This is a genomic window from Promicromonospora sp. Populi (assembly GCF_041081105.1).
In the GTDB taxonomy this organism is placed as follows: domain Bacteria; phylum Actinomycetota; class Actinomycetes; order Actinomycetales; family Cellulomonadaceae; genus Promicromonospora.
The window spans coordinates 1-55,864 of record NZ_CP163528.1; the positions used below are offsets into that span (position 1 = coordinate 1).

Consider the following 55,864-nt stretch of genomic DNA (forward strand, 5'->3'; position numbering starts at 1 on the left):
CCGCCCAAGGGGATTCTAGAGACCGTGAGATAGGAAATTTTCCGCTAACGAAATCGAAGACCGCTCGTAGCCTCTGCTGCCCGTCAATGATCTCCCGACGGCCGGTCCTAACCGCTTGACCGAGAAGCCTGATGTGTACCGGTGGCACGGGATATCCGCGCAGGAGCGAGTCGATAAAGTAGGAGCGAGCGGCCGGACTCCACACTGGTCGCCTTTGGAATTTAGGGCTAAGTTCCAACTCTCCTTGCTCGTACCACGCCAGGAGATCGAAGCTCGTGTAGTTCGTCAAAGCATGCTTCGCGGCCATGAGGTGCACACTAGCCCTGCATGCCATCTGGAGAAACCGTGGGTTCCGAATATCGCCCGGTCGGTTGGTTTTCAGATGCACCGGAAGGGTTGCTGCAAACGACAGCCGCGATCGCGGCGGCAGGCCACCCAGAGTGGGCCGCGCCGCCATCGCTCGAGGCGCGTTCACGCGAGGCTGGCGACAACGAGGGAGATCGCACGCCTGGTCACGAGTGCAACCTACGGAGTGCCGCCGCCACCGTTGGCGAGCGGCGCACCATCTCAGCAGGCATGACAGCAGCGGCCCCACTCTGCAGGGTCGGACCGCCGCGATCTCGTGGAACTTCCTCGTTCAAGGGCTTGCTCAGGCCAGGTGGTCACCGATGATGAGCCTGCCGATGCCGTCAACGACTGCGTCTGCGTCCGCCTCGCGTAGTTCCACCCCGCGCTGTCGTGTCTTGGCATATCCGATGGATCGGAGGCCTGTGGCTTTCGCTATCTCGATGTCGGACACGGCGTCCCCGATGAGGACGGAGCTTCCTGGAGCGCTTCCCGTGATTTCGAGTGCGCGCTCAACGGCGTGTGGGTGGGGCTTCATGCGGTCTGGCCGCATAAAGGGGCAACCAATGACATCACGCACGTTCGGGTGCGGTGGTGGCGGTCGAGGTAGATGCGGATCGCGAATGCCTCGTTGTTGCTGATGATGACCACCGGAATTCCAGTGGCGTGGAGATCAGAGAGGCGCGTGTGCGCCCGCGGTCGGCACGCAGGTCTTGGCTGAGTCCATCTCTGCGAGGGCGCAAGCGTCACTGACGTCGCGGAGAGCGTCCGGTGCATACGTTCCAGCCCAGCGGATGACGGCGAGGTGGTCCGAGGTCGTGGCGATTTCACCAGGCAGTGTGATGTCGTTCTGCTCAAGCGCCCGCCTGGCAGAGTCGGCCGCGTGCATGTTGGCCGGCGCGGGCACCAGGGGAGTGATTGCGCCGTCAAAGTCGAGGAGGACCGCGGCTGATTCCTTGAGGAGCTGTGCGGCATCAGTCACGGAGTCACCTCGGTTGCGGTGCTCTCGGTGCGCAGCGGGTTGCGCGAGGTGACGGCGGTCGACAGGCGGTGGCGTAAGTTCCGCGAGCGGCACACGGAATGGTCCTGGATCATCCTGCACCCGTTCCGCAAGAGCGTAGGGACCGCTGTGGAGAGCGGCGCGGACATCGAAGCGGCGGCCGCCCAGCTCGGACATTCACGGTCAGCGGTAACCGCAAAGCACTACGTTGCGACGCCGGACTTGGGTCCGGATCACCGCGCAATCCTGGAGCGGTTCGGCGAGGGATAGCGCTGGGTTCCTCCGGATCGGAAGACTCGAGGCCCGGAATCTGCGGATTCCGGGCCTCGCTGTTCCTCCGCCGGTGACCGGCAACAACACCCCGCGAGTTCAGAAGTACGCCCTAGATGTCGTCCAACCTCTCGTTGCGAGACTTGGACAGGAAGTAGATGCGCTCTCTGGGGCGCGCCCCGCCGCCCATCGCCGCGATGCCACCATCGCCGCGGTGCACTTCCTCGATGATGCGCCAAACACCGTCCAACTTGGGCACGGGTTCGACCGGCGTGCCGCCGAGCATGATCGTCCATGTGTCGTTGGCAGAAGTGTCTCCCTGTCCGAGGTAGACGATCGTGGCTACATGCTCGGCTCCAGGGTCGCCGTCGATGCGAGCATGGTAGATCTCGGCCCACTCCCCGAGCGATCGGTTCGCTTCGACCTGGCCGAACACGCTCTGTCCAGGCGGGATCTCGGTGGGACGATTGCCCAGTGTCAGCGAATTCGAATCGAGGAATCCGCCTGGCATGATGGCAACGTGCTGCTGGCTGTCGTTGCGGATCGTCACGGGCATCCGAACAGCTATTCTCCGGTCGGCGTCACGCGGCATGTGCAGCACGGGACTGGCGGTGCCAACCGGCAGCGGGTTCGCGTCACCCCCAACGATTGAGGGCTCCACGGGCGGCCACAGAGGTTCAGACGTCAGTACTGTGATGGTCGGCATGGTCGCGTCGATCCGTGCCTCCTCCAGCCTTAGCGTAGCCCGACGCGCCTCGGACCGCTGGTGCGCTGCCTCGTCTCTTGCGTCCTGGGCCTCCTGTTGGGCGAGCGCGAGGGCGGCGTGAGCGACCGTCACCTGATCATCGGCCGCCTTCGCCTGCTCTTTGGTCCAGTGCGCGGCGCGCCACGCGAAAAGACCAGCCGCGACAGCCGCGAGGAAGGTCAGCGCACCGCTTACAGCGTTGATCCAGTCCGTCACTGTCGGGTTAAGGGCCTCCGCTGTCGCCTCGGTCTGCAGCGACGTAGCAGACACCTCGCGCACAGCCAAGGTCACCGCGGCGCCGAAGGCATCGATCCAGTCCGGGGTCAACATGGTCAGAAACTACCGTCCGCGGCTCGGTCTCGCTTGCCGGTAATGGTCGTTGTGGCCGGAGCATGGTGTTTCGAGCGCTCGTGTCCCCTCTGGGATGGAGTGTGCGGCGGAGGCGGTCACCATAGTGGTAGATAGCGCTGGGTTTCTGCTGGGTCGGCACCGTGTAACGGAAAGAGAGAGGCCTGGAATCGGCGGGATTCCTGGCCTCCGGTGCCCCGTACAGAACTTGAACCTGTGACCGAGTCGATTAAAAAGGCCCGGCTCGACGAGCGAGCGGCGTTCTTGCAATTCGCGTGCGGTGGTGGTGGTCATGTGCTTCCTCCTCGTTGTACGGGGTGGTGCTAGACATGCCCGCCAGGGGCGGGCTTGCGGCTGGGTAGTGCTACGGGGGTCTGGGGCTCCACCCAGCCGCAAGATCAGTGCGGACTGGCTACAGGCCGCTCAGGGGTAGTTCGAATCCAGCTGGGCCGTGTCCGGTGACGCTGCGCCATTGCGCGCGGCGGCGGCCCTCGTCGCCGCGTGGGTAGGGCAGGCCTGCCTCTAGTGCGGCGGTCTCGATCGCGCGCATCGTGATGCCCACGCCGGACGGGATCGGTGCGTGCCTGACCCAGCGGCCGTCCTGGAGGGTCCACGCTTCACATCGGGCCAGGTCCGGTCCGACGCCGTGCCATACCCGCAGCACGACCGGTCCGGGAGCGGTCCGCTCGGCGGTGGCGATCTGCGCGGCCAGCGGGGAGAGTGAACCGTCCACAGTAGGTACAAGTGAGGCCAGGACAGGCAGGGCACCGGCCTGATTGATGGTGCCGGTGGTTTCGTCGGCGGCGCTGCGCACGATCGCTGGCGCGTGTCCCATCGCGACCGAGCGTTCTGCCCAGGTCAGCATGTCGAGGTCGTTGACGCCGTCGCCGACTGCCACCGTTCGATCCGCAGGGATGCCCAGGTGGGTTCGGACGACGTCGAGCGCTGCGGCCTTGTTAACGCCCGCTGCGGTGATGTCGAGCCAGTCCGCCCGTTGCGGGGCCACTGTGACCCCCGTGGCGCGCAGGGCGTCGGTATAGCGGCGGAGATCAGGGGCGCTGAGCGCGATTCGGGTCGCGGACTCTGCCATCAGATCGGCCAGCAGAACAGTCTTCTGCTGCCCGTTGAGTTCACCTGATTCGAATGGGCTGCTGGTGCGCCAGCCCCACCCGATCTCCTCGAGCGCCACTCGCACGCTCGGCGCCACGTCCAAGGCGCGCCGGATGACTGGCGCGGGATCGAACATTCGGGCCTCGACGATGTCGTAGCCAGACGGCGCGGACGGGTTCAGGTGAACGGTCAGAGCACCGTTGGAGCACACCGCCCACCCGGTGGAGAGACCCAGCCGGGTAGCGATCGGCAGCAACCCCGCCAAGGATCTGCCCGTGGCGAGCACAATCTCGTGGCCGGCCGCACGAACCAGGTCCAGCGTCTCGACCGTCCCGGATGGAATCCGCCGATCGCTGTCTATCAGCGTGCCGTCGATATCCAGGGCAACGAGCACCCGAGCGGATGTGGCGGTCACGGCACTCATGGGGCCACGACCTGCCGCAGCGCTGAACGCACCTGGACCTCCAGACCGTCGCGCTCACCAGTCCACAGTGTGTGACCGGGAACGAACATGCGGTGGTCCAACGGGGACTCGCACCCCAGGGCTCGCGCGATCTGCTCTCCGCGGTCGATGTCCGTGGGCTGTAGGCAGATCCGGCCACGGGTGAGCGTCACGATCTCGATCTGGTCCGGACCCACAGTCCGCAGAGCGTCCGTGGCGGCGGCCATGGCGAAGATGAGTTGATCCATGGCAGTGAGCACCCCGTCATCGGGGCTCGGTCGAACTCTCATCGCGTTCTCCTCTGTCCGATACAGGGGCGACGGGTCGCGCGCCCTCGGCTCCCTGGCTCGGCAGTCGATTCCGCGCCGAGCAACTTCCAAAACCTTACTGCGTTTTCAGTAAGGTGCCAAGGAATGGGTCCGGAACTAGAGGCAGAGGCGCTACGTGCTTGCGACGTAGAGTGAGTGCGCGCGTCGGCTCTTTGCGCAGGCCGGAGCAGGTGTGAAACGGAGCAGAGGAGCGATCGAGGATGAGCAGCGACGGGCAGTGGACAAGCGTGTCTCTGCCGTACGTGACCGGCGAGCCCGGGGATGCCTGGGCTGCAGAGGCCAAGGCCCATGGCGGCAAGGGCACGCAGCGGCTGGTGGCCGTGGACACGCGGCCCGCTCCCGAGTTCGTCGCCCGCGCTTTGGGGCTTCAGCCCGGTGAGGAGGTAGTGCTGCGCTCCCGTGTGATGCTCCTGGACGACCGCCCGGTGGAGCTCGTTGACTCGTACTACCCGGCCTCGATCGCCCGAGACACTCGCCTTGCGGAGACGAGCAAGATCCCCGGCGGCGCCGTTGCCCACCTGGTAACTCTGGGCCACCCGCCTCGACGCGTCGTCGAGGACGTCACCGCACGCATCGCAACCCCAGCGGAAGCCGAGGAGTTCGGACTGGACCTTCCGGCCGCGATAGTCGAGCTCTCCCGAGTGATCCTTTCCGACAACGACCAACCCGTGGAGGCCAGCGTGATGCTCTCACCGGCCGACGCCCGCAGACTGCGCTACGAGATCACCCCGTGACCCACCGGACATGTGCGGGAGCAGGACATGCCCCGCGGAACTGATCAGCGGCCTCGCCACGAGCAGGTCGCCGCCGAGCTGCGCGAGCAGATCCTCAGCGGCGATCTGGCACCCGGGGCTCAGCTTCCGTCGACCGCCCAGCTCATGGCGCGGTTCGACGCGGCGAACGCCACCATCCAGCGCGCGCTGAAGTCCCTGAAGGACGAAGGGTTCCTCAACAGCCGCGTCGGCAAGGGCGTCTACGTCCGCAACCAGCCGCCACTGGTCATTGACACCGGCGCCTACCTCCCACCGGACGGCTCGTTCTCCTACGAGCTGCTCGACGTCGAGACCGTCGACCCGCCCGCCGACGTCGCCATCGCCCTGGGACTCGCTGACGGAGAACAGACGGTGCGGCGCCGCAGGATCCTGCTCCACGATGGGCAGCCGCTTGAACTCTCCGCCTCGTACTACCCGGCAAGCCTCGCCGAGGGCACACCGCTGTCCGCGCCGGGCAAGATCGTGGGCGGAGCGCCCAAGGTCTTCACGGGCCTTGGTCTGCCTCCCCGTGCCTTCGTCGATCGCGTCTCAGCAAGGCCTCCAACACGAGAAGAGGTCGAGATGCTCGACCTACCCGTACGCGCCCCGGTGATCCGCCAGCTCCGAGTCGTGCTCTCCGACGATGACCGGCCAGTCGAGGCATCGGTACTCGTCAAGGGAGCGCACCTGTACGAGCTCCAGTTCAGGCGCCTCATACCAGACTCGGACTGAATCCCGTGACCAAGGCATGCAGGTGGCCCGGGTCGAGCACGCGCATGATCACTCCTGCTGTGTCTCGTTCTGCACCCACTCCAGGTACTTCTGGTGTCCGCCGATCACGGGCGTCACCAGGACCTCCGGGACATCGTAGGAGTGCTCACGCACGATGTACTCGGTGAGCCGGTCCGCGAGGGCAGCGGTCGTCTTGAACGTGACGCGCCATTCCTTGTCCTTCTGCACCGCGCCGTCCCAGCGATACACGCTCGTGACCGGGCCCTCGGCCTGCGCGCACGCCGCGAGGCGAGCTTCGACAGCCGACGAGGCGAGAGACTCAGCCTCCTCCACAGCATCAAACGTCGTCGCAACCTGCACGAACGGCACGTCGCCCGGAATGTTCGCCATGGCAGCGAGCGTACCGGCGTCGGGCAAGCGTGGGATCGAGGCGCGGGTGCCCGCTATTGTCGCCCGGGTACTGGCGCGGTGTCAGACTCGCGCTGGCGACACGGCGAGGGGACGGTGGGTGCGATCGAACTGCTTCTGGACCGCACGTCGGAGGCTCGGCGTCTGGGTCGGGGCGTTCGTGAGTTCGGGCAGGTCCCGGCCGAGGATCGCTCCTGGGCTGGCGTGTGAAGCGCGGGCCAGGGCGGATCGACAGGCGGTTCGTCGTTCCGTTCTATCTGAGGATGAGCGGTGCCAGCGCGCTTGCCTATCTGCCCGACGTCGAACGGGGCCTTGTGCGCGCGAGCGGCAAGATCACTGCGACGGAGGTGCGGTGGCTGCTGGACACAGGGGACTGGCGGCGGATGGCTATGGGTGCGTGGTTCGCCCTGGCAGTCCCAGCGGAGGAGGTCCGCGAAACCGTCGTCGCCGGCATGGCCGAATCACACCGCGATGACTCAGCGCTTCCACTTGCGGCCGTCAGCGCGATGCTCGCCGGGCCTGATGCACTGGGAGCGATGAAGGCCTACCTCGAGCGGATCATCGATCAGCCTCGTCGGGACCAATCGTTTGAGATCGTGGCTGCCGCGATCGCCCACTTGGGAGGCACACCACCTGTGGCTCCCGCAACGTGGGCTGTCGAGGCATTCGAAGAACTACTCGCCACCGCGCAGGATCTTCAGAAGACGTTCCGTGCCCGCCGAGCTCGAAGACGAATGTAACCGCCGGGGGGACCGCTGTGCGCCGAAGTGGTGTGCGCATCTGACCTGCACGGATGCGCCCGCACACCCTGGTGTGCGGACGTCTTGGTGTGCGCAAAGCGTGCGCTCGTTAGTCATTCTCGACGCATGGATGTGTACGTGCGCCCAGGCCGCCAGGTAGAGGTCGGCGGGTGGAGCCCGCTGGTCCAACCGTGGGGCTATGCCACGCACGAGCGGGCTCCGGTTTCCACGATTCGGTGGCGAGCAATGTCCACGTGTTGGGGGACATGCGTTCGCCCTCTTCGCCGCCGTGTCCCCCACCCGGAACGCGCCTGGAAAGGCTGCATGGGGGACGTCATCTGGTACCTCGACGGGTATAGGTGGCGTGCACAATCGTGAGCATGGGGCAGGCAGGTGCAGATGTATGCGGGCTAACTCGGACATGTGCGGTGGTGGCAAATTGCCACCACCGTGCGACCTGGGGGTTCGCTCCGACATGCCGCGCGGTCACAGCTGGGCGGTCACCAGCCTCAGGGCTAATCCGGACAGTTGCGGTGGTGCCAATTTGGCACCACCGAGTGACCTGGGGTTCTACCGAACCGCCGACGCGCCGCTGGCCCGTTCCGGCTCTGGAGAACAAGCCGGACAACAATGGTTCTGCCAAATTGGCAGGACCATATGACCTGGGCAGACGGCCCTAAGGCCCCATCGAAATCACTGAGCTCGGGCGTCGATCACCGGTTATCGCACCAGGACGGCCCGCCGCCCGATTCGAGTTGCGGAAGGGATCCACGTCACCGATCCCGAGAAAGAAACGGGACAAATACGGTCCCGCCGAATTGGCGGGACCGTACGACCTGGGCGAACGCCCCGGCGCCCAGCGCTCGATCTACCCCGTGCAGGCCTCGATATAGACCTCTACCGCAGACCGTCGCACCACGACCCGTCGGCCGATCCGAGTTCCGGGTAGCAGCCCTCGCCGTACCAGCTCCCCGGCCGTCCACGACGAGACACCGAGATAGACCCCGATCTTTTCGTACGTCAGGTACGGGTCCTCAGGGTCGCCCGCTTGCTCGGCCCGGTACCGGTCCAGCACCGACAGCCGCATCCGCAGCCGGCCACCGATCCGAGCGCACGGTCCGACGCGGCCCCGGCGCACCAGCTCGCCGAACCACCAGCGAGACACGCCCAGCACCTCGGCGGCCTCGGCCGCTGTGAGCAGGGGATCGTCAATAGCAAACGGCAGCACATCCTCGGCATCCATCTCTGACTCCTGTCCGATCGCGGTCATCGACAGGTAGGTGTGTGTGAATCCCCAAGTACCCGCCGCCGCCCGGCCATGCAGAAAGCGCCGGGCAGCGGCGGGCTGGGTCACCCGCCCAGCCCAGGGAAATCCACGACATTCGACGCTCGCCTCGCGGCCTGGATCTCGGCCATCCGTGCCGCCAGCCGCTCGTCACCGTCGTCAGTCGCGTGCTGGTAGACCATTGCTGCGGCGACCGTCGAGTGCCCGATCCGCCGCTGCAGCTCGGCCAGCGTGGCCCCGGCTTCCGCGGCGCGGGTCGCTGCGAGGTGTCGCAGGTCGTGCCAGCGGAGCTCAAGAGGCGCCCCAGCTCGCCTCTTGGCGCGAGAGAACATCGACGACCGGTTCCCACCACGTACCGGCCGCCCGGCGGCTGTCGCGAATACCAGCGCCCGCGGGCCGGGCCCGGTGTAGCGGTCCAGATGCGCCAGGAGAGCTCGGGCTGCTTCGGGCGGCAGGTGCACCTTGCGGCGTCCGGCGTCCGACTTGGGCGGGCCGAACGCGACGGGCTTGCCCGGCACGTCCACGAGCGTCTGCCGCACGTTGAGCCGTACGCCGCCTTGCGGCGTTCGCTCGACGTGCTGGCGTTCGAGTGCGAACAGCTCGCCCGCGCGGAGCCCAGAGTGCGCCGCGACGATCACGGCTGCGCGGTACCGCTCCGACGGCCCGTCGAAGGCCGCAGCGATCGCGTCGACGACGGAGTCGCCGGGGACCACGCGTTCCGCGGGCCGGGTCTGGCCGGCGCCGCGGATGCTGCACGGGTTCGCCTCGATGAGCCGGTCGCGCACGGCGTCACCGCAGATCGTCCGCAGTAGCGCGTAGGTGTGCGCGGCCTGGGTGCGGCCGGTCACCGTCCCGGCATGCCGCGACTCGACCGACGCCGAACGCGGCTCCCCAGCGGACCGCCACGCCTGCCACACCGCCGCCGGCATCCGCCCGGAGTCGCCCACCGGCAGGCCAGTCGAACGTGCCCACGCCCGCACATGCGCGGCGTCGCTCGGCCTGCCACCACGGGCCAGCCACTCGGCAGCAGACGCCGCCGTGGCCACCAGCAGCGCCGCGTACCACTCGCTCACCATGGTGTGCGACAGCGAACGTAGGGGGAGCGCGCCGAGGTCGAGCGTTCGCGCACCTCCCGGGCTCGGCAGCGGCGTGAGGATCCAGCGCTGCAGCAGTCGCTCGTAGCCGTCGAGGGTGGAAGGCTTGAGGTCGCGGGTGGCGAGCCACCGCTGCGCGTACTCGCGCAGCGGCACGTCGCCCGTCTCGGGCTCGCGGTAGGTGCCCTGGTAGACGTCACTGAGCACGCGGGCCAGGGCGGCGTTCGCCGCCTTCTCGGACTCGAACGTTCCGATCGGACGGCGCACACCGTCGGGTCCGGTGTACCTGGCCTGCCAGCGGTTCGGGCCGCGCTGCCGGATGTTGCCGTAGGCGCGGCGGATGCTGCGGCGGGGACGCTTGGTCATGCTTCGAGGTGTGCGCGCGCTCCCAGAGAGAGCGCCCTGCGGATCGGGTGAAGCGGACATTGTGACTCCGGCTCCTGGCCCTGCCGCGAGCGACTTAGGGCCATTTAGGGCCAGCCAGCGCCGCTTCCAGCCCTCCAGAATGCACGAAGCCCAGGTCAGAAACACTCTCTGACCTGGGCTTCCGCACTCTGAGCGGGCGACGGGAATCGAACCCGCGTAATTAGTTTGGAAGACTAGAGCTCTACCATTGAGCTACGCCCGCGCGGCCCGTGCCCTAAGGCACGGGTGCGGACCACACCTTAGCAAACCTTGGGCGTTCACCACTCAAGGCGGCCGCGGCCCGGAAGACGGTCCCGGGTGTCGGGCGTGGTGAACGACCTGGCGCACCATGCCCTGGAATGAGCCGGACCGGCGCGCGCGGATCCGTTAAGATCTGTCCCACGCGCGCACGGGTGTACGCGCGGGTCACGCGGAAGCACGATGTCCGCGGACGACGGGCTGTGGCGCAGCTTGGTAGCGCATCTGCTTTGGGAGCAGAGGGTCGCTGGTTCGAATCCAGTCAGCCCGACCAGCGGAAACACGGTGGGGGAGTAGTTCGCTCCCCACCGTACTCCCCACCAGGACCTGGTTCAGGTTCGCCCCTGGTAGGCCGGCAGGGTCGCCGCCGCGAGGCCCAGCGCGTCGTCATGGGACCGCGCGAGTAGAGGCTGGTCACCTGCCACCTACGACTCACTCGGCAAGGACACCGAGCTGTTCCACTACGCCGACGACTGTGACCCCGAGTCCCTTGGTCAGCTCTCTGGGACGCGCTCGCCTCGTGCCTCCGCAAGTGCCACGCGCAGGGCGCTGGCATTCGCTGCGTTCGCCCGCGCAAAAACCCACAGCATGATCGCGAAGAAGAGCGCAACGAGCGTGGGTATCCAACCCCGGATCGACCCGACTGAAATTCCCACAAGCGTCGTGGCGCCGAAGACGCCGACAAGGCTCACGATCGCTGCCGTGGGTACGAAAATCAGCGAAAACGTGACGGGCTTGTCGTACCTCAGACCTAGCACCGTCCACTTTCGATAGCTGCCCAGATCGGGTGTGCGACTCGTCAGCTTCTCCAGTTCCGTCTCTGCGTGCCGGACACACTCACGTAGCAGGTCGGCCTCTCCTAACAGCCGCAGTGCGCTGGACAGGAGCAGCAGGATGGTCACGGGAAGCAAGAGGGGCGTGAACTGGATCCAGCGGTTGAGCCCGTCCATCGCCTCATTGCCAACTCCTAGATCCCCTGCCGCAAAGGCGGTGACTGCTGCTGTCGTCAGGGCGGCGGCGACGGCCATCGCACTCTGAGCGAGCGCTCCCTGCTCACCTGCGCGGAACTCGAACTGGTGCACCTCTGCTTGCCAGAAGGCGATGGCTCGATCGTCAGCGGCTGCCCGGTCCGATGCCCTGAGAGCGTTGGCGCGGCCATGCACGAGGTGGCGAGGCCTCCGCCCAGGGCGGCGTGTGCTGCGGAAGGGCAGGATCATCGTGTCCTCCCGATTAGGGTATTCACATTGGCAGGTGAACCCCTGGAACATAGCCCGGGGCCTCGAAGCGGAGTCGCGTCACAATGGGCAAATGTCAGGGCTGATCGGGGACAGGCCGCCAGGCCGTCTCGAGGATGTCGATTTCGAAGGCGATGTAGTCGAAGGCCGACGTGAAGAACTGATGCATGCAGCGAACTTCACTGTTCGGCGATGGGCATCGGGGACACCGGACGGAATGAACGTCGCGATCATCGAACCTGTCTCGAACCGGCACGACGACATCGTCATTATGCCAGCTTCGCACGACTATCGTATAGATCGCCTACTGCTGCATCGCCTGCAGTTGCTCGCTGCGGTCCTCCAACGGCGCGTGGTCACCGTCGAGTCTCCGGGGATCACCATGGACTTCGTGGATCCTCGCGCCACTAGACCCGCGGCGTTGGATCCACACATGATCCGATCCCTGCATCGTGGCGACTTCACCCCCCTCGCGGCCATGCAGTGGAACGCGGTCAAGGAAGTACTCGGCTACACGCCCGCAGCGGTTCGCCTCGTCGGTGAGTCGCTCGGGGCGCAGTTCTCGATGTCGATGCTGCCGGCCATAGATTCGCCCGTGTTGTCAGTCGATCTCGTCGAAGCGGTCAATCCCAACGGGCTTGCCGCACTGGAATTGGCGCGACACGGATGGCATCTCCGCCGCGGCGAGGAATCCCTGAGGATGCAGTACGTCGATCTGAACGCGATGCGTGGATGGCCGGTGATCACGTCGTTCGAGCGATCATCGCCGGAGAACGCGAGCATTGATCGCGAGCTGAAGAGCTGGCGGCTACAGGGACGAGCTGCCTTCGCGATGGCCTGGGGCCTTCGATCCGGAATCGTTGGGACACTGCGCGCGACGGTGGCAGCGGGAGCCGAGCCAGGCGACCTGGGACTCTGGCGTATGCGCGACAGCCGGGTATCGAGCATGGACTCGAGTCGGCTGCTTCTCGATGAGCTCGAGAGAGCCGGTTGGAGTACGAGGGGTTTCAATGTCGGGGCAAAGTTGTTTCCGCTGCCACTCGGCCACCACGCTCTGACGTCGTTCGATCTTATGGTCGCCTTCGGCGACGCCCTCATCCGTCGTTGGGATTAGCCCGCGCAGCCCATGACGACACCAAGTGCCGCGAACAGCGCTCGGTTCTTCACCGAAGCCATCCGCGACGGAGTGCTCTGGACGGTTCGCGACGCCGACGGGATCCCCGCGCCTGCGAACTCTGACGGTGAGCGGGCCATGCCCTTCTGGTCTCTCTGTAGTCGTGCGGAACGAGTACGCGACACCTCGCCGGAGTAAGACGATCGAGGGGCCTCCGAGCCAGGAGCATGACTGGGCCACGTACCCGCGTCGCTGGTTCGGCCGACCATGTGATGTCGCAGGATATCGGAATGGCCTGAACCTACGTTTCGTAGGTTCAGGCCATTTGTCACCGCCGACCCCACCGGTAACTGCCACACCGCCCGACGGTGTTCAGCGCATCGGTACTAGCCCAGCTGGAACTGCAGGAAGTTCATGACCGGATCCATGACGACCCGCGTGCTCCACATGGGGACGCTGGTGTCGCCGTTGGGAACGAGGTGGCCGTGGCCGGCATCCTGTACGACGAACCTCGTGGTCTGAACTCTCTTGCCCAGCAGGGCGTTGTGGAGCAGGACCGTCTGGCTCGGTGAGATCACACGGTCGTTGGATCCGTGGAAGTGGATGAACGGGGCATCACCGAAGCCCGCATAGGTGATTGGGTTGGCGGCGGCCACGGCGGCCGGCACGTCCAGGAGCCGCCGCGGATCGTTCGGGCCGAGGACGTACTTGACCAGCGCGTTGTCGGTGGAGTTCTCGAAGTATCCCTTCGTCGCGGGGTCGAAGTCGGAGGCGACCTTCGAGAGGTCGGACGCGCCGAACCACTCGACGACGGCCTGGACACGGCTGCTCTGGTTCAGGTTGTCGCCCGTGTCGAACTTCGTCACGCCTGCGGTGGTGCCGACCATTGAGGCCAGGTAGCCGCCCGCGGACTCGCCGTAGACGGCGACCTCGCTGGAGTTGATCCCGTACTCGGCGGCGTGGGCGCGCAGGAACCTGATTGCTGCCTTGACGTCCGACACCCCATCGACGTAAGTGGCCCCGTCCAAGATCGTGCGGTACTCGATGGAGGCCACCGCGTACCCCTGCTCGGCCATGTACGTGCGGCGGCCGATGTTGCCGGTCTTGTCCGCGAAGACGAACCCACCGCCTGGGATGTACACGACGAGGGGCCGGGGTCCGCCGGTCGCCGGGGTCTGGATGTCGAGCTTCAGAGCTCGCGGCTGACCACCGGCACCGGGGACGGTCGCGTAGGTTACGTCGGTGCGGAGGGTGATTGCGTTGGCCCCGCACTGGATCTTGGGGTCGTTGACGCTGGGGCGGAGCACCCAGCTGGTGTTGTTGTTGCTGCCGCCTACGGAGGTGGCCAAGGGCGTCCCTGAGAAGGGTGCCGGGATGTTGCAGTTCGCAGTGGCGGTCACGGCGGGGCTAGTGGCGGTGTCGGCCGCGGCGGTTACTGGGATGCTGGTTGCCGCAGCGACTCCGAAGAGCGCTGCAGCCAACAGGATCTTTCTCATTTTGCCGGTCATTGTTCTCCCTAGGTTCGTCATTGATCCTGGTCCTCAAAGAACTTGATGGATGCTGTCGCCCGGCGCGCGTACGCCCCGGCAGCCTCTTAGCGCAACGCGTCGGCAGTGACGAGTTGCTCCTTCAACGATCGAGCGGGTTAGCTCGAGGAGCTGGCGAACTTGGCGACGCTGGAGGTCAGCGTTCCCTGCAGGGCGAAGGACGGCGCGTGGTCGAGGATCAGGGACATGAAGCCGGGTTCGATGGCCTGGTTCGCCCAGGTCAGGGCGGTGTGGACGACGCCCCTGAGGTGGGGACCCGCTGAATCTCGACTAGCTCACTGGCATGCGCTCATTTGATAGGCAAGCACTAGCCCGCCACAAGTAGCCAGCCGTAAGGAAGTCTGACCCCCAGCGTTAGCAGTGATGACACGTTGGACATTTGACGTAGCGCGGAATGGCCCGAACCTACGTCGCCAACACGTGCTCAGCGGGGCGCGCGCCGTGCGCTAGCGGCTACCGGGATTGCTGCCGCGCAGATGTTAATGTCCGGCCAGTCGGCGCCGGCGTGGCGCCCAGTTCCACGGAGGTTGTCATGGTCCGGATCGACGCGCAGCGTACGGGGATCGAGCCCTTCCTCGACGAGGGCGACTCGTTCATGTCTGTCTTCAACGCGCTGTTCATCATCGTCCCGATCCTCTTCATCGGGGTCGTCGTCCTGATAATCGTGCTTGTTGTCGTCAACTCCCGGCGCCTCCGGAACAAGGGCATCAGTCCCCTGGCCACGGAGGCGGAGATCGTGGCCGACGCCGTGCGCGGCTCCGCGGCACAGCGATCCGGTGCTCAACCTGCGGCAAGTTCTGCGCAGACGATCGAGGCACGTCTGGCGGAGATCGAGCAGCTGCATGCAGCGGGCAAGATCACCACCGCCGAGCGCGACGCGGCGCGGGCATCCGTGCTCGGCACCCTCTGACGAAGGAACGGCCTGGCACCCACAACCGCGGATCCCATTCGGAGGGTTGAATTCCCAGGAATATTGTTCCTAGGAACATGGTTGTGCGGACCATGCAGCACTTCTTCGATGTACTGGTCCGGTACGAGACCGACCTCTGGGCGATGGTCGACAGTCGCCTCACCGCAGCGGGCGCGGTGTCCCTGGCGAAGCTCGAAGCACTCCGGGTGGTGGACCGGCACGCCGGCCGCTGCCGGGTCCATGAGATCTCAGCAGACCTCTCGATCACTGTGGGTGCGGCGAGCAAGCTCGTGGACCGGACAGAGCAGGCGGGTCTTGTGCGGCGGGAGCCGAACCCGCAGGACCGCCGTTCCGCGCTCGTGGTCCTGACACCGGCCGGTGCCGACGCGCTCGGGTTCGCCGACGAGGTCGCCAGCCGCGCGCTCGGCGACCACCTGGACGGATCCGGCGTCGACGTCGCGGCGCTGACGGACGGCCTCGCCGTCCTGCGCGAACGGCTCGCCGCCACGAAGCAGCTGGAGGTCGGGGCATGAGCGCGACCATGCGGGCTGTTGTCGTCGACCAGGCCGGAGGTCCCGAGGTGCTGCAGGTGCGGCGCATCCCGGTTCCGCTGCCCGCGCCCGGGTGGTTGCGGATCAAGGTCAAGGCGTTCGGCCTGAACCGTTCGGAGCTGCATTTCCGGCAGGGCCAGGCGTACAGCGGCACGTTTCCCCGCGTGCCGGGTATCGAGGCGGTTGGTTTGGTCGACCAGGACCCGAGCGGCTGGCTCGCCCCGGGCACTCAGGTCGCGACGATGATGGGCGGGATGGGCCGCGAGTTCGACGGCGGCTACGCCGAACTTGTCACCGTCCCCGCCGCCCAGGTGATCCCGTTCCGGAGCGACCTCCCGTGGGAGGTCCTGGGCGCCGTGCCCGAGATGCTGCAGACCGCCGCTGGCTCCCTCCGGGTGGGTCTTGAGGCGCGGGACGGGCAGACGCTTCTGATCCGGGGCGGCACGTCCTCCATCGGCCTCGCGCTGGCCGTCCTGGCCAAGGCGCGCGACATGACAGTCATCTCGACCACTCGCTCGGAGAGCCGACGGGAGCTGCTCGAGTCCGTCGGGGTGGACCATGTGCTGATCGACGACGGCGTGATCGCCCCGGCGATCCGTGAGCTCGTCCCCGACGGCGTCGACGGCGCCGTAGAGCTGGTCGGCACCAACGTGCTGCGCGACACGCTGCGCGCGGTACGCACCGGTGGCGTCGCCTGTTTCACCGGGATGCTCTCCGACCAGTGGACGGTCTCCGAGTTCTACCCGATGGACTGGCTGCCCAACGGCGTCCGGCTCACCGCCTACTCCGGCGAGAGCGCCGATCTTGCTCCGGCGACCCTGCAGGACTTTGTCGACGAGGTAGCCGCCGGCCGTGCGGTCGTGCCGGTCGGACGCGTCTATCGCCTCGACGACATTGCGCAGGCCCACCGCGACATGGAGGCCGGCACGATCGGCGGAAAGGGCGTGGTGCTGACATGACCGTCCCCATCGAGATCTGCCACGCGCGGTGGCTCAGCGAGCGCGCCTCCGCGGCTGCCGAGCCCCAGGCCTCGGTCGCCGAGACCGCGGACGACTCAGACGTTTCTGCGGCACCCATCAAGCCCCTCCGGCCGCCTCGGTCTCCGTAGGTGTCTCCGCTCCCGTCATCAGCGCCACAACCTCGGACATGCTGCGCTCCCGGGGATCCACCACCGCTGCACGCCTCCCAAGCCGGTGGACGTGAATCCGGTCAGCCACCTCGAAGACATGCGGCATGTCGTGGCTGATCAGCACCACGGGTATCCCGCGCTCGCGAATGGACCGGATCAGGTCGATGACCATCCCGGACTCACGCACACCGAGCGCCGCGGTGGGCTCGTCCATGATGATCACGCCGTGGCCAAAGGCCGCCGCCCGGGCCACGGCCACACCCTGGCGTTGCCCACCGGAGAGGGTCTCGACGGACTGGGTGACCGACTTGATCCCGATCTTCAGGTCGGTGAGGTGCCCCGATGCCTCCCTGCGCATACGCGGCATGTCCAGTCGGCGGAACACGCTCCCGGCGATGCCCTTGCGGCGGATCTCGCGCCCGAGGAACACGTTGGTAGCGATGTCGAGCGCCGGGACGACGGCCAGCTCCTGGTAGACGGTCTCGATGCCGTGGGCGCGGGCGTCGCGAGTGTTGCGGAACGTGACCTTGGTGCCGTTCATGAGGATGTCGCCGGCGTCTGGGACGACCGCCCCGGCCAGTGCCTTGATCAGGCTGGACTTCCCGGCCCCGTTGTCGCCGATCACCGCAAGGACCTCACCGGCCCGGAGGTCGAAGTCGGCGCCGTTGATGGCCGTGACCTGTCCGTACCGCTTGACCAGGCCGCGTGCTGCAAGAACCGGTGTCTGCGTGGAGGTTTCCTGCGAAGGCGTGGTCATGAGGCCCTCCTGCGGGCGAACTGGTCGACGGTCACGGCGACGATGACAAGGATGCCGGTGGCGATGTTCTGGTAGAGGCTGTCGACCCCCGCCTGGGTGAGGCCGTTGCGCAGGACCCCCACGATGAGGGTGCCGATCAGGGTGCCTCCCACACCGCCTCGCCCACCGAACAGGCTGGTTCCGCCGATGACGACGGCGGTGATGGAGTCGAGGTTCGCGGTCTGCAGGGCGTTCGGGTCGGCATTGGGGATCCGGCCGAGGGCTGCCCACGCGGCGAAGGCGGCGATGAGGCCGGTCATGAGATACACCGAGAAGACGGTCCGACCGGACCTGATGCCCGAGAGTACGGCGGCGGGCAGGCTGCCGCCCACCGCGTAGACGTGTCGACCGCCCGCGGTCTGCGAGAGGACGTACCACGCCACGGCGTAGAGGAGCAGCATCGCGACGACACCCAACGACGTCGAGAAGGGCCCGACGTTGAGGAAGAAGCCGAGAAAGGTCAGGGGCCCCTCGGGCACCTGGTAGGTCTGCGACCCGGCGAGCAGCCGGGCGGCGGCCTGGATGGCGGTGAAGGTGCCGAGCGTGACGATGAAGGGCGGCAGCCTCAGCACCGTGACCAGGCCGCCGTTCAGGGCCCCCAAGAGGGTGCAGACGGCGAAGGTGGTCAGCAGGGCGGCGACGGCGCCGTTCGTGCCGGCTGTCTGCGCCATGACGATGGTGCCCAGGACGGTGACGGCGCCGATGGACAGGTCGATGCCCGAGGTCAGGATGATCAGGGTCTGCCCGACGGCGAGAATCCCGATCACGACGGACTGCTGCAGGATCAGGGACAGATTCTGCGGGTTGAGGAAGGTGTCCGAGACCAGGCTGAAGATGATGACGGACACCACCAGCGCCGCCACCGGGCCCAGTAGTGGATTGCGGGCCATGGCCTGGAGGATGGACCGCCCGGTGGCGGCGCTGGGACGCACTGCGGTTGTTGTGCTCATAAGTTTCTCCGGTCCGTCGTAGGTCAGCCCCAGCAGTTTTCGGCGCCCCAGGCGGTGTTCTCGGAGTCGACGCCGTCGACGGGCTGGTCGGTGATCAGCACTGAGCCGGTGTCGACGAACCCGGAGGGCCGGGTGCCGTCCTCGACGAACTGGACGATGGCCTCGGTGCCCTGCTGGACCATCCGGGCCGGGAACTGCATGACGGTCGCGCCGATGACGCCGGCCGCGACGTCCGCCACGCCGGTGCAGCTGCCGTCTACGGACCCGATGGTGATCTGGTCCTCCAGGCCGCGGGCCTGGATGGCGGCGTACCCGCCGGCGGCGGCCGGTTCGTTGATCGTGTAGACGGCGTTGGTGTCGGGCGCGCGCTGCAGCAGGTTCTCCATGGCGGTCTGGGCCCTGGTCTGGTCACCGTTGGTGTCCTCGGCTCCGACGATCGCGGGGTCGCCCTCCTCGATGCCGAACCCTTCCAGGAACCCGTCGTGGCGGAAGGTGTCGACAGTCCCGCCAGGGGTGCCGTCGAGCATGATGAGCTGCGGCTCCTCGTCGCCGAGTGCCGCGCGGACCCACGTGCCCTGGGCGACGCCCGCGGCGAAGTTGTCGGTGGCGAAGGTGGCGTCGACGGCGTCCTCCGGGTCGGTAGCGGTGTCGAGGGCGACGACGAGCACACCGGCGGACCGGGCCTGCTCGATGGCGGCCAGGATCCCCGAGGAGGAGTTGGGCGTGATCATGATCCCGTCCACCCCCTGGCTCACCAGGTTCTCGATCGCGGCGACCTGGCCCTCGTTGTCCCCGTCGAAGGCACCGGCCAGCGCGATGAGCTCCGCGCCGGCTTCGTCTGCGGCGGTCTGCGCTTCCTCGCGCATCGTGACGAAGAAGGGGTTGGAGTCGGTCTTGGTGATCAGGCCGATCGTGACGGTGTCGTCGCCACCGGCACCGGTCTCGCCGCCGCCCGAGGCTTCCTCGGACGGGGCGGTAATGCTGCAGGCGGCCAGGACGAACAGGAGCGATCCGGCCAGGGCGGCCGGTCGCAGGGAGGTCTTTCTTATGCTGCGCATCTGAACTCCTTAGGTGGGGCCCGGTGACCGGCGTCGGCCGCGGGGTGTTGATCTGAAGTGGAGGGGTTGGCTCAGTCCCATCGAATGGTCCGATCGACACGATGGCGAGTTGAGTTGACGAGGGTGGCATTGCGCTCGTCGGGTCCGTTGGCCCAGGCGGTCGCGGTAGCCCGGTCCATCCCGGAGGCCACGTGGCGCTCGATCAGGCGCGCGAGCCGTACGTCTTGTGGGGTGTCCACGAACCACGTCTCGTCGAGCAGGGCACGCAGCGCCGACCACGGGGCGTCGTCGACGAGCAGGTAGTTGCCCTCGGTGATGACCACTCGGGTGCCCTGCGGGATCGCGATGGACGCCGCGATCGGTTCCTCCAGTCCCCGGACGTAGGTGGGGGCGTAGACGACCGGTTCGTCGCGGGAACGCAGGCGTCGGAGCAGCGAGAGGTAACCACCGATGTCGAACGTGTCGATGGCGCCCTTGCGCTCCCGCAGGGGAGTGCCCTCCAGCAGGGTGTTGGCGAGGTGGAAGCCGTCCATGGGGACGACCACGGCGTCGGCGCCGAGACGCTGCGCGACGAGCTGGGCGACCGTGGACTTCCCGGTACCAGGGGCGCCGACGATGCCAATGATCTGGCGGTGACCGGATCGGTCCGCGGTCTCCATGAGGCGCTCGGCAGCCTCAGCGATGTCTTGGAAAACCTCGGAACGGGACTGCGCTGTCACTTCGCTGCTCCTTTGCTGCGACCCGGACATTGAGCGTCCTGGGAAGCAGGATGCACCACAGCACACGATTGCGCAATCGTCTGCGCACACGATTGCGCGGCGATCCTCCGCGTGGTCTACGCTCGGAGTCCTACCGAATCGAGGGGAGCCCGGTCATGGTGACCATGAGCGACGTCGCCCGGGCCGCCAAGGTCTCGACCACTACCGTCTCGCACGTCATCAACAAGACCCGCGCCGTGCTGCCGGAGACCGAGAAGGCCGTCCGCGACGCCATCGAGGTCACGGGCTACGCTGGCGACGGGATCGCCCGGTCGCTGCGCAAGGGCAAGACCGACACCATCGGGCTCGCGATGTCAGCCATCTCCAACCCGTACTTCGGCGACGTGGTGCACGCGATCGAGCGCACGGTCACCGAAGCCGGTTACTCGCTGCTGCTCGCCGACACGCACGACGACCCGGAGCGCGAACGCCGGGCCGTGATGGACCTGCTCTCGCGCCGGGTCGACGCGATGATCGTCGCCCCGTCGGCGGATCCGACGGCGATGTTCGACCAGCTGGTCCGGCGGGCCATACCCACCGTGCTCATCGACCGCGTCCCGGACGAGACCCGGCCCGGGATGGACGCCATCGGTGTCATCAACGAGGAGCCGACCGCCCTGCTGGTCGACCACCTGGCGAGCCACGGCCACCGCAGGATCGCCGCCATCATGAGCCGGCCGGGCCTCGCCACGACCGAAGAGCGGCTCGCCGGCTACCGAGCAGGCCTCGCCCGCAACGGCCTCGTCCCGGATCCGCAGCTGGTGCAAGCCGGCCTGGATACCGACGGCGACCACACCGCCGAAGCCGTCCGGCTGCTGCTCCAGCTTCCGGAGCCGCCCACCGCCATCGTGCTGGGCAACAACCAGGTCACCATCGGCACCATGGCGGCGCTGCAGGCACGGCGGATCGAGGTGCCCGACGACATGGCGCTCGCCGTATTCGACGACTTCCCCTGGGCAGACTTCTTCCACCCGAGGCTCACCGCCATCTCGCAGCCCGTCGACGAGCTCGGCCAGGGTGCGGTCACCCTGCTGCTGGACCGGATGCGCGACGGCGACCTGCCGGCCCGCCACATCCGGCTGGAGCCGAAATTTGTTCGCCGGGAGTCGTGTGGTTGCAAGGGTGACCCCGCCGCGGCGTGAGGTTCCTACGAATGGCCTGAACCTACGATTCGCAGGTTCAGGCCATTCGTCATTTCTGGGCGGGCCCGGGTGCGAGCCACGTTCACCTCCCGGCCATACCTGCCCCTTAGCGTCGCCGTCGCCGCACACATCGGAAGCCGAAGGGGACTACCTCGATGTCATCCGCACCCGCACGCACCCGCCGGGGCCTCCTCGCGACCGTCGCCATCACCGCGACGCTCGTCGCTCTGGCCGCCGCCCCGGCAACCGCCGTCCCGGTGACCGCCGCCGCGCCGACCGCCGCCCGGCCCGCCGCAGCGGCCGCACCCGCCCTCAGCCTCGACGGCGCGAACATCGCCGTCGACGAGTCCGTCTCAATCACCTTCGACGCCGGCGACGCCCTCCACGAGCTCAACTGGATAGGCATCTACCGCGACGGCGCCACGCCCGGCGGCCCGACCTCGCTCGACTGGCGCTACGTGCCGGACGCGACCGGCACGGTCACCTGGGGCCCGCAGAACCGCACGGGCTGGACCCACAACGCCGCCTCGATCGGCGCGGGGGAGTACGACGTCTACCTCCTGGCGGACGACGGTTACGACGTCCTCGCCGGCCCGGTCGACCTCACCGTCCGCCCCGCCGGGACGGTCCCGCCCGCCGAGCCCAAGCCCGAGGTCGACGGGGTGAGCGAGCTCAACGCGCTCACCTTCAACGTCTGGCACGGCGGCACGCAGATCCCCAACGGCGCCCGCGAGATCGCGGACATCATCCTGGAGACCGACGCCGACGTCACGTTCCTGCCCGAGCAGGGCAACGCGCCCGCGCAGGTCGCGGCGCTGCTCGGTTACGACCACCTCATCGCCGCCGACACCGGCATCGTCTCGCGCTACCCGATCCTGGCGACCGACACCGTGGACGGCTGGTGGTCCAAGGCCGTGCTCGACGTCAACGGGACCGAGGTAGTGGCCTACGGCGGCCACCTCGAGTACCGCTGGTACACCACCTACCTGCCGCGCGGCTACGGCGGGGCGATCGCCGGTGACTGGCCCGACGGCTGGGACACCTGGGACCAGCTGGACGCGCCGGTGACCGACGTCGACGCCATCCTCGCGGCCAACCTGCAGTCGGGCCGCCCCGCCACGGCCGCCGCACTCGTCGAGGACGTCGCGGACGAGCGTGCCGCGGGCCGGATCGCCGTCGTCGGCGGGGACTTCAACGAGCCTTCCGTACAGGACTGGACCGACGCGACCGCCGACACGCAGGACCACAACGGCGTTGTGGTCCCGTGGCAGACCACGCAGACGCTGCTCGACGGCGGCCTGGTCGACGCCTTCCGCGAGGTCTACCCGGACCCGGTCGCCAACCCGGGCAGCACGTGGCCGTCCGACAACCCGCTCTTCCCGACGTCGGACCTCACCTGGGCGCCCGAGGCCGACGAGCGCGACCGCATCGACTACCTCTTTGTCTCACCCGACGAGCGGGTCTCGGTCGACGACGCCGCCGTCGTCGGGCCGCAGTCGACGATCGTGCGCAACGAGCGGGTCGACGACGACAGCGCCGACGTGATCTGGACACCGGACGCCGTGTGGCCGTCGGACCACAAGGCGGTGCTCGCGTCGTTCAGCATCTGCGACTTCGGCTGCGACCCGGTCTCGGTCAGCGCCGAGTGACCAGCGCCTGGCGGGGCACGAGGTCGCGCGCGATCTCGGCGGTGAGCTCCGCGGCCCGGGCGGCGAGCGGCGAGTGCGTGCGGTGGGCGCGGCGCAGCAGGTAGAGCTCGCGGTGCGCCACCGCAGGTCGTAGGGCGTGGATGCTCAGTGTCTCGTCCGACGTCGCACCCGCGCCGTGGACCGCCAGCCAGGGGAGGATCGCCGAGCCGAGTCCGGCCCGGGTCATGGAGAGCACCGCCTCGTTGCTGGACGCGCGGAACACGACCTGCGGGTGGATGCCGCTCCCGGCCAGCGCCTCCTCGAGAGCCGGCTGCGCGCAGTCGGGCGGCCAGGCGACCATCGGCGCCCCGTCGAGCTCAGCGAGTTCGACGGGGCCGTCGGGGAAGTGCCCGCGCGGGGCCACCAGGAGGTACGGGTCGTCGAGGAGCTTGATGTGCTCGACGTCGGCGTCGTCGATCCGCAGGTCGTAGAAGAGCAGATCGACCCGCGAGAGATCGGGGGAGTCGAACTCGTCCTCCTCCTCGGAGAGCCGGATCTCGCACTGCGGGAACTCGTCGAGGAGCCTGCGGACCAGCACCGGGAGCAGGGTGCTGGACACGCTCTGGAAGGTGCCGATCGTCAGGCGGCCCTCGCCGGCCTTGAAGCCGTCGACGGCGGCGCGCAGCGAGTCGGCCTTGGCGAGCAGCTCCGCCGCATGCGTGTGCACCACCTGGCCCAGTGGAGTGAGCTGCACCCGGCGAGGGCCGCCCGGGCGGTCGAACACACGGCCGTCCACCGCGCGTTCGAGCGCCGCGATGTGCTGGCTGATGGTGGACTGGGTGTAACCGAGCCGGGACGCGGCGCGGCCGAAGGACCCCTCGTCGACGACGGCGGTGAGGGTCATCAGGTGGCGCAGCTCCACGTCCGTCACGTTAACGAGGCTACATCGCCGAAACCGATCATTAGCATCGGAGTTCATCGCTTTTCACGATGCTCATCCGAACCTAGCGTGGAAGGCATGACAACAAACCTGAGCTCAGCGATCTGGGTACCGCTCTTCGACGAGCTGGCCGATCCGCGCGTGGCAGCGCAACTCGCGGCCGAGGCCGAGGAGGCGGGCTGGCACGGATTCTTCGTGTGGGACCACCTCACCTGGCCGGCGCCGATCACGCGCGTCGCCGACCCGTGGATCTCCCTGGCGGCAGCGGCCGCGGCGACCGAGTCGCTGCGGCTGGGCCCGATGGTCACACCCGTCACGCGGCGTCGGCCCGCGAAGCTGGCCCGCGAGACCGCCGCGCTGGACCTGCTCTCCGACGGCCGGCTGATCATGGGGGTCGGGCTGGGCGGCGACCGATACGGCGCCGAGCTCACGCGCACCGGGGAGCAGACCGACGACCGGGTCCGCGCGGAGATGCTGGACGAGCTGTTGGACGTCCTGGTCGCCGCCTGGTCGGGGGAGCCGGTGCGGCACCAGGGCCGGCACTACACGATCGACGACATCACGTTCCTGCCGACGCCGGTCCAGCCGCACGTGCCGATCTGGGCCGCGGGCTACGCCGGCAACCTCAAGCCGATGCGCCGGGCCGCGCGCTTCGACGGCTACTTCCCGATCGGGATCGAGCACCCCGACCAGCTCGCCCAGACCTACGAGACGATCCAGGAGCACCGGGCCGACCCGACCGCGCCCTATGACCTGGTGATGTCCGTGCTGCCCGGTGCCGACCCCGCCCCGTACGTCGCCGCCGGCGCCACCTGGTGCCTCACCGAGTTCGACCCGGATGTCATGACACTCAACCAGGTGCGGGGAGTCCTCCGGGACGGCCCGGCGATCCCGTCCACCGAGGAGACGCCCCGATGAGCACGTTCGTACTGATCCACGGCGGCGGCGACGTCGGCTGGCACTTCCACCTGGTCGCGGCCGAGCTGCGGGCGCGGGGGCACGTCGTCGTCGCTCCCGACCTCCCGGCCGACGACGACTCAGCGACCCTCGACGACTACGCCGACGTAGTGGTCGAGACGGTTGCCGCGCTCGGCACGACCGCCACCCCGCGCGACCTCGTCGTCGTTGGACATTCCTTCGGCGCGTTCACCGCGCCGCTCGTCGCCGACCGCCTCCCGGCGGACGTGCTGGTGCTGCTGGCCGGGATGATTCCGGCCCCGGGCGAGGCGCCCGACGACTGGTGGGCAAACACCGGCTACAGCGCCGCGGTGGCGGAGCAGGCCGCGCGCGACAGCGGCCTGACCGGCAGCGCGGACCCCTACGTGGGCTTCTATCACGACGTACCGCGCGTGCTGGCCGAGGAGGCGATGAGCAAGGAGCGCGAGCACCCGTCGAGCGCCGCGATGGCGGCGCCCTGGCCGCTGGCCGCGTGGCCCGACGTGCCCACCAGGTTCCTGCTCTGCAGCGAGGACCGCTTCTTCCCGCCCGACTTCTTCCGCCGCCTGGTCCCCGACCGCCTGGGCATCGTGCCCGACGAGATTCCCGGCAGCCACTGCGTAGCCCTCAGCCGCCCCCGCGAGCTCGCGGACCGGCTGGAGGCCTACGCCGCCACCGCCCGCACCTAGTCCTGACCCGGCCCAGGGCCCCACGATCGGCTGGTTCGCCGACCCGGCGGGCAACGTCATCTCCCTCATCCAGGACTGAGGCGCCGCTCGGCGGAGGCTGCCCGACGGCGACCGGCGTCGGGCAGGATGCACCGGGCCGGCTACCCGGAGGGTTCCGCAAAGCCGCGGCACGCGGCAGACTCGGGGCAGTAGGCCCGACGACGGGAGACACGATGGCGCCCGACGCGTCCGCCGGCAGCGTCTCCGCGTTGCCGGAACCCGGAACACATCCCGGGCGCGATCTGCCCACGGCGGACGGTCTGCCCACGGCGGGCGGTCTGCCCTCCGCGAGCGAGCTGCCCTCGGCGGGCGGCGTGCGCCAGGCCTCGCGGGGCAAGGAGCTGCTCGCCCTCGTCCGCCGTCGTGGCCGGATCGAGGTGAGCGAGGCGGCTCGGATGCTGTCGGTCTCGCAGGAGACGGTGCGCCGGGAGTTGCGCAAGCTGGACGCGCAGGGCCTGGTGCGGCGCAGCTACGGGCTCGCGTTCCCGGTCGAGACGAGCTCGTTCGAGACGCCGCTCTCGCAGCGGCAGCAGAGCTCACCAGAGGAGAAGGCGCGGATCGCCGCCGAGGCGGCGCGGCGGATCGGCGAGGCGCAGACCATCTTTGTCGACGAGGGCTTCCAGCCGCTGCTGGCCGCGCGGGCGCTGCCCCGGGACCGGGAGCTGACGGTGGTCACATCGTCCCTGCCGGTCGCGACGGAGCTGTCGGCCCGGCCGAACGTGCAGGTCATCGTGATCGGCGGGCGGGTGCGCGGCAAGACGCTCGGGGTGGTCGACGGCTCGGCGGTGGACATGCTGCGCACGTTCCGCCTCGACCTCGGGCTGATCGGCGCGAACGGCGTCACCGTCGAGGACGGCCTGACCACCCCCGACCCGGCGGTCGCGAGCGTGAAGGCGGCAGCGATCGAGGTGAGCCGGCGCCGGATCTTCATCGGGGCGCACCACAAGTTCGGCGTCACCAGCTTTGTGCGCTTCGCCGGGCTGGACGACTTCGAGGCGATGATCACCGGCGTCCAGCTCGGCTCGGCCCGGGCGCGTGCCTTCCACGCGGCGGGCGCGGAGATCGTCCAGGTCTGACCTGCACCGCCTGACTTTCACCCCCGGCTCGTGACCGATCGGTCCGCCGGGGTCACCGGTTCGTGCCCGGTCCGGCATGCGTTTTCCGGGGCGCGCCTGCGCCGCAAACCGGGCAGACAAGCCAACCGCACCGCCGTCGGGCATCGTCCTCGGGATGTGCAGACCCCCTGCCCGACGCCAGGCCCGGGCCGAAACTGTGCGATACCACAGTCCCGGTGAGTGTTTCGAAAACTCCGTCGTTGACCCCTTTTCCGGCCCGGCGCCACGATGTGCCAATCCGTGATTCAGGACACGTCGACGCCCGATGTCGACGTGACGAGAAGGGTCGAAGCAATGATGCTCACCACAAGCAGTGCTCGCCGGAAGGCGGTGCCCGCCGGGCTCGCGGCGGCGCTGGCCCTGGGGCTGGCTGCCTGCGCCGGCGCAGGAGGCGGCGGCAACAACGACGCCGACGCGGAAGAGGGCGGCCTGGTCGAGCTCACGCTCGCCACCGTCAACAACCCGCAGATGAAGGACATGGAGGAGCTGAAGAGCGCCTTCGAGGAAGAGCACCCGGACATCCAGGTCAACTTCGTCCAGATGGAGGAGAACGACCTGCGCGACGCCGTGACGAAGGACGTCGCCACCGACGGCGGCCAGTACGACATCGTCACGGTCGGCTCCTACGAGGTGCCGATCTGGGCCGAGAACGGCTGGCTCACCGACCTCACGGCCGACCTCGAGGCCGACCCCGACTATGACGTCGACGACCTGTTCGCGCCCGTGCAGGACGCCCTCACGGTCGACGACTCCCTCTACGCCGTCCCGTTCTACGGCGAGTCCTCGATGCTCATGTACAACCAGGAGATCATGGACGAGGCCGGGATCACCGTGCCCGAGCACCCGACGTGGCAAGAGGTCGCGGACATCGCGCGGTCGGTCGACTCGGACACGGTCGACGGCATCTGCCTGCGCGGCAAGCCCGGCTGGGGCGAGCTCTTCGCGCCCCTGACCACGGTGGTGCAGACGTTCGGCGGTAGCTGGTACGACGACGAGTGGAACGCCCAGGTCGACTCGCCCGAGTTCACCGAGGCCGTCCAGTTCTACATCGACCTGGTCAACGACGCCGGCGAGTCGGACCCGGTCTCCACCGGGTTCACCGAGTGCCTGAACAACGTGAGCCAGGGCCGGTCCGCCATGTGGGTGGACGCGACGGTCGCCGCGGGCCTGCTGGAGGACCCGGAGACCTCCGAGGTCGCGGGGCAGATGGGCTACGCCCACGCCCCCGTCGTCGAGACCGAGGAGTCCGGCTGGCTCTGGTCCTGGAACCTCGCCATCCCCGAGACCACCCAGAACCGGGACGCGGCGCTGGAGTTCGTCAAGTGGGCCACGAGCAAGGAGTACCACCAGCTCGTCGGCACGGAGCTCGGCTGGAGCCGGGTGCCCCCGGGAGCGCGGAACTCGACCTACGAGATCCCCGAGTACCAGGAGGCCGCCGCGGCCTTCGCCCCGATCACGCAGGACATCATGCTCGCGGTGAACCCGGAGCAGCCGGGTGTGGCGCCGCAGCCGTGGACCGGCATCCAGTACGTGACGATCCCGGAGTTCCAGGACCTCGGTAACCAGGTCTCGCAGGACCTCGCTGAGGTCTTCGCGGGACGCAGCGAGCTCGCGCCCGTGCTCGAACGCGCCCAGGAGCTGGCTCAGGAAGCCGGCGACGCCCAGCAGTAGCCGGACCCGGGCGCGGGGAGCCAGGCTCCCCGCGCCCACCCCGCGTCCCGCGGGGTCTTGCCAGCCCTGGAGGGCCCACCCATGTCTGTACTCATGTCCGCTCCGACGACGACGCGCCCCCGACGCGCGCCCGCCGGCGGATCGGCTAAGAAGCACCGCCTGGCCGTCTCGCGCGCCCTGCTCTGGCCCGCGTTGGCCACCTCGATCATCCTCACGCAGGTCCCCTTTGTGATGACGATCTTCTACTCCCTGCAGAGCTGGAACCTGCTCCGGCCCGGAGAGCGGGGATTCACCGGCCTGGACAACTACGTCTCCGTGCTGCGCGACGGGTCGTTCCTGTCGTCGCTCGGCTCGACGGTCGCGGTGACCGGCACCTCGGTGGTGCTCTCGACGCTGCTCGGGATGCTGTTCGCCGTGCTGCTGGACCGCAACTTCGTGGGCCGCGGTGTGGCCCGGACGCTGATGATCACGCCGTTCCTCGTCATGCCCGCCGCCGCGGCCCTGATCTGGAAGTGGTCGATCTTCGACGCCGCCACCGGCATGGCCAACTGGGGCCTCGGGCTGGTCGGCCTGCCGCCCGTGGCATGGAACACCGAGCTCCCGATCGTCACGATCATCGCGGTGCTCACCTGGCAGTACACGCCGTTCGCCATGCTGATCCTCCTGGCCGGGCTGCAGGCGCAGAACAAGGACGTGCTGGAGGCCGCCGCCGTGGACGGCGCGGGGCCGATCCGCACCTTCGGCTGGATCACGCTGCCGCACCTGCGGCAGTACGTCGAGATCGCGGTGCTGCTGGCCTCGATCATGCTGCTCCAGGTCTTCGACCCGATCGCGATCATGACCCGCGGCACGGGCGGCACCAAGACGCTCTCCTACCTGCTCTACGAGCGGGCGTTCGTCGGCCTGGAGGTCGGCGAGGCCGCCGCGTACGGCGTCATGACCGTGCTCGTGACCATCGTCGTGGCCTCGGTAGCCCTGCGGACCCTCTTCAAGGTCTTCTCTTCGGAAGGAATCGGCCGATGACACGCTCGCGCCTGCGCGCAACCCTCGTGACCGCGGCCACCTGGGTGCTCGTGCTCATCTTCTTCTTCCCCGTGGCGTGGATGGTGTTCACGGCCTTCAAGCCGGAACGCCAGGCCGCAACGGTGCCGCCCACGTTCTTCCCCGCCCTCACGCTCGACCAGTTCGAAGCCGTCTTCAACCGGGACATGCTGCCGTACCTGATCAACTCGTTCAGCGCGAGCGTCGGGTCCACCCTCCTGGTCCTCGTGCTGGCCGTCCCGGCCGCCTACGCGCTGAGCATCCGGCCGGTCATCAACGTCCGCGACGCGCTCTTCTTCTTCATCTCGACGCGGTTCATGCCGGTCGCCGCCTCGATCATCCCGATCTACCTGCTGCTGCAGGCCGTGGGCGGGCTCGACAACATCACCTGGCTGACCATCCTCTACGTCGGCGTGAACCTGCCGATCGCCGTCTGGATGATGCGATCGTTCCTCGCCGAGGTGCCGCGCGAGATCCTCGAAGCGGCCCAGCTCGACGGCGCCCGGCTGGGCACCGAGATCTTCCGCGTGGTGCTGCCGCTGGTCATGCCCGGCATCGCCGCGGCCGGCCTGATCTGCTTCATCTTCGCGTGGAACGAGTTCTTCCTCGCGAACCTCCTGACCGCACAGGTCGCCCGCACCACCCCGCCGTTCCTCACCAGCTTCGTCGACGGCCGCGGCCAGTTCCTCGCGGTTCTGTCGGCGGCGGCGACCGTCGCGATCATCCCGGTGGTGCTCGCCGGCTGGATCGCGCAGAAGCAGCTCGTCCGCGGCCTCGCGATGGGAGCGATCAAGTGACCCTGACGGCCCCCTACGACCGCGCCGGGATCGAGGTGGGGATCGTCCACCTCGGCGTCGGCGGCTTCCATCGCGCGCACCAGGCGCTCGCGATCGACGAGCTGCTGCGCCGCGGCGAAGCCCGCGAGTGGGGCATCTGCGGCGTCGGGCTGCTGCCCGGCGACGCCGCGATGCGCGACGCGCTGCACGCACAGGACGGCCTGTACACGCTGGTGACCAAGCACCCCGACGGCGCTCTCGACGCGCGGGTGGTCGGCAGCCTCGTGGAGTACCTGTTCGCGCCGGACGATCCGGAGGCCGTGCTGGAGCGCCTCGCCCACCCGGCGACCCGCATCGTGTCGCTGACCATCACCGAGGGCGGCTACAACTTCGACCAGGTCACCGGCGAGTTCGATGCGACGGCGCCCGCCGTCGCCGCCGATGCCCGCCCGGGGGCCGAGCCGACCACGGTGTTCGGCTATGTCGTCGAGGCCCTGGCCCGACGCCGGGCGCGCGGCGTGCCGCCCTTCACCGTGATGTCCTGCGACAACGTGCAGGGTAACGGCGAGCTGGCGCGCACCGTCTTCTCGGCCTTCGCCGCCCTGCGCGACCCGGAGCTGGGCGAGTGGGTGCACAACTCCGTGGCGTTCCCCAGCTCGATGGTGGACCGCATCACGCCCGTGACCACCGACGAGGACCGCGCGCTGGTCCGCGAGCGTTTCGGCATCGAGGACCGCTGGCCGGTGGTGGCCGAGCCGTTCTTCCAGTGGGTGCTGGAGGACCGGTTCCCGCTGGGCCGGCCGCGGTTCGAGGACGCGGGGGTGCAGGTCGTCGCGGACGTGGAGCCGTACGAGCTGATGAAGCTGCGGCTGCTCAACGCGAGTCATCAGGCCATCGCCTACTTCGGGTGGCTGAGCGGCTACCGGTACGCGCACGAGGCGGTTGACGACCCGGTGGTGGCGGCGTTCGTGCGCGACTTCATGGACCGGGAGGCGACGCCGACGCTACGGCCGGTGCCGGGGGTTGACCTCGACGAGTACAAGACGACGCTCGTCGAACGGTTCGGCAACCCGGCCGTGCGTGACACGCTCGCGCGGCTGTGCATGGAGACGTCGGACCGCATCCCGAAGTTCCTGGTGCCAGTCGTGCGCGAGCAGCTCCGCGCGGGCGGCGAGATCACCCGGTCGGCGGCGATCGTCGCGAGCTGGGCGCGCTACGCCGAGGGGATTGACGAGCAGGGCATGCCGATCGACGTGGTCGACCGGCTCGCGGACGAGCTGGTGCCGCTCGCCCGGTCGCAGCGGGACGATCCGCTGGCCTTCTTGCGGTACCCGGCGCTGTTCGGGTCGCTCGTGGACGAGCCGCGTTTTGTCGAGGCGTACCTCGACGCGCTCGGCTCGCTGCACCGGGTCGGGGCGCACGCGACGCTGGAGGCGCTGGTGGGGGCGGCGCCGACGCGGGGTTGACCTGCTGAAATCGCTGAGCTGAGTACAGCGGTTGCTGCTAGCGGATGCCCGTCACGTTGACCCGGATCGACAGGAGCAGGTTCGAGGCGGTCACGAACAGCACGTTGCGCTTGGGGCCACCGAAGGTGAGGTTCGAGCACACCTCGGGCAGCAGCAGCTTGCCCAGCAGGGTGCCGTCGGGGTCGAAGCAGTGCAGGCCGTCGTGGGCGGCCACCCAGAGTCGGCCGGCGTCGTCGACCCTTACGCCGTCGAAGCCGCCCGCGTCGGAGGTGCCGAGCACCTCGCCGCCGGACAGGGAAAGGTCCGGTCCCACGTCGAAGCGCCGCAGGTGCTTGCGTGGGGTGTCGACGATGTAGAGCGTTTGCTCGTCTGCGGAGAAGGCCAGGCCGTTGGGGCGGACGAAGTCGTCGGCGACCCGGGTGACCGACCCGTCCGGGTCCCAGCGGTAGACGTGGCAGCCACCGATCTCCGGCGTGGCACGGAAGCCCTCGTAGTCGCTCTGGATGCCGTAGTCCGGATCGGTGAACCAGACGCTCCCGTCGCTGCGCTCGACCAGGTCGTTGGGGCTGTTGAACCGCTTGCCCTGCCAGCTGTTGGCCAGCACGGTGACCGAGCCGTCGGGCTCGGTGCGTGTCACCGCCCGGGTGCCCTGCTCGCACTGGAGCATCCGGCCCGCACGGTCGATCGTGCGGCCGTTGGCGTAGCCGCCCGGGCTGCGCCAGACGCCGACGCCGCCGGTCGCCTCGTCCCAGGCGAGCACCCGGTCCTCGGGGATGTCGCTGAACAGCAGGGTGCGCCAGGCCGGCGAGTAGGCCGGCCCTTCGAGCCAGCTGCCTTCGTCGAAGAGCACCTTGATGTACTCGTCCCCGTTGACGGCGGCGAACCGCTCGTCGCGGCGTTCCCACTGGGCGCGGATCCTGGTCACGGTCACTTTTGGTTCCTCTGCTCGGGCATGGTCACGGTGTGACATCATGCAGCCACAAACTCGGACGGGGGTGAAATGCCAGCTCGAAGGCTCGTCGCGATGATGATTGTGGGTGTTGTTCTGCTGGCGGGGTGCGCAGTCGACGTCGAGGCAATTCCTGGCACCTACAGCGAGGCCGACGGGGATGCCGAGATCCGTCTCGACGAGGACCGCACGTTCGTAGCGACCGCGGTTCCCGGGAGTGCCGTCGACGCCGATCTCAGCGATGAGGCCTTGGATTTCTCGGGCAGGTGGGAGTGGGTAGACAGCTCGACCTCCCGTGAACACGTCTACCTGATGGTCGATGACGGCGGGCCCAGCGACCTCAGAGGGGTCCAGCTCTATGTCGAGGGTGCTGACACGGTGGCGTTCATCGAGAGCCCGGGCAGCCCTCCGTCCCTCGTCCTGGAGCGGTGACGAGCACGTCCCCCATCCAGGTCAGCCGGCGGCGAGCACCTCTGCGACCGTCGTGACCTCGATCAGCGGTGCGTAGAGCCGCATTACCTCCAGGGCGCGCTCGTGGTTCTCAGCCGTCGAGCCCGCGCAGGCGTCCGCGACGACCAGGACCCGGCGGCCCGCATCGGCGGCGGCGAGCGCCGTCGAGAGCACGCAGCAGTCGGTGGCGACGCCCACCAGCACCAGCTCGCCGGCCCCGCGCGTGGCGGCGTCGAGCTCCGGCCCCCACTTGCCGAACGTGGCGCGGGAGACGACGGGCGCCCCGGCGGTCACGGCGTCGGCCAGGCCGGCGATGTCGTAGATCGGGTCGTCCTCGGGCACGAGCGCGAACGGCCACTCGTCGAAGTAGGTGCGCCAGGCGCCGTCGGGCACCTTGGGGGCGACGTACCTGGTGAGGACCGTGCGGCCCGCGAATGCGGGGAGCAGACGGCGGGTGCCCGCGAGCGCGCTCGGGTAGGCGGGGGCGGCCCAGGGGCTGGACGGGCGCGCGAAGACGTCCTGCATGTCGATCACGACCAGGGCGGCATCGTGCCCGACGGCGCCTGCTCCGCCGTCGACCGGCGTTCCGCCGTCCGTCATCGCTCCTCCTGGCGGCGCACCGCGCCGGCGCTCAGCAGGAGCGTGCCGGCGAACCCGAGGACCAGGGCGACGAGCACGCCGAGGTTGGCGCCCGCCCAGGCGCCGTCGGACCCACCGAGCGGGCCGAGCAGGTAGCCCTGCCAGCCGAGCCACGGCGCGTAGGTGTTGGTGACCAGACCCCAGCCGATCGCGGTGCCGCCCAGGACCAGGAGCACGGCGACCCAGTTCACGGACCCGTACCGGCCGGAGGCGGAGTACAGGTCGGCGTCGGTGTAGTCGCGGCGGCGCAGCAGGATGTCGGCGAGCAGCACGCCGCACCACGCGGCGACCGGCACGCCGAGCGTTATGAGGAAGCCCTGGAACGGGCCGATGAACGAGTCGGCGACGAACACCACGTAGATCGCGCCGACGATCATCAGCGCGCCGTCGATCGCTGCCGCCACCCAGCGAGGCGCGGGCAGCCCCAGGGACAGCAGCGCGAGCCCGGAGGAGTAGATGTCGAGCGCCGCGCCGCCGATCAGCCCGGCCAGGGCCACGATGGCGAACGGGATCAGGAACCACGTGGGCAGGATCGTGGACAGGGCGCCGATCGGGTCGGCGCCGATCGCCTCGTTGAGCGCCGGGTCGGAGCCTGCGAGCAGCAGGCCGAACACCAGCAGCACCACGGGGGCGAGCGAGGCGCCCAGGGTGGTCCAGCCGACGATCCTCGGGCCGGAGGCGGAGCGCGGCAGGTAGCGCGAGTAGTCGGCCGCCATGTTGACCCAGCCCAGGCCGAACCCGGTCATCATGAACACGAGCCCGCCGATCACCTGCGGCCCGCCCCCGGCCGGGAGCGCGGAGACCGCCGCCCAGTCGACGTGGCCGGCGACCAGGAAGATGTAGACCACGGTGAGCACGGCCGTCAGCACCGTGATGACCACCTGCAGCCGCATCACCAGGTCGAACCCGAAGATGCCGGCGACCACCACGATGCCCGCCACGACGACGAGGGCCACGACCTGCGTGATCGTGCCGCCGCCCCAGCCCAGCGTGCTAAGCACTGTCGACGTCGCGAGCGTGGCCAGCGCCACCAGCACCGTCTCCCAGCCCACGGTGAGGATCCAGGACAGCAAGGCGGGCAGCTTGTTGCCCCGCACGCCGAACGCGGCCCGCGACAGCACCATGGTCGGTGCCGACCCGCGCTTGCCGGCCAGCGAGATGAACCCGCAGAACAGGAACGACACCACTATGCCGACCACGCCGATCACGGTTGCCTGCCAGAACGACACGCCGAACCCGAGCAGGTAGGAGCCGTAGCCCAGCCCGAGCACCGACACGTTGGCCCCGAACCAGGGCCAGAAGAGGTTGCGCGGCGACCCGCGCCGTTCCGTCTCGTCGATGGTGTTCAGGGCGTTGGTCTCGACGCTACCGGGGGCGCTCATGGTGGAGATCCTGCCACTGGCGCAGGCCCGACGGCGAGAGGTGTTGCGCAGACCACTGTTGAACCCAGGTCAGCTCGGGTCGGGACGCCGAAGGGCCCGCACCGTGTGGTGCGGGCCCTTCGGGGTGTGCGGTTCCGTTCCGGCTCAGCCGACGCGGAGGAAGACCGGGCTGGACTGCCAGATCGACGAGTAACGCACGGTCTCGCCGGGGACCGGAGCCTCGATCTGCATGCCGTCGCCCGCGTAGATGGCGACGTGGCCGGGGCTCCAGATCAGGTCGCCCGGCTGGGCCTCGGCCGCGGAGACCTGGGTGCCGACGTCGCGCTGCGCCGAGGAGGAGTGCGGCAGGCTGACGCCGACCTGGGCGTAGACGTAGGACGTGAAGCCGGAGCAGTCGAACCCGGCAGGGGTGGAGCCGCCCCAGACGTACGGGACGCCGAGGTACTGCATGGCGATGTCGACGATCGCCGAGTTGGACGCGGCCGGGGCCACGGCGGCGGCTTCCTCAGCCACGGCTTCCTCAGCCACGACGGGCTCAGGCTCCGGCTCCGGCTCCGGCTCGGGCGCCGGCGTCACCTTGATGGTGCCGGTCTCCAGCTCGAACTCGCTGTCGGCGGCCACCTTCACGGCAGGCGCGGTGTCGACCTTCGCGGTGGTCAGCTCGGCGGGCACCGTGGTGTTCGCCTCCCGGGCGGCCGCCTGCACGGCGTCCTTGACGGCCTTGAGCTCTGCGGTGTTCGTGCTGGGGTCCTCAGCCGGCGCGGCGGTCGCGGGGACGCCGAGCAGCGAGACGACAAGGCCCGAACCGGCCGCGACGAGCGCGCCACGGCGGGCTGCGCTGGACAGACCACGGCTGGCAGCGCGAGAGATGGGGGTCAGGGGGGTGATAGCTCTGCGGGCAGCACGATGGCGCCCAGGCGTGCGTGTAGTCACGTTCTGTCTCTCCCGGCGCCTACGAGGTGAGCTGTCGGATTCGGATCGGAGACTGACCCGGCCGCGGTACTGCTCGTTGTGCGGCTTCACCCCAAGGGCACCCGATGGTGCCCGCAAACGGTGGTTCCCCCGTCCCTGTCGTCTGGCTGTTGCAGATCTCGCGGCGGTGACAGGGCTCGGCGTCCGCCTCGAGAGCTCACGGAATTGCCGTGAGCGGGATCGAACGTAACCCCCGACCGTCCGATAGTCACAATCGGATTACGCCTATCCGGCCTGCTGGCGTACCTATTGACGGCAAATCGGACATGGGATAGGTCACAGTGCGCGGGTCCCCGCCCTGGTCAGGGCGGTGCCCGCGCACCGGAGACCGAATTGTCGGGTGAGACCTACTCCGGCAGCACGTTGTGGTTGCCCGCGAACAGGTTCTCGGGGTCGTACCGACGCTTGATCCCCGCCAGCCGGTGGTACGTCTTGGCGGGGTAGACCGCTGCGACGTCATCCTCGGTGGCCGTCGAGAGGAAGTTCGCGTAGGCGCCGCTGAGCTGGGGGGCGAGCCGCCCCCAGATCGCGTCCAGGCCCGGACGAGCCGCCTCGACGACCGGCTGCGGACCACCGGTGAGGGTCACGACCATCAGCTCCGCTCTGCGGTGCGGATAGGCGGTCGCATCGTCCGGGACCTTGGACACCGCACCACCCACCCCGCGGACGGCGATCAGCGGCGACCCCGGCGACGTCCCGACCTCGGCGAGGATCCGCAGGGTCTCGGGCACCGACTCCCGCTCGACGAACCCGTTCCGGGCGACAAGCTGGATGCCGGGCGGCGGCGTCGCGCCCTCTTCGAGGATGTCCGCGTACGGCGTCAGCGCGACGTCGTCGTCCAGGACCGTCCCGAGCCGGCGGATCGGGTCCAGCGCCCGGTCCGCGAGCTCTGCGTCGTCGCCGTCGAAGGCGACGTGGATCTCGACCGGAGCCTCGGGGCCGCCGGCGAACGGGTTGGCGAGGCTCGCGATGGACGTGAGCTCCTCCGGGGCGGTACGGAGGTAGTCCGCCCAGCCCTGGAGCACGGCACCGGCCTCCGCCGCCGGGAAGGTGACCTTGCCGAAGAAGACGTCGGTCGTCGGGTGCGCCGCGAACTCGAAGGCGGTCACGACACCGAAGTTGCCGCCGCCACCGCGGATCGCCCAGAACAGGTCCGGGTTCTGCTCGGCGCTCGCGGTCACGACCTCGCCGTCGGCGATGACCACCTCAGCGGCGACCAAGTTGTCCAGGGCCAGGCCGTACTTCCGTACCTTCCAGCCGATTCCGCCGCTCAGCGTCAGCCCGCCGACGCCGACGCTCCGGGTGTCGCCCGAGGAGATCGCCAGGCCGTGCGCGGCCAGTGCCGTCGCGACCTGGCCCCAGGTGGCGCCGCCGCCGATCCGCACGAGGTGACGTTCGTCGTCGACGACCTCGATGTCCGCGAGCTCGCTCAGGTCGATCACGACGCCGCCGTGATTGGTGCCGAAGCCCGGAAAGCTGTGGCCGCCGCCGCGCACTGACAGGGCGAGCCCCGAGCCGCCGGCGAATCCGACAGCCGCCCGCACGTCCTCGACCGTCTTGGGCCGCAGGACATACGCCGGGCTACCCGTAGTCAGCACCGAGCGACTGGCCGACTCGTACTCGGCTCCGCCGGGCTCGATGATGTCGCCGCCGAAGCCGCGGCGAAGAGTTTCGAGCGCTGAGTTCATGACGTTCCTTCCAGAGGGGGTTCCACAGGGGGTGACCTTGCGTGTTGCACCGAACGACCACAAGACTCCGCGGACCCGATGCGTGTGACAGGCGGCCATGTGACCTGGGCCATATCGGGCGGCTGAAGCGCCGGTGTCACAAGATGGCGCTGCCCGGCGTCCTGTGGTGAGACTGTCCAGACGAACAGGAGCCACCCATGGCAGGCACGTCCCAGGCCGCACCCGACCCCGCCACCGAGGCGTTCGTCGCCCACCGCAACCTGCTGTTCACGATCGCCTACGAGATGCTGGGCTCCGCCGCCGACGCCGAGGACGTTCTGCAGGAGACGTGGCTGCGGTGGGCGGGCGTCGACCTCGATTCGGTGCGGGAGCCCCGGGCGTACCTGATCCGGATCACCACCCGGCAGGCGCTGACCCGGCTGCGCACGCTCGGCCGGCGCAAGGAGTCGTATGTCGGCCCCTGGTTGCCGGAGCCGCTGCTCACCGCGCCCGACGTCGCCGAGGACGTCGAGCTGGCCGACAGCGTCTCGATGGCGATGCTGCTGGTGCTGGAGACGCTCGCACCGACCGAGCGGGCGGTATTTGTGCTGCGGGAGGTGTTTGCCCTGGACTACGACGAGATCGCGGACGCCGTCGACAAGAAGCCGGCGGCGATCCGCCAGATCGCTCACCGGGCGCGAGCACACATCGCGGCGCGCCGACCGCGCGGGGTCGCCTCCGCCGCCGAGACCCGCAGCGTGCTCGCAGCGTTCCGGGGGGCGGTCGAGACGGGCGACCTGCAGAGCCTGCTCGACGTCCTCGCGCCCGACGTCGTGCTGCTGAGCGACGGCGGCGGCGTGGTGCCGGCCGCTCTGGAGCCCCTCGTGGGCGCCGATGGTGTGGCGTTCGTGCTGGGCCGGATCCCCGACGTGGCGGTGCTGGAGCCGGCGCAGGTCAACGGCTACCCGGCGCTGATCGTCCGGGTCGAGGGCAAGATCAGCACCGTCCTGGCGGTGCGCATCGACAACAGCCTCGTCACCGGGCTCTACGCGGTGCGCAACCCCGACAAGCTGTCGCACATGGAGCGGGAGACCTTGCTGAGCCGCTGAGCCGCTGAGCCGCTCGGCCGCTGAGCCGCTCGGCCGGTCCGGGCTAGCCGGCTCCGCGAGCACTGCCTCGGCCACCACCAGGTCCTCCCAGGACATGCCCGTGCTCTTGAACACGAGCGGCCGCGCGGGGTCGGGTCGCACAGCGCCGGTCACGACGTCGCGCAGCGGCACCAGGTCCTCGGCGCGGAGCGCGCCGTCCGCTATCGCCAGGACGACGTCGCCCGCCTCGCGCAGGGCCGCGCCCGGATCCTCGACGACGACGGTGGCGCGCGCGAGCAGCCCGGCGGGCAGCTCCCGGGCGTCCGGCTCGTGCGAGCCGACGGCGATCACGGCAGCGGTGTCGGCGATCAGGGCGGCGTCGAACAGCGCCTCGCGCGCCGACGTCGTACACACGACGACGTCGGCGGCGCGCAGCGCGTCGTCGGACTCCCGGCCGCCCAGCCGGACCACGGTGGCGCCATCGATCCGTGCGCCGTCGGTCCGGGCGACCCGGTCCGGGTCCCGGACGAGCTGGGTGACCTCACCCAGCGTCCGGCGCCCGCCCAGTGCGTCCGCGAGCGTCGCGACGTGCCCGTGCGCCTGCGGTCCCGCGCCGATGACCGCCACGCGGAGCGGGTCCGCGCCGTCGAGCAGCCGGTCCAGCACCGCCGCCACCGACACTGCGGGCGTGCGCAGCGTGGTCAGGGCGATCCCGTCCAGCACGGCGACCACGCCGAGCGTGGCAGCGTCGAGGAGCAGGTAGGAACCCTGGACGCGGGGAAGCCCGAGGGCCGCGTTGGCGGGGGCAACCGTGGCGACCTTGATCCCGACGTGCGTCCGGTCGCCGCCGCCGTCGGACGGCATGAGCAGCAGCTCGCCGGCCCGCACCGGCACACCCTGGCGCGGCAGGTCGGCGGCCGGGTCCAGCCCGCCCGCGAGGGCGGCGCGGAGGGCGGTGACGGCGTCGGCGGGGGAGCAGGCGGCCGCCACAGCCGCGGCGTCCAGCACGAGGGGCGCGCTCATCGGAGCACAAACCCTGGGCCGAGGGGGTCGGCTGCGTCGACCACGAACCGGTGCTCGCCCGTGCGGTACGCCATGCCGGTGACCTGGGGAATCACCGCTGGTCGTTCGCCTTCCCGCGTTGTGCCGACGACGGCGCCGGTGAACGTCGAGCCGACTATCGACTCGTGGTGCAGCGTCGGGCCGCCTACGCCGACCCGGCCGTCGTCGGCCAGGATCGCCAGGCGTGCGCACGTGCCCGAGCCGCAGGGGGACCGGTCGACCTGGCCGTCGGCGAAGACGGTGACGTTGCGCTGGTGCACGGTGGCGTCGGCGTCGTCGCCCAGCTCCTCCCACAGGATCGTGCCGTACACCCCGCTCAGGCGCGGGTCCTCGGGGTGGACCGCGGCGCCGTCGGCGTCCAGGGCATGCTTGATCTCGCGCCCCACCGCGATGAGGTCCCCGTAGCTCGCCGGGTCCACCGACAGGCCGAGCGTCGTCGCGTCCACGCTCGCGTAGATCGCCCCGCCGTAGACCAGGGTCGCCGCCGCGACGCCCCGCGAGGTGGGTACGGCCAGGTCGCGGGCGAGCACGTAGCTGGGCACGTTGACGAAGTCGATCGCGACCGTCCGCCCGGCCGCCCGATGTACCCGCGCGGTGACCCGGCCAGAGGGTACGTCGATCACGACGTCGACCGTCCCGTCGTCAGGCCCCGGGACCAGGCCGGTGTCCACGGCCCAGGCGCCCAGCGCGATGGTGCCGTGCCCGCACGCCGTCGAGAACCCGTCCTGGTGCCAGAAGAGCACGCCGAGGTGAGCGCCGTCGTCGTCCGGCGGGACGATGAAGCCCCCGTACATGTCCGCGTGTCCGCGCGGCTCGGAGCACAGGAGCTGCCGCAGCCCCTGGGCGTCCGCGCTCGCCAGGGCGCGGACCCGGCGGTCGGCCACCGAATCACCCGGCAGCGGCACCGGGGGCTCCGCGACGATCCGGAACGGCTCGCCGGCTGTGTGGTAGTCGGTGGTGGCGACGCTCGACGGGATCACGCCGCGAGCCTATCCATCTGCTGTGGTCATCTGGACGGGGTGCCCACGGGCCGGGGGAACGGCGTCGGGTCGAATACGGCGAAGCGCTCGCGGTACTCCGCGGCGCGGCCCGGCCACAGGAGCGTGAGGCGGCCCGAGCGCTCGTCCACGTACCAGGAGCGGCAGCCGCCGCGCAGCCACACGGTCCCGGCGGCGCGCTGGTCGATCTCGCGCGTATAGGCGGCCTCGGCCGCGGCCGATACCTCCAGCGGCGCGTCGTTCGCGTCCAGGTGGTCGAGCGCCCCGAGCACGTAGCCGATCTGCGCCTCGATCACCTCCAGCGCCGAATGATGGCCAAGTCCCGCGTTGGGCCCGTCCAGCACGAACAGGTTCGGGAATCCGTGCACCACCGTGGAGGCATGGCTGGTCATGCCGTCGGCCCAGTGCTCGGCGAGCGTCTGCGCCCCCCGGCCGGTCACGAGCTCGGCGAACGGTGGGCGGGTGGTCTCGAACCCCGTGGCCAGCACCAGCACGTCCACCTCGTACCGGGCGCCCGACGCCGCGACCAGCGCCGAGCCCTCTACCGCGACCGGCGCGCTCGGTTCAAGCGTGACGCCGGGCTGTTGCAGGGCCGGGTACCAGTCGTCGCTGAACAGCGCGCGCTTGCAGCCCACCGCGTAGTCCGGGGTGAGCAGCGCCCGCAGCTCCGGGTCCGGCACCTGGGCGCGCAGGTGGGCTTCGGCGCGTTCGCGGAGCGCGGCCTCCGCCGTCGTGCCTGCCAGCCGCGCCTCGAAGAGGCGGTCCGCCTCCTCCGCGAGCTCGTCCCGGCCGGGCCGGGCCTCGCCGGGCGCGTACGCCCGGTCGCCCCGCGGCAGCACCCAGGGCGGGGTGCGCTGCAATACGACGACGGACGCCGCCCGGCGGGCTAGCTCCGGCACCAGCTGTACGGCGCTCGCCCCCGTGCCGACCACGCCGACCCGTAGCCCGGCGGGCAGGTCCTGGTCCCACCGGGCCGAGTGGAACACCCGCCCGGGGAACGTGCCGAGCCCCGGGATCTCGGGCACCCGGGGCTCGCTGAGCCGGCCGACGGCGGTCACCAGGACCCGCGCGCTCAACGGCCCGCGCGACGTCGACAGGTGCCACGTGGCCTCGTCGTCGTCCCAGCGGGCACCAGTGAGCGAGGTGCCGAGGCGTAGATGCTGATCCACGCCCTCGGCCCGCGCTACGTCTTGCACGTACCGGTGGATCTCGGCGCCCGGCGCGAACACCCGCGACCAGGCGGGCTGCGGCAGGAACGAATAGGAGTACAGGGCGCTGGGGATGTCGCACGCGACGCCCGGGTAGACGTTGTCGCGCCAGGTGCCGCCGACGTCGTCCGCCCGCTCCAGGATCGCGAAGTCCGTGCGGCCGGCGCGCCGCAGGCGGGCGCCGAGGCCGACCCCGGCCAGCCCGGCGCCAACGACCGCGACGTCGACGTGGGCGGCCCCGTGCGGGTCCTGGTGCGCGGCCGTCACCCCACCTGCTCGTACGTGGTCGTGCGCTGCCGCACGGGCCGGTCCAGCTCCGCGGCGAGCCGCGTCACGTCCCCCACCGATAGCTCCCGCCCCTGCTCGGGTCCGGCGCCCGGGTCCAGGGCGCCGTCGAGCAGCACACCGCCCAGGTCATCCGCGCCGCCCGCGAGCACCAGCTGCGCCCCGCGCATCCCGAGCTTGGTCCATGCGGCCTGCACGTGGTCGATCCGGCCGGCGAGCATGAGGCGCGCCACCGCGTGCAGGGCGCGGCTCTCGCGCAGCGTCGCCACGCGGGCACCGGGCACCGGTACGGGCGACTCGGACGGCAGCCACGGCATGGGGATGAGCTCGGTGAACCCGCCCGTCTCGTCCTGGACGCGGGCCAGGGCGCGCAGGTGCCGCACCTGGTCACGGGCCGACTCGACGTGCCCATAGACGATGGTCGCGGTGGACCGCAGGCCCGCTGTGTGGGCCGCTGTGACCAGCTCGATCCAGCGTTCGGCGGGGATGTCGGAGCCGCCGGTGAGCAGTGCCCTGATCCGGTCGTCGAGGATGCGTGCCCCCGTGCCCGGCACCGTGTCGACGCCCGCCTCGTGGAGCGCCGTCAGCCAGTCCGCGAGGGGCAGACCGGCGCGCGCGGCGCCGTCGGCCAGCTCGGCGGGCCGGAACGCGTGCAGGTGCGAGACCCCGCCCGATTTCACCGCGCGGGCCAGGTCGAGGTATCCGTCCGCGCCCAGCGCGGCCGGCGGCATGCCCTGCGCGCACACCTCGGTGGCGCCGAGCGCGACGGCCTCAGCCGCCAGACCCGCAACCTGCTCGGGGGAGAGCCCCGGGGAAGCGTCGATGTTCCGGTTCACCGCGTACGACACGGCGTTCCCGACCCGCTCGCGGCGCACCTGGTCCGCGAGCGCGGCGAGCTCTTCAAGGTCGGCGCCGTCGGCCCCGAGCAGCTCCACCCAACCGGCATCGTCCACCCCGGCGGGGTCGCTCTCGGCGTCGGCGAGCAGCCCGGCCAGCCTGCCCGCTGGTGCTGGGTTCGGGGCCGCGCTCGGGAGCGAGGACGGGAACTCGCCCAGGAGGGCGTCGTGGCGGGCCAGGCCGTAGTCGTCAGCGAGGGCCAGGACGCGGTCGCGGAGGCGGTCGTCGAGCCACTCCGCGCCGGCGCGCGCCTCGCGCAGGTAGTGCGGGTGCGCAGTGAGGCGCTCGCGCAGCGTGTACCCGCCCTCGCTGGTGAGCCGGGCCAGGTCCTCGATGTGCGGCCAGGGGCGCTCGGGGTTCACATGGTCGGGGGTCAGCGGGCTGACGCCGCCCCAGTCGTCGATACCGGCGCGGACCAGGAGCTGCAGCTCGGCGGCGTCGGTCAGGTTGGGTGGCGCCTGCACACGCATCCCCGGGCCGAGCAGCACGCGGGTCACCGCGACGGCGGCGACGTACTCCTGGGTCTCCAGGTCGACGGCGCCCATCATCGCCGTAGCCGACTTCGCGCGGAAGTTCTGCACGATCACCTCTTGGATGTGCCCGTGCCGGGCCTGCACGTCGCGCAGCGCCAGGATCGAGTCCACCCGCTCGGCGTAGTTCTCGCCGATGCCGAGCAGCACGCCGGTGGTGAACGGGATGCGAGACCGGCCGGCGTCGTCGATCACGCGCAGCCGCAGGGCCGGGTCCTTGTCGGGGGAGCCGAAGTGCGCCTCGCCCTTCTCGGTCCACAGGCGCGACGACGTCGTCTCCAGCATCATGCCCATCGACGGGCCGACGGGCTTGAGCCGCTGTAGCTCCGCCCACGACATGACGCCCGGGTTGAGGTGGGGGAGCAGGCCCGTCTCGTCGAGGATCAGGCGGGCCATGTGGCCCACATAGTCGAGGGTCGAGGCGTAGCCGTGGTCGTCGAGCCACTGCCGGGCCACCGGCCAGCGGTTCTCCGGGCGGTCGCCGAGGGTGAGCAGGGCCTCCTTGCAGCCGAGCGCGGCGCCCTGCCGGGCGACCTCCAGGACGGCGTCGGCCTCCATGTACGGCGAGATGCCGGCCTTGGCGAGCTTGCCCGGCGACTGCACGAAGATGCAGTAGTGGCAGCGGTCCTGGCACAGGTGCGTCAGCGGGACGAACACCTTGCGGGAGTAAGTGATGACACCGGGGCGGCCGGCCTCCGTCAGGCCCTGGTCGCGCAGCGCGCCCGCGACGGCGAGGAGCCGGTCCAGGTCGGTGTCGCGGGCGTGGAGCAGCACCTCGGCGTCGGCCCGGTCCGGGGTTGTGCCGCCGCCTTGCTCCAGCCGGTCGAGGGCCGCTTCGAGGAGCTGGCGGTCCGGGGCCGGCGGCTGACCTGGCTGCTCAGCGTCGTGCGAAGGCAAACGCAGGGTCAGGGGAACTGTCATGGGCCCACCTCGGGTGCAGGAACGGGATCAGGATGGTCCGGAGGGGACGGGCCGACACTATGTCATCGGGCAGTGCCATCCGGCGGTGGATCACTTGCCCGACCCAACGTAAGACACCGCGAGATTCATCCACCGACGACGACCAGTTCTATGGTGTGGGAATCCCCCATTTCACCCAGCCATGCATCTTGCTAGCGTCGCCGGGACCGGCAGGCGGGGCAGCGTAGCCGCGACCTGCTTCGGCTTCGTCGACGAACTGAGGTGGTTTCACCATGGTCTCCCGCCGCGCACCGATCATCGCCGCTGTGGCTACAGCCGCGATGCTGGCCCTAGGAACGGCCGTTGTGCCCCTGCTGCCCGCCACTGCCGTCTCCACCGTCGCACCAGCCGACGACACTGGATCGACGACGCCGCAGTCCGCGGCCGCGCCGCAGGCCACCCCCGTCGCGGCGAACGGTCAGCTCCGCGTCTGCGGCGTCCGCCTGTGCAACCAGCAGGGCACGCAGATCCAGCTCCGCGGAATGAGCACGCACGGCACCCAGTGGTACTCCCAGTGTGTGACCAATGCCTCGCTCGACACCCTCGCGAACGACTGGGGCGCGGACGTCGTACGGATTTCCACCTACGTGCAGGAGGGTGGTTACGAGACCAACCCGCAACGGTTCACCGCCCTGGTGAACGAGTACATCGACAAGCTCACGGCGCGCGGTGTGTACGCCATCGTCGACTGGCACATGCTCGATCCCGGTGACCCGAACTTCAACCTGCAGCGCGCCAAGACGTTCTTCACCGCCATCGCCCAGCGGAACAACGGCAACAACAACATCATCTACGAGGTCGCCAACGAGCCCAACGGCGTGTCGTGGCAGACCATCAAGGGCTACCACGAGCAGATCATCCCGGTTATCCGCGCGCAGGACCCGGACGCCGTCATCCTCCTGGGTACTCGTGCCTGGTCCTCGCTGGGTGTCTCCGACGGCGCGAACGAGTCCGAGGTCGTGAACAACCCGGTCAACGCCTCGAACGTGATGTACACGTTCCACTTCTACGCGGCGTCGCACGGCCAGGAGTACCTGGACGCGCTCTCCCGCGCCGCGGACCGGATCCCCGTGTTCATCACGGAGTTCGGCACGCAGAACTACGCGGGGGAGGGCGCCAACGACTTCAACATGTCCCAGCGGTACCTCAACCTCGCGGCGTCGAAGAAGATCAGCTGGGTGAACTGGAACTTCTCCGACGACCACCGGTCCGGCGCGGTCCTCACCGAGGGGTCCTGCGCCAGCGGCTCCTTCGGGACCGGGAACCTCAAGGAGGCCGGCCGTTGGATCCGCGACCAGATCCGGGCCGGCGCGTAAGGCCCCCTCGGTGAGCGGGTGCCAGGTGGGTCGAACGCAGTTCAGCCCACCTGGCACCCCCGCCCCGGCGAGACGTGCGGGAGGATCAGCCGATGCGCATCATTCAGCTCCCCGTCCGAGAGATCTCGCGGTTCGGCAGCGACGGCGTCGACATGGACTTCCTTCCCCAGGTGCTCGACGCCGAGCGCACCACGGTCAACATCGCCCGCATCGTCGCGGGCGGCTCACTGGGGGAGCACCCGGCGACGTCGCTCCAGGTCTTCGCCGTGCTCGCAGGCGACGGACTGGTCACGTCTAGGGGCCTCGACGGCGACGCCGACGAACGCTGGCTGATCCTGCCCGGTCAGGCGGCGATCTGGGAGTCGGGCGAGATCCACGCGACGACGGCGACCACCGACCTCCTCGCTGCGATCGTCGAGACCAGCGGCGAGCTGCTCTACCGCGACCACGAGGTGCTGTTCGGCCCGCCGCTGGGCTGAGCAGCTGTACCTCTTTTTCGTTGCGTATCCGCAACGTTCGAGGTTGTTGCCGTACTTGAGGCGCCTTGGCACTCACCGGCCAGAAATTCGGCGCGCAGGCAGCCTCAGGCGTATCTAGTCTGGAGGTGCTGCGAGATGCGCGGCTACCCCGGGGAAGGCGTAACCCCGGCGATTTGGCTAGGCCAGTGATCGTTCCGGGGTTTTCAGAAGTAACTTTACGGAGGCTGGAGAACTTGTCAAGCGGACTGGTCCACGAGCTCGATAGGGCGTGGGACTACGAGGTGCTCCGTGATTTTGTCACCATCGAGCGGCTGCGCTCCTACCTGAGGGCAAGCGGCGGCGATCTTGCATGCGCGTTTCGCCTCTATGAGTGGAACCTTCGGGCTTCCGTCAGCGTGCTTGGGCTGACATCGATCGTCGAGGTCGTTGTGCGAAACGCACTGGACCGTGAGTTACGGACTTGGTCGGCTTCACGGTTCGGTGACGAGATCTGGTTCGATCATGTGCATCTTGACCGGCAAGGTGCCGACGCGCTGAAAACAGCTCGTGACCGTGCTACCCGGTCTGGCAGGGTCCCTGAGATTCATGGCAAGGTGATCGCCGAACTGCCGCTCGGCTTTTGGCGGTTTCTCGTTGAGTCCAGGTACCTGACCGCGTTGTGGACGCCCGCGCTCTACAAGGCTTTTCCGCACGGTGATGCCGATCTGCTCAGCCGGCAGCGCGCAGTGGCTCACCTCATGCGCAAGATGCAGTTCGTTCGCAACCGAGTGGCGCATCACGAGCCGATCCATCGGCGCGACTTGCTCGACGATTTCGCCGCCGCGTGCAGCCTGACGGCTTGGGTTTCGCCGCACACCAGCGCGTGGCTCCAATCGCTCTCGAAACTTCGTGAAGTGGTGGCGGCAAAGCCCTGAGAGACAGCCCAGCAGCCCACTACGCTCCACCCATGCCCCACACCGCTTACGTCATCGGCGCCGGACCCGCCGGCCTCGCCGCCGCGGCAGCACTGCAGGCCAAGGGCGTGGACGTCACGGTCCTCGAGAAGTCGGAGCACGTCGGTAACGCCTGGCGGCACCACTACGACCGCCTGCACCTGCACACCACGCGCGGCCTCTCGGGGTTGCCCGGCCTGCCGATCCCGCGCGAGTTCGGCCGCTGGGTCGCCCGGGACGACGTCGTCCGCTACCTCGAGGCGTATACGAAGCACCACGACCTGCGGATCGAGCACGGCGTCGAGGTCACGCGCCTCGACCGCGAGGGCCCCGCCGACGGCGAAGGCCGTGCGCACCGCACCTGGACGGTCACCACCACCGCAGGCCCACGCACGGCGGACGCCGTCGTCGTCGCCACCGGCTACAACCACACCCCGCACGTGCCCGACTGGCCGGGCGCGGACGGGTTCACCGGACAGATCGTGCACGCGAGCCACTACCGCAACCCGGCCCCCCACGCCGGCCAGGACGTTCTGGTCGTAGGCGTGGGCAACACCGGCGCCGAGATCGCCCAGGACCTCGCCGAGGGCGGCGCGGCGAGCGTCCGCCTCGCGGTCCGAACGCCGCCGCACATCGTGCGCCGCAACCAGGGCCCGTGGGCCGCGCAGTACACGGGCCTGCTGGTGCGGCACCTGCCGACCGCCCTGGTCGACGCGCTGAGCGTCCCCGTCCGCAGGGCCAGCTTTCCGGACGTGTCGCACCTCGGGCTGCCGATCCCCGCGGTGGGCCTGGCCAGCCGCGTTGCCCAGGGCGCCATCCCGGTGCAGGACATCGGCCTGGTCGCCGCCGTCGAGTCGGGTGCGATCCAGGTGGTCGCACCGATCGAGCGGTTCGACGGCGGCGAGGTGGTCCTGGCCGACGGCGCCCGGCTCGCCCCCGACGTCGTGCTCGCCGCCACCGGGTACCGCCGGGCGCTGGAACCGGTGCTTGGCCACCTGGGTGTGCTCGGCGAGCGCGGCAAGCCGATCGCGACCAACGGCCGCCCCGCCGCGCCCGGCCTCTACTTCACGGGCTTCACCAACCCGATCAGCGGCATGTTCCTGGAGATGGCGGCGGACGCCCGCCGCATCGCGCGCAACGCGGCGCGTTATTTCGATTCAGCGTAAATGCTTGACACTCCGACGTCGGGACGGAAACGTCCGGCGCATGAACCGCCGAACGACCGTCGCCGCAGTCACCACCGCCTTCGTGGCGCTGACGCTCGGCGCGTGCGCGCCGTCGTCCGACAGCCCGGAGCCAGGGGCAGCCCCCGGCGAGGGATGCGACGGCGAAGCCGTAGCCCTCGACGTCTGGTCCTGGCGCACCGAGGACGTCGACACGTACGAGCAGATCTTCGACGTCTTCGAGCAGGCCAACCCCTGCATCACGGTGAACTTCCAGGCCTACCTCAACACCGAGTACAACCAGGTGCTGCAGACCGGCATGACCGGCTCGGACGGGCCCGACATCGCCCAGGTGCGGTCCTACGGACAGCTCCAGCCGCTCGTCGACGGCGGCAACCTGGAACCGCTGGAGGACCTCGTCCCGGCGCTCGCCGACTTCGACGAGACGGCGCTCGACGGCGCTCGCGGCCGGGAGGACGGCGCGGTCTACGGCGTGCCGCTCGCCACCCAGACGATCCAGGTCTACTACAACACCGCGATCTTCGAGGAGCACGGCCTGGCGGAGCCCGAGACCTGGGACGACTTCATCGCCCTGAACGACGCGCTCCTGGAGCAGGACGTGACCCCGCTCGCGGTCGGCGCGCGCGACGGGTGGTTCGTGCCGACCGTGCACGACGCCCTGACCGCCGCCCAGTACGGCGGTGCCGACTTCCAGCAGGCCCTGCGTGACGGCGCCACCGACTTCACCGACCCGGCCTACGTCGACTCGCTCCAGACGCTCAAGGACCTCCAGCAATACATGCCCGACGACGTGACCGGCGTGCCGTACACGGACGCGCAGGTGCTGTTCACCTCCGAGCAGGCAGCGATGTTCGCCGGCGGCTCGTACGAGCAAGCGTTCTTCCAGGATGCCAACCCGGAGCTCGAGCTCGGGGTGTTCCAGGTGCCCCCGCCGCCCGGCTCGGCCCTGGACCACCCGGTCACCGCCGGGTACGCGGACGGCAACTGGGGCCTGTCGGCGACGACGGAGCACGTGGAGGAGTCCGAGACGCTGCTGAACTGGCTGGCCACGCCCGAGTTCGGGCAGCTCGTGGCCGACGAGCTCAAGCAGTTCTCGCCGATCCCCGGCGTCGAGTTCTCCGACCCGCTCCAGCAGGAGATGTGGGACCTGTACCAGGAGAACCCCGCGCCGTACCTGCTGCTCGTGGACTTCCGCTACGGCGACCCCGTGGGCACGGACCTGATGGGGGAGGCTGGGCAGCAGCTGTTCCTCGGCGACACCGACGCCGAGGGCGCCGCGCAGGTCATCCAGGACGGCCTGTCGGCCTGGTGGACGCCGGGCGAGTGAGCGGGCGTCGCACAGCGGCGCTGCCCACGCCCGTCGCACTGCTCTTCCTGCTGCCTGCCGCGGCGCTGTTCGCGATCTTTGTGCTCTACCCGATGGCGACAGCGCTGAGCTACTCGCTGTTCTCCTGGCGCGGCACCGCGCAGGACGCGTTCGTCGGGCTGGACAACTTCGTCGCACTGATCACCACCGAGCCGTACCGCAGCCAGCTGCCGCGCGCGTTCGGGCACAACGCGCTCCTGTTCGCCGGGGCGATGGTCGTGCAGAACTCGGTGGGCCTGCTGCTGGCGTACGTGCTGCACAAGCGGGAGCGGGCGCGGCGCCTGTTCCAGGTGCTCTACACGATGCCGTATCTCGTATCGCCGCTGGTCGTCGGCTACCTGTGGTCGTTGCTGCTCTCGCCGCTGTTCGGCCCGGTGAACGCCGTCCTGCGCGCCGTCGGCCTGGAGTCCGTTGCCCAGCCCTGGCTGGGCGACCCCGACACCGCCCTGTGGGTGGTGGTGCTGGTGACGGCGTGGCAGTGGGTCGGGTTCCCGCTCCTGGTCTACGGCGCCGCGCTCGGGTCGCTCGACCCCACGATGGAGGAGGCCGCGATGCTCGACGGCGCGAGCTCCCGGCAGCGGTTCTGGCACGTCACCCTGCCCATGCTGACGCCGGTGATCGGCACCGTGAGCGTGCTGACGTTCATCTTCTCCATGGAGGCGTTCCCGATCCCGTACGCGCTGGGCGGGTCCAACGGCAGCCCGACGGGCGCCACCGACGTCATGTCGCTCCTCTTCTACCGCACGGCGTTCGGCTCGGGAGCCTCGAACGCGATAGGCATCTCGTCCGCGATCGCGATAGTGCTGTTCCTCGTGATCGTCGGGGTGTCCGTGCTGTTCACACGGTGGTTCCGCCGCATGGAGCGGAGGCTGACGTGAGCCGGTCCGGTGGCCGGGGCCCGGTGGGCCGAACGGGAGTGAACGTGGTGCTGTGGGGCTACGCCGTCGTCGCGCTGCTGCCCCTGCTGATCATGGTGTGGAACTCGTTCCGGTCGGACCAGGAGCTCGTGGCCGAACCGCTCGGGCTGCCGGCCAGCCCGTCGTTCGACGCGTACCGCGAGGCCTGGGTCGAGGCGTCGTTCTCGACCTACTTCGTCAACTCGGTGCTGGTCACCACCGCCTCGGTGGCGCTGTCGACCGCCGTGTCGCTGCTGGCCGCGTACGCGCTGGCGCGGTCGCGCTCGCGGCTCATGGCGGTGATCGAGCAGGTGTTCGTGTCGGGCCTGATGATGCCCGTGTTCCTCATGATCGTGCCGATCTTCTACCTGCTGGACACGATCGGCCTCGCCTCGACCCGGACCGGCCTGATCCTGGTCTACTCGGCGGTCTCCATCCCGTTCTCGGTGTTCGTGCTGGCCACGTTCCTGCGCCAGCTGCCCGACGAGCTGGAGGACGCCGCCCGGATCGACGGCGCCGGACCGCTGCGCACGTTCTGGTCGGTGCTGCTGCCGCTCGTGCGGCCCGCGATCGCCACCGTGGTGGTCTTCCGGTTCGTGCCCATCTGGAATGACTTCTTCTACCCGCTGATCCTTGTGCGCGACCGCACGCAGTACACGCTGCCGGTCGGTCTGACGACCTTCTTCGGGGAGTATCAGACGTCGTGGTCGACCCTGTTCGCGGGGCTGGTCATCGCCACGCTGCCGCTGGTGGTCCTGTTCCTCGTGGCGACCAGGCAGATCGTCGCGGGGCTGACGGCGGGCATGGGGCGCTGACGGGAGAGGCCGCCGTCTTGCATTCGGCGCCCGTGGTCGTGGGGCGTACCATTGACGGGTTGCCCGTGCGCCTGCCGCACAGCGCCGTCAGCGAGGCTGTCGGCGAGCAGCGGCAACTGAGCTGAGCATCCCCGCGCCACCCCGGGACGTTGTACTCCGGCGTGCGCGCACCCCCGACATTCTGGAGACCATCGAAGTGAAGAGCGCCGTCGAGACCCTGGAGCCCACCAAGGTCAAGCTGACCGTCGAGGTGGACTACGACGAGCTCAAGCCGAGCATCGATCACGCCTACGAGCACATCGCGGAGCAGGTGAACGTCCCCGGCTTCCGCAAGGGCAAGGTGCCCCCACGCATCATCGAGCAGCGGGTCGGCTGGGGCGCAGTGATCGAGCACGCCGTGAACGACGGCCTCTCCGGCTTCTACCGTGACGCGCTCAGCGAGACGGACCTGCGTCCGCTCGCCCAGCCCGAGATCGACGTCACCGACGTCCCGGCGAAGGCCGGCGAGGGCACGCTGAAGTTCACGGCCGAGGTCGAGGTGCGGCCCGAGATCGAGCTCCCCGAGCTGTCCGACGTCGACCTGACGGTCGACTCGACGACCGTCACCGACGAGGACGTCGCCGAGCGCATGGACGCCCTGCGCGAGCGTTTCGGCACCCTGGTGGGCGTGGACCGCCCCGCCGTCGAGGGCGACTACATCGTCATCGACCTCAAGGCCGTCATCGGCGACGAGGAGGTCGACTCCGTGTCGGGCGTCTCGTACCAGATCGGCTCCGGCAACATGCTCGAGGGCCTCGACGAGGCGCTGACCGGCCTGTCCGCCGGCGAGACCACCACCTTCAAGGCCCCGCTCGCGGGCGGCGACCACGAGGGCAAGGACGCGGACGTCACCGTCACCGCGACGTCGGTCAAGCAGCGCGACCTGCCCGAGGTGGACGACGACTTCGCCCAGCTCGCCTCCGAGTTCGACACGCTCGAGGAGCTCAAGGACGACCTGAAGACCCAGGTCGCCGGCATCAAGACCTCCAACCAGGCCGTCACCGCGCGTGACGCCCTCATGGAGAAGCTCCTGGAGACCGTCGAGGTCCCCGTGCCGAACGGTGTGGTCGAGGCCGAGGTGCACCGTCACCTCGAGTCCGAGAGCCGCCTGGAGGACGACGAGCACCGCGCCGAGGTCACCGCCGACGCCACCAAGGCGATCAAGAACCAGATCCTGCTCGACACCCTCGCCGAGAAGCTCAAGGTGCAGGTCAGCCAGGGCGAGCTCGTCGAGTACCTGGTGAGCGCCTCGCAGCAGTACGGCATGGAGCCCAGCGAGTTCATCCAGTCGCTCGAGCAGGGCGGTCAGATCCCGGCCATGGTCGGCGAGGTCGCTCGCTCGAAGGCGCTCGCCGTCGCGCTGCGCCAGATCGAGGTCAAGGACTCCGACGGCAACGTCGTGGACCTGAGCGAGTTCATCGGTTCGGAAGAGGCCGACGAGGCCCAGGCCGCGCTCAGCGCGGCGGTGGCGCAGGCTCAGGAGGCCGCGGACGCCGAGGCTCCCGAGGCTGCCGAGCCGGAGGCGTCGGAGCCCGCCAAGGCCTGACGCACACCCGGCCCGAGAGGGCCGGAGCACGACGCCCGACGGCGGTCCGCACCCCCGTACGAGGGTGCGGACCGCCGTCCGCGTTCCCCCCGACTTCGCCGTGGGCAGCACCGATGCGCTGTAGGCGAAAACGGCGCCGGATCAGGAGTTCTGGCGGGCAGGGGCACGTTAGGGTCGAGCGACACTACGTCGTAGGACGTGGTCCAAGGACGAGAGTCAATACCGAGGAGATGGACGTGAACGATCTGCTGCGGATGGATGCTGGGCCGGTAGCTCGGGCGGAGGGTGCTGGCTTCGGTCTCAACGACTCCATCTACAACCGGCTGCTCAAGGAGCGCATCATCTGGCTGGGGTCGGAGGTGCGCGACGAGAACGCGAACGCCATCAGCGCGCAGATGATGCTTCTCGCGGCTGAGGACCCCGACAAGGACATCTGGCTGTACATCAACTCACCCGGCGGTTCCATCACGGCCGGCATGGCGATCTACGACACCATGCAGTTCATCAAGCCGGACGTGGCGACCGTGGCGATGGGGATGGCCGCCTCCATGGGGCAGTTCCTGCTGTCGTCGGGCACGAAGGGCAAGCGGTACATCACGCCGCACGCCCGCGTGCTGATGCACCAGCCGTCGGGCGGCATCGGCGGCACCGCGACCGACGTCCGGATCGGCGCGCAGCTCATCATGCACATGAAGAAGGTGCTCGCCGAGCTGACGTCCGAGCAGACCGGCCAGTCGATCGAGAAGATCATCAAGGACAACGACCGGGACAACTGGTTCACGGCCGCCGAGGCGCTGGAGTACGGCTTCGTCGACCACGTCGTCGAGAGCGCTGCGCTTGCCGGCGGCGGCGGCATGGCCAGCTGACCGCCCGGAAACTCATCAAGACCTGATCGACGAGGAGATCCATCGTGAGTCCTGAAGCCCAGTTCGTCGCAGCCGCAGAGCGCCTGGCCGGCGCACGTGCCCAGTCGGGCATGGGGCTGCCGTTTGCCACCGCTGGCGCCACGCCGTCCGCCCGTTACGTGCTTCCGCAGTTCGAGGAGCGCACCGCGTACGGCTTCAAGCGCCAGGACCCGTACACCAAGCTGTTCGAGGACCGCATCATCTTCCTGGGTGTCCAGGTCGACGACGCGTCCGCGGACGACGTCATGGCCCAGCTGCTGGTCCTGGAGACCCAGGACCCGGACCGCGACGTGGTGCTGTACATCAACTCGCCGGGTGGCTCGTTCACGGCCATGACGGCGCTGTACGACACCATGCAGTTCATCAAGCCGCAGATCCAGACCGTGTGCCTGGGTCAGGCGGCCTCGGCCGCCGCGGTCCTGCTGGCCGCGGGTCAGCCGGGCAAGCGTCTCGCGCTGCCGAACTCGCGCGTGCTGATCCACCAGCCCGCGATGGAGGGTGGCGGCTACGCGCAGGCCTCGGACATCGAGATCCACGCGAACGAGCTCATCCGCATGCGCGAGTGGCTCGAGCTGACGCTGGCGACGCACAGCGGCAAGACGCAGGAGGAAGTGCGCAACGACATCGAGCGCGACAAGATCCTCACCGCCGCTCAGGCCAAGGAGTACGGCCTGGTCGACGAGGTGCTCCAGTCGCGCAAGCCGGTAGTGGTCGTTACCAACTGACCACAGCGGTCGATCCCGTTGATGCCGGTTTCGACGCCGGGGCCGCACCACTAATACTGGTGGACGGCGAGCCCCGGCGTCGGGCATTGTGGGACGCGCCGTACAGATCATGACAAAATTGTCATGATGTGGTGAAAATCGCCTCGGCGACCCGCCGGGTTGTCGGGCTGACAAGCAGCCACCGGTGGTGTGGAATGGGTCTGATACCGCTCGACGTTGCGGATCTGCTGGGTCAGCCGGCCTGTGCGGGACTCCGTGAGGGTGCACAAGGCGAGGAGACAGGTAGTGGTGCGAATCGGTGACGGCGCGGAACTGCTCAAGTGCAACTTCTGCGGCAAGTCGCAGAAGCAGGTGAAGAAGTTGATCGCCGGGCCGGGCGTGTACATCTGCGACGAGTGCATCGAGCTGTGCAACGAGATCATCGAGGAAGAACTCGGTGAGGCTGCGGAGCTCGGCCTGACCGAGCTGCCCAAACCACGCGAGATCTTCGACTTCCTCGAGCAGTACATCATCGGCCAGGACCCCGCCAAGCGCGCCCTGGCCGTTGCTGTCTACAACCATTACAAGCGGATCCAGGCGGGCAAGGCCGGCCGGTCGATCAGCCCCGACGAGCCGGATCCCGTAGAGATCGCCAAGTCGAACATCCTGCTCATCGGCCCTACGGGCACGGGCAAGACCTACCTGGCGCAGACGCTGGCGAAGATGCTCAACGTGCCGTTCGCCATCGCGGACGCGACGGCCCTCACTGAGGCCGGGTATGTGGGCGAGGACGTCGAGAACATCCTGCTCAAGCTCATCCAGGCTGCGGACTACGACGTCA

The 55,864-nt window shown here is 69.3% G+C and carries 53 protein-coding genes, 2 tRNA genes, 2 pseudogenes and 1 riboswitch (1 of these 58 cut by a window edge); of the genes and pseudogenes, 31 read left to right on the top strand and 26 right to left on the bottom strand.

Annotation, left to right across the window (positions count from 1 at the left end; translation table 11 throughout):
• Positions 1 to 52: 52 nt before the first annotated feature.
• From AB1046_RS00005 to AB1046_RS00030, 6 genes and pseudogenes are all read right to left on the bottom strand, one after another.
• Positions 53 to 457 (bottom strand): annotated as a pseudogene (locus AB1046_RS00005) (DUF262 domain-containing protein); the annotation flags it as partial.
• Positions 458 to 649: 192 nt separating this feature from the next.
• Positions 650 to 898: an HAD family hydrolase gene (locus tag AB1046_RS00010; protein ID WP_369371734.1), complete on the bottom strand. Its 249-nt coding sequence runs from the start codon at positions 896 to 898 to the stop codon at positions 650 to 652.
• A gap of 120 nt (positions 899 to 1,018) precedes the next feature.
• Entirely contained in the window at positions 1,019 to 1,327 is a 309-nt protein-coding gene (locus tag AB1046_RS00015) for a hypothetical protein (protein ID WP_369371735.1), read from the bottom strand.
• Between the two features lie 400 nt (positions 1,328 to 1,727).
• Positions 1,728 to 2,690: a hypothetical protein gene (locus AB1046_RS00020; RefSeq protein WP_369371736.1), complete on the bottom strand. Its 963-nt coding sequence runs from the start codon at positions 2,688 to 2,690 to the stop codon at positions 1,728 to 1,730.
• A gap of 430 nt (positions 2,691 to 3,120) precedes the next feature.
• Entirely contained in the window at positions 3,121 to 4,242 is a 1,122-nt protein-coding gene (locus AB1046_RS00025) for an HAD family hydrolase (RefSeq protein WP_369371737.1), read from the bottom strand.
• Complete coding sequence (locus tag AB1046_RS00030; protein ID WP_369371738.1) at positions 4,239 to 4,508, bottom strand: hypothetical protein; 270 nt, start codon at positions 4,506 to 4,508, stop codon at positions 4,239 to 4,241. Before AB1046_RS00030 ends, AB1046_RS00025 begins: the two co-directional genes overlap by 4 nt.
• Positions 4,509 to 4,789: 281 nt before the next feature.
• Between AB1046_RS00030 and AB1046_RS00035 the strand changes: the two genes are divergently transcribed.
• Positions 4,790 to 5,323, top strand: a complete 534-nt coding sequence (locus tag AB1046_RS00035) for a GntR family transcriptional regulator (RefSeq protein WP_369371739.1) — start codon at positions 4,790 to 4,792, stop codon at positions 5,321 to 5,323.
• 27 nt (positions 5,324 to 5,350) lie between these two features.
• Positions 5,351 to 6,073 carry a GntR family transcriptional regulator gene (locus AB1046_RS00040; RefSeq protein WP_369371740.1) on the top strand — a complete coding sequence of 241 codons (723 nt, stop codon included), beginning with the start codon at positions 5,351 to 5,353 and terminating at the stop codon, positions 6,071 to 6,073.
• Between the two features lie 48 nt (positions 6,074 to 6,121).
• Here the strand turns inward: AB1046_RS00040 and cutA are convergent, their stop codons facing one another.
• A complete protein-coding gene (cutA, locus tag AB1046_RS00045) occupies positions 6,122 to 6,463 on the bottom strand; it encodes a divalent-cation tolerance protein CutA (protein ID WP_369371741.1) in 342 nt (113 codons plus the stop codon).
• A 224-nt stretch (positions 6,464 to 6,687) separates the two neighbouring features.
• On the opposite strand from cutA, the gene AB1046_RS00050 reads away from it, so the two are divergent.
• Entirely contained in the window at positions 6,688 to 7,221 is a 534-nt protein-coding gene (locus AB1046_RS00050; protein ID WP_369371742.1) for a DUF6000 family protein, read from the top strand.
• 868 nt (positions 7,222 to 8,089) lie between these two features.
• On the opposite strand, the gene AB1046_RS00055 is transcribed toward AB1046_RS00050, so the two are convergent.
• The 3 genes from AB1046_RS00055 to AB1046_RS00065 all read right to left on the bottom strand — a co-directional run bounded on the left by AB1046_RS00055 (position 8,090) and on the right by AB1046_RS00065 (position 10,228).
• Positions 8,090 to 8,575 carry a helix-turn-helix domain-containing protein gene (locus AB1046_RS00055; RefSeq protein ID WP_369371743.1) on the bottom strand — a complete coding sequence of 162 codons (486 nt, stop codon included), beginning with the start codon at positions 8,573 to 8,575 and terminating at the stop codon, positions 8,090 to 8,092.
• Positions 8,572 to 9,966, bottom strand: coding sequence for a tyrosine recombinase XerC (xerC, locus tag AB1046_RS00060; RefSeq protein WP_369371744.1), 1,395 nt, complete (start codon positions 9,964 to 9,966; stop codon positions 8,572 to 8,574). The genes AB1046_RS00055 and xerC overlap by 4 nt, the downstream gene beginning before the upstream one ends.
• Positions 9,967 to 10,157: 191 nt before the next feature.
• Positions 10,158 to 10,228 (bottom strand) — tRNA-Gly (locus AB1046_RS00065).
• Between the two features lie 232 nt (positions 10,229 to 10,460).
• Here AB1046_RS00065 and AB1046_RS00070 point away from each other — a divergent pair.
• A tRNA-Pro gene (locus AB1046_RS00070) sits at positions 10,461 to 10,537 on the top strand.
• A 220-nt stretch (positions 10,538 to 10,757) separates the two neighbouring features.
• On the opposite strand, the gene AB1046_RS00075 is transcribed toward AB1046_RS00070, so the two are convergent.
• Positions 10,758 to 11,480: a hypothetical protein gene (locus tag AB1046_RS00075; protein WP_369371745.1), complete on the bottom strand. Its 723-nt coding sequence runs from the start codon at positions 11,478 to 11,480 to the stop codon at positions 10,758 to 10,760.
• Positions 11,481 to 11,571: 91 nt separating this feature from the next.
• Between AB1046_RS00075 and AB1046_RS00080 the strand changes: the two genes are divergently transcribed.
• Together AB1046_RS00080 and AB1046_RS00085 are read left to right on the top strand one after the other, a co-directional pair.
• Positions 11,572 to 12,612 carry a hypothetical protein gene (locus tag AB1046_RS00080; protein ID WP_369371746.1) on the top strand — a complete coding sequence of 347 codons (1,041 nt, stop codon included), beginning with the start codon at positions 11,572 to 11,574 and terminating at the stop codon, positions 12,610 to 12,612.
• 12 nt (positions 12,613 to 12,624) lie between these two features.
• Positions 12,625 to 12,810 carry a DUF2750 domain-containing protein gene (locus tag AB1046_RS00085; protein ID WP_369371747.1) on the top strand — a complete coding sequence of 62 codons (186 nt, stop codon included), beginning with the start codon at positions 12,625 to 12,627 and terminating at the stop codon, positions 12,808 to 12,810.
• Between the two features lie 188 nt (positions 12,811 to 12,998).
• Here AB1046_RS00085 and AB1046_RS00090 read toward each other — a convergent pair whose 3' ends face one another.
• The gene (locus AB1046_RS00090) at positions 12,999 to 14,141 is read right to left on the bottom strand and encodes a carboxylesterase family protein (RefSeq protein ID WP_369371748.1); all 1,143 of its coding nucleotides are present in this window, start codon (positions 14,139 to 14,141) and stop codon (positions 12,999 to 13,001) included.
• A gap of 550 nt (positions 14,142 to 14,691) precedes the next feature.
• Between AB1046_RS00090 and AB1046_RS00095 the strand changes: the two genes are divergently transcribed.
• The 3 genes from AB1046_RS00095 to AB1046_RS00105 all read left to right on the top strand — a co-directional run bounded on the left by AB1046_RS00095 (position 14,692) and on the right by AB1046_RS00105 (position 16,579).
• On the top strand, positions 14,692 to 15,069 hold the full coding sequence (locus AB1046_RS00095) for a hypothetical protein (RefSeq protein ID WP_369371749.1): 378 nt from the start codon (positions 14,692 to 14,694) through the stop codon (positions 15,067 to 15,069).
• A gap of 77 nt (positions 15,070 to 15,146) precedes the next feature.
• Positions 15,147 to 15,602 (top strand): MarR family winged helix-turn-helix transcriptional regulator, encoded by a 456-nt coding sequence (locus AB1046_RS00100; RefSeq protein WP_369371750.1) that lies wholly within the window; start codon positions 15,147 to 15,149, stop codon positions 15,600 to 15,602.
• Complete coding sequence (locus AB1046_RS00105) at positions 15,599 to 16,579, top strand: zinc-binding alcohol dehydrogenase family protein (protein ID WP_369371751.1); 981 nt, start codon at positions 15,599 to 15,601, stop codon at positions 16,577 to 16,579. Before AB1046_RS00100 ends, AB1046_RS00105 begins: the two co-directional genes overlap by 4 nt.
• Before the next feature lie 117 nt (positions 16,580 to 16,696).
• Here AB1046_RS00105 and AB1046_RS00110 read toward each other — a convergent pair whose 3' ends face one another.
• The 4 genes from AB1046_RS00110 to AB1046_RS00125 form a co-directional block, all read right to left on the bottom strand.
• A complete protein-coding gene (locus AB1046_RS00110) occupies positions 16,697 to 17,506 on the bottom strand; it encodes an ATP-binding cassette domain-containing protein (RefSeq protein WP_369371752.1) in 810 nt (269 codons plus the stop codon).
• Positions 17,503 to 18,495 carry an ABC transporter permease gene (locus AB1046_RS00115; RefSeq protein ID WP_369371753.1) on the bottom strand — a complete coding sequence of 331 codons (993 nt, stop codon included), beginning with the start codon at positions 18,493 to 18,495 and terminating at the stop codon, positions 17,503 to 17,505. The genes AB1046_RS00110 and AB1046_RS00115 overlap by 4 nt, the downstream gene beginning before the upstream one ends.
• 23 nt (positions 18,496 to 18,518) lie before the next feature.
• A complete protein-coding gene (locus AB1046_RS00120) occupies positions 18,519 to 19,553 on the bottom strand; it encodes a substrate-binding domain-containing protein (RefSeq protein WP_369371754.1) in 1,035 nt (344 codons plus the stop codon).
• 71 nt (positions 19,554 to 19,624) lie between these two features.
• On the bottom strand, positions 19,625 to 20,272 hold the full coding sequence (locus tag AB1046_RS00125) for a nucleoside/nucleotide kinase family protein (RefSeq protein WP_369371755.1): 648 nt from the start codon (positions 20,270 to 20,272) through the stop codon (positions 19,625 to 19,627).
• Positions 20,273 to 20,427: 155 nt separating this feature from the next.
• Here AB1046_RS00125 and AB1046_RS00130 point away from each other — a divergent pair, with 155 nt between their 5' ends.
• Complete coding sequence (locus AB1046_RS00130) at positions 20,428 to 21,453, top strand: LacI family DNA-binding transcriptional regulator (protein ID WP_369371756.1); 1,026 nt, start codon at positions 20,428 to 20,430, stop codon at positions 21,451 to 21,453.
• A 155-nt stretch (positions 21,454 to 21,608) separates the two neighbouring features.
• On the top strand, positions 21,609 to 23,102 hold the full coding sequence (locus tag AB1046_RS00135; protein ID WP_369371757.1) for an endonuclease/exonuclease/phosphatase family protein: 1,494 nt from the start codon (positions 21,609 to 21,611) through the stop codon (positions 23,100 to 23,102).
• Here the strand turns inward: AB1046_RS00135 and AB1046_RS00140 are convergent.
• A complete protein-coding gene (locus tag AB1046_RS00140) occupies positions 23,089 to 24,012 on the bottom strand; it encodes a LysR family transcriptional regulator (protein ID WP_369371758.1) in 924 nt (307 codons plus the stop codon). The two genes, AB1046_RS00135 and AB1046_RS00140, sit on opposite strands and share 14 nt — an antisense overlap.
• An 87-nt stretch (positions 24,013 to 24,099) precedes the next feature.
• Between AB1046_RS00140 and AB1046_RS00145 the strand changes: the two genes are divergently transcribed.
• From AB1046_RS00145 to AB1046_RS00175, 7 genes are all read left to right on the top strand, one after another.
• Positions 24,100 to 24,939, top strand: coding sequence for an LLM class flavin-dependent oxidoreductase (locus AB1046_RS00145; protein WP_369371759.1), 840 nt, complete (start codon positions 24,100 to 24,102; stop codon positions 24,937 to 24,939).
• Positions 24,936 to 25,646 (top strand): alpha/beta fold hydrolase, encoded by a 711-nt coding sequence (locus AB1046_RS00150; RefSeq protein ID WP_369371760.1) that lies wholly within the window; start codon positions 24,936 to 24,938, stop codon positions 25,644 to 25,646. The genes AB1046_RS00145 and AB1046_RS00150 overlap by 4 nt, the downstream gene beginning before the upstream one ends.
• Positions 25,647 to 25,858: 212 nt before the next feature.
• On the top strand, positions 25,859 to 26,761 hold the full coding sequence (locus tag AB1046_RS00155) for a DeoR/GlpR family DNA-binding transcription regulator (protein ID WP_369371761.1): 903 nt from the start codon (positions 25,859 to 25,861) through the stop codon (positions 26,759 to 26,761).
• 333 nt (positions 26,762 to 27,094) lie between these two features.
• Entirely contained in the window at positions 27,095 to 28,471 is a 1,377-nt protein-coding gene (locus AB1046_RS00160; RefSeq protein WP_369371762.1) for a sugar ABC transporter substrate-binding protein, read from the top strand.
• Positions 28,472 to 28,564: 93 nt separating this feature from the next.
• Entirely contained in the window at positions 28,565 to 29,494 is a 930-nt protein-coding gene (locus AB1046_RS00165; protein ID WP_369371763.1) for a carbohydrate ABC transporter permease, read from the top strand.
• A complete protein-coding gene (locus AB1046_RS00170) occupies positions 29,491 to 30,309 on the top strand; it encodes a carbohydrate ABC transporter permease (protein WP_369371764.1) in 819 nt (272 codons plus the stop codon). The genes AB1046_RS00165 and AB1046_RS00170 overlap by 4 nt, the downstream gene beginning before the upstream one ends.
• The gene (locus tag AB1046_RS00175; protein WP_369371765.1) at positions 30,306 to 31,754 is read left to right on the top strand and encodes a mannitol dehydrogenase family protein; all 1,449 of its coding nucleotides are present in this window, start codon (positions 30,306 to 30,308) and stop codon (positions 31,752 to 31,754) included. Before AB1046_RS00170 ends, AB1046_RS00175 begins: the two co-directional genes overlap by 4 nt.
• A gap of 37 nt (positions 31,755 to 31,791) precedes the next feature.
• On the opposite strand, the gene AB1046_RS00180 is transcribed toward AB1046_RS00175, so the two are convergent.
• Positions 31,792 to 32,685, bottom strand: coding sequence for an SMP-30/gluconolactonase/LRE family protein (locus AB1046_RS00180; RefSeq protein ID WP_369371766.1), 894 nt, complete (start codon positions 32,683 to 32,685; stop codon positions 31,792 to 31,794).
• Between the two features lie 93 nt (positions 32,686 to 32,778).
• Between AB1046_RS00180 and AB1046_RS00185 the strand changes: the two genes are divergently transcribed.
• Entirely contained in the window at positions 32,779 to 33,135 is a 357-nt protein-coding gene (locus tag AB1046_RS00185; protein ID WP_369371767.1) for a hypothetical protein, read from the top strand.
• A 21-nt stretch (positions 33,136 to 33,156) separates the two neighbouring features.
• On the opposite strand, the gene AB1046_RS00190 is transcribed toward AB1046_RS00185, so the two are convergent.
• The 4 genes from AB1046_RS00190 to AB1046_RS00205 form a co-directional block, all read right to left on the bottom strand.
• Positions 33,157 to 33,753, bottom strand: a complete 597-nt coding sequence (locus AB1046_RS00190) for a cysteine hydrolase family protein (RefSeq protein WP_369371768.1) — start codon at positions 33,751 to 33,753, stop codon at positions 33,157 to 33,159.
• Positions 33,750 to 35,174, bottom strand: a complete 1,425-nt coding sequence (locus AB1046_RS00195) for a cytosine permease (protein ID WP_369371769.1) — start codon at positions 35,172 to 35,174, stop codon at positions 33,750 to 33,752. The genes AB1046_RS00190 and AB1046_RS00195 overlap by 4 nt, the downstream gene beginning before the upstream one ends.
• Before the next feature lie 144 nt (positions 35,175 to 35,318).
• Entirely contained in the window at positions 35,319 to 36,107 is a 789-nt protein-coding gene (locus AB1046_RS00200; RefSeq protein ID WP_369371770.1) for a C40 family peptidase, read from the bottom strand.
• A 2-nt stretch (positions 36,108 to 36,109) separates the two neighbouring features.
• A riboswitch (cyclic di-AMP (ydaO/yuaA leader) is annotated at positions 36,110 to 36,299 on the bottom strand.
• Between the two features lie 194 nt (positions 36,300 to 36,493).
• Positions 36,494 to 37,834 carry an FAD-binding oxidoreductase gene (locus AB1046_RS00205; protein ID WP_369371771.1) on the bottom strand — a complete coding sequence of 447 codons (1,341 nt, stop codon included), beginning with the start codon at positions 37,832 to 37,834 and terminating at the stop codon, positions 36,494 to 36,496.
• 197 nt (positions 37,835 to 38,031) lie between these two features.
• Here AB1046_RS00205 and AB1046_RS00210 point away from each other — a divergent pair, with 197 nt between their 5' ends.
• Positions 38,032 to 38,922, top strand: a complete 891-nt coding sequence (locus tag AB1046_RS00210) for an RNA polymerase sigma-70 factor (protein WP_369371772.1) — start codon at positions 38,032 to 38,034, stop codon at positions 38,920 to 38,922.
• A gap of 120 nt (positions 38,923 to 39,042) precedes the next feature.
• Here AB1046_RS00210 and AB1046_RS00215 read toward each other — a convergent pair.
• The 4 genes and pseudogenes from AB1046_RS00215 to cofG all read right to left on the bottom strand — a co-directional run.
• Positions 39,043 to 39,924 (bottom strand): annotated as a pseudogene (locus AB1046_RS00215) (ornithine cyclodeaminase family protein); the annotation flags it as partial.
• Entirely contained in the window at positions 39,921 to 40,943 is a 1,023-nt protein-coding gene (locus AB1046_RS00220; RefSeq protein WP_369371773.1) for a proline racemase family protein, read from the bottom strand. The pseudogene AB1046_RS00215 and the gene AB1046_RS00220, both read right to left, overlap by 4 nt.
• 26 nt (positions 40,944 to 40,969) lie before the next feature.
• On the bottom strand, positions 40,970 to 42,436 hold the full coding sequence (locus AB1046_RS00225) for a flavin-containing monooxygenase (protein ID WP_369371774.1): 1,467 nt from the start codon (positions 42,434 to 42,436) through the stop codon (positions 40,970 to 40,972).
• Positions 42,433 to 44,802, bottom strand: a complete 2,370-nt coding sequence (cofG, locus tag AB1046_RS00230) for a 7,8-didemethyl-8-hydroxy-5-deazariboflavin synthase CofG (protein WP_369371775.1) — start codon at positions 44,800 to 44,802, stop codon at positions 42,433 to 42,435. Before cofG ends, AB1046_RS00225 begins: the two co-directional genes overlap by 4 nt.
• Before the next feature lie 272 nt (positions 44,803 to 45,074).
• On the opposite strand from cofG, the gene AB1046_RS00235 reads away from it, so the two are divergent.
• The 11 genes from AB1046_RS00235 to clpX all read left to right on the top strand — a co-directional run.
• Positions 45,075 to 46,157, top strand: coding sequence for a glycoside hydrolase family 5 protein (locus tag AB1046_RS00235; RefSeq protein ID WP_369371776.1), 1,083 nt, complete (start codon positions 45,075 to 45,077; stop codon positions 46,155 to 46,157).
• Positions 46,158 to 46,249: 92 nt separating this feature from the next.
• Entirely contained in the window at positions 46,250 to 46,636 is a 387-nt protein-coding gene (locus tag AB1046_RS00240) for a hypothetical protein (RefSeq protein WP_369371777.1), read from the top strand.
• 233 nt (positions 46,637 to 46,869) lie between these two features.
• Positions 46,870 to 47,550 carry a hypothetical protein gene (locus AB1046_RS00245; RefSeq protein WP_369371778.1) on the top strand — a complete coding sequence of 227 codons (681 nt, stop codon included), beginning with the start codon at positions 46,870 to 46,872 and terminating at the stop codon, positions 47,548 to 47,550.
• 32 nt (positions 47,551 to 47,582) lie between these two features.
• Positions 47,583 to 48,734 (top strand): flavin-containing monooxygenase, encoded by a 1,152-nt coding sequence (locus AB1046_RS00250; RefSeq protein ID WP_369371779.1) that lies wholly within the window; start codon positions 47,583 to 47,585, stop codon positions 48,732 to 48,734.
• Between the two features lie 40 nt (positions 48,735 to 48,774).
• Positions 48,775 to 50,079 carry an ABC transporter substrate-binding protein gene (locus AB1046_RS00255; protein WP_369371780.1) on the top strand — a complete coding sequence of 435 codons (1,305 nt, stop codon included), beginning with the start codon at positions 48,775 to 48,777 and terminating at the stop codon, positions 50,077 to 50,079.
• Entirely contained in the window at positions 50,076 to 50,996 is a 921-nt protein-coding gene (locus AB1046_RS00260; protein ID WP_369371781.1) for a carbohydrate ABC transporter permease, read from the top strand. The genes AB1046_RS00255 and AB1046_RS00260 overlap by 4 nt, the downstream gene beginning before the upstream one ends.
• Positions 50,993 to 51,829 (top strand): carbohydrate ABC transporter permease, encoded by an 837-nt coding sequence (locus AB1046_RS00265; protein ID WP_369371782.1) that lies wholly within the window; start codon positions 50,993 to 50,995, stop codon positions 51,827 to 51,829. The genes AB1046_RS00260 and AB1046_RS00265 overlap by 4 nt, the downstream gene beginning before the upstream one ends.
• Before the next feature lie 196 nt (positions 51,830 to 52,025).
• The gene (gene tig / locus AB1046_RS00270) at positions 52,026 to 53,414 is read left to right on the top strand and encodes a trigger factor (RefSeq protein ID WP_369371783.1); all 1,389 of its coding nucleotides are present in this window, start codon (positions 52,026 to 52,028) and stop codon (positions 53,412 to 53,414) included.
• Positions 53,415 to 53,644: 230 nt separating this feature from the next.
• Positions 53,645 to 54,280 (top strand): ATP-dependent Clp protease proteolytic subunit, encoded by a 636-nt coding sequence (locus AB1046_RS00275; protein ID WP_369371784.1) that lies wholly within the window; start codon positions 53,645 to 53,647, stop codon positions 54,278 to 54,280.
• Between the two features lie 44 nt (positions 54,281 to 54,324).
• The gene (locus AB1046_RS00280; protein ID WP_369371785.1) at positions 54,325 to 55,044 is read left to right on the top strand and encodes an ATP-dependent Clp protease proteolytic subunit; all 720 of its coding nucleotides are present in this window, start codon (positions 54,325 to 54,327) and stop codon (positions 55,042 to 55,044) included.
• Between the two features lie 285 nt (positions 55,045 to 55,329).
• Positions 55,330 to 55,864, top strand: partial view of an ATP-dependent Clp protease ATP-binding subunit ClpX gene (gene clpX / locus AB1046_RS00285; protein ID WP_369371786.1) — the beginning only. Its footprint extends 755 nt past the window's final position; only the first 535 of its 1,290 coding nucleotides appear in the window; it begins with the start codon at positions 55,330 to 55,332; its stop codon lies beyond the right edge, outside the window.

What these genes read in the sequence shown, in the direction of transcription:
- AB1046_RS00010 (WP_369371734.1), bottom strand. Translation starts at nt 898, where the DNA reads ATGCGGCCAGACCGCATGAAGCCCCACCCACACGCCGTTGAGCGCGCA.
- AB1046_RS00020 (WP_369371736.1), bottom strand. Translation starts at nt 2,690, where the DNA reads ATGTTGACCCCGGACTGGATCGATGCCTTCGGCGCCGCGGTGACCTTG.
- AB1046_RS00025 (WP_369371737.1), bottom strand. Translation starts at nt 4,242, where the DNA reads ATGAGTGCCGTGACCGCCACATCCGCTCGGGTGCTCGTTGCCCTGGAT.
- AB1046_RS00030 (WP_369371738.1), bottom strand. Translation starts at nt 4,508, where the DNA reads ATGGATCAACTCATCTTCGCCATGGCCGCCGCCACGGACGCTCTGCGG.
- AB1046_RS00035 (WP_369371739.1), top strand. Translation starts at nt 4,790, where the DNA reads ATGAGCAGCGACGGGCAGTGGACAAGCGTGTCTCTGCCGTACGTGACC.
- AB1046_RS00040 (WP_369371740.1), top strand. Translation starts at nt 5,351, where the DNA reads ATGCCCCGCGGAACTGATCAGCGGCCTCGCCACGAGCAGGTCGCCGCC.
- cutA (WP_369371741.1), bottom strand. Translation starts at nt 6,463, where the DNA reads ATGGCGAACATTCCGGGCGACGTGCCGTTCGTGCAGGTTGCGACGACG.
- xerC (WP_369371744.1), bottom strand. Translation starts at nt 9,966, where the DNA reads ATGACCAAGCGTCCCCGCCGCAGCATCCGCCGCGCCTACGGCAACATC.
- AB1046_RS00075 (WP_369371745.1), bottom strand. Translation starts at nt 11,480, where the DNA reads ATGATCCTGCCCTTCCGCAGCACACGCCGCCCTGGGCGGAGGCCTCGC.
- AB1046_RS00080 (WP_369371746.1), top strand. Translation starts at nt 11,572, where the DNA reads ATGTCAGGGCTGATCGGGGACAGGCCGCCAGGCCGTCTCGAGGATGTC.
- AB1046_RS00085 (WP_369371747.1), top strand. Translation starts at nt 12,625, where the DNA reads ATGACGACACCAAGTGCCGCGAACAGCGCTCGGTTCTTCACCGAAGCC.
- AB1046_RS00090 (WP_369371748.1), bottom strand. Translation starts at nt 14,141, where the DNA reads ATGACGAACCTAGGGAGAACAATGACCGGCAAAATGAGAAAGATCCTG.
- AB1046_RS00095 (WP_369371749.1), top strand. Translation starts at nt 14,692, where the DNA reads ATGGTCCGGATCGACGCGCAGCGTACGGGGATCGAGCCCTTCCTCGAC.
- AB1046_RS00100 (WP_369371750.1), top strand. Translation starts at nt 15,147, where the DNA reads ATGGTTGTGCGGACCATGCAGCACTTCTTCGATGTACTGGTCCGGTAC.
- AB1046_RS00105 (WP_369371751.1), top strand. Translation starts at nt 15,599, where the DNA reads ATGAGCGCGACCATGCGGGCTGTTGTCGTCGACCAGGCCGGAGGTCCC.
- AB1046_RS00110 (WP_369371752.1), bottom strand. Translation starts at nt 17,506, where the DNA reads ATGACCACGCCTTCGCAGGAAACCTCCACGCAGACACCGGTTCTTGCA.
- AB1046_RS00115 (WP_369371753.1), bottom strand. Translation starts at nt 18,495, where the DNA reads ATGAGCACAACAACCGCAGTGCGTCCCAGCGCCGCCACCGGGCGGTCC.
- AB1046_RS00120 (WP_369371754.1), bottom strand. Translation starts at nt 19,553, where the DNA reads ATGCGCAGCATAAGAAAGACCTCCCTGCGACCGGCCGCCCTGGCCGGA.
- AB1046_RS00130 (WP_369371756.1), top strand. Translation starts at nt 20,428, where the DNA reads ATGGTGACCATGAGCGACGTCGCCCGGGCCGCCAAGGTCTCGACCACT.
- AB1046_RS00135 (WP_369371757.1), top strand. Translation starts at nt 21,609, where the DNA reads ATGTCATCCGCACCCGCACGCACCCGCCGGGGCCTCCTCGCGACCGTC.
- AB1046_RS00145 (WP_369371759.1), top strand. Translation starts at nt 24,100, where the DNA reads ATGACAACAAACCTGAGCTCAGCGATCTGGGTACCGCTCTTCGACGAG.
- AB1046_RS00150 (WP_369371760.1), top strand. Translation starts at nt 24,936, where the DNA reads ATGAGCACGTTCGTACTGATCCACGGCGGCGGCGACGTCGGCTGGCAC.
- AB1046_RS00155 (WP_369371761.1), top strand. Translation starts at nt 25,859, where the DNA reads ATGGCGCCCGACGCGTCCGCCGGCAGCGTCTCCGCGTTGCCGGAACCC.
- AB1046_RS00160 (WP_369371762.1), top strand. Translation starts at nt 27,095, where the DNA reads ATGATGCTCACCACAAGCAGTGCTCGCCGGAAGGCGGTGCCCGCCGGG.
- AB1046_RS00165 (WP_369371763.1), top strand. Translation starts at nt 28,565, where the DNA reads ATGTCCGCTCCGACGACGACGCGCCCCCGACGCGCGCCCGCCGGCGGA.
- AB1046_RS00170 (WP_369371764.1), top strand. Translation starts at nt 29,491, where the DNA reads ATGACACGCTCGCGCCTGCGCGCAACCCTCGTGACCGCGGCCACCTGG.
- AB1046_RS00185 (WP_369371767.1), top strand. Translation starts at nt 32,779, where the DNA reads ATGATGATTGTGGGTGTTGTTCTGCTGGCGGGGTGCGCAGTCGACGTC.
- AB1046_RS00190 (WP_369371768.1), bottom strand. Translation starts at nt 33,753, where the DNA reads ATGACGGACGGCGGAACGCCGGTCGACGGCGGAGCAGGCGCCGTCGGG.
- AB1046_RS00195 (WP_369371769.1), bottom strand. Translation starts at nt 35,174, where the DNA reads ATGAGCGCCCCCGGTAGCGTCGAGACCAACGCCCTGAACACCATCGAC.
- AB1046_RS00205 (WP_369371771.1), bottom strand. Translation starts at nt 37,834, where the DNA reads ATGAACTCAGCGCTCGAAACTCTTCGCCGCGGCTTCGGCGGCGACATC.
- AB1046_RS00210 (WP_369371772.1), top strand. Translation starts at nt 38,032, where the DNA reads ATGGCAGGCACGTCCCAGGCCGCACCCGACCCCGCCACCGAGGCGTTC.
- cofG (WP_369371775.1), bottom strand. Translation starts at nt 44,802, where the DNA reads ATGACAGTTCCCCTGACCCTGCGTTTGCCTTCGCACGACGCTGAGCAG.
- AB1046_RS00235 (WP_369371776.1), top strand. Translation starts at nt 45,075, where the DNA reads ATGGTCTCCCGCCGCGCACCGATCATCGCCGCTGTGGCTACAGCCGCG.
- AB1046_RS00240 (WP_369371777.1), top strand. Translation starts at nt 46,250, where the DNA reads ATGCGCATCATTCAGCTCCCCGTCCGAGAGATCTCGCGGTTCGGCAGC.
- AB1046_RS00250 (WP_369371779.1), top strand. Translation starts at nt 47,583, where the DNA reads ATGCCCCACACCGCTTACGTCATCGGCGCCGGACCCGCCGGCCTCGCC.
- AB1046_RS00255 (WP_369371780.1), top strand. Translation starts at nt 48,775, where the DNA reads ATGAACCGCCGAACGACCGTCGCCGCAGTCACCACCGCCTTCGTGGCG.
- AB1046_RS00275 (WP_369371784.1), top strand. Translation starts at nt 53,645, where the DNA reads ATGGACGTGAACGATCTGCTGCGGATGGATGCTGGGCCGGTAGCTCGG.